General features: G+C 69.7%; 54 protein-coding genes and 1 tRNA gene (2 of these 55 cut by a window edge). 18 read left to right on the forward strand and 37 right to left on the reverse strand.

Translation table 11 applies throughout. The annotated features are described in order from the left end of the window. Positions 1-6, reverse strand: the 5' end (the start) of a protein-coding gene (locus tag NIE111_RS07430; RefSeq protein WP_308193642.1) for a DNA-3-methyladenine glycosylase I. The gene continues 576 nt to the left of window position 1, outside the view; 6 of the gene's 582 nt are visible here — the first part of the coding sequence; it begins with the start codon at positions 4-6; its stop codon lies off the left edge, out of view. A gap of 113 nt (positions 7-119) precedes the next feature. Here NIE111_RS07430 and NIE111_RS07435 point away from each other — a divergent pair, with 113 nt between their 5' ends. Then, a complete protein-coding gene (locus tag NIE111_RS07435; RefSeq protein WP_238683654.1) occupies positions 120-1,040 on the forward strand; it encodes a sterol desaturase family protein in 921 nt (306 codons plus the stop codon). Here the strand turns inward: NIE111_RS07435 and NIE111_RS07440 are convergent. Next, positions 985-1,482: an SRPBCC family protein gene (locus tag NIE111_RS07440; protein ID WP_238683655.1), complete on the reverse strand. Its 498-nt coding sequence runs from the start codon at positions 1,480-1,482 to the stop codon at positions 985-987. The genes NIE111_RS07435 and NIE111_RS07440 overlap by 56 nt on opposite strands. Beyond that, positions 1,479-2,111, reverse strand: a complete 633-nt coding sequence (locus NIE111_RS07445) for a DivIVA domain-containing protein (RefSeq protein WP_238683656.1) — start codon at positions 2,109-2,111, stop codon at positions 1,479-1,481. The genes NIE111_RS07440 and NIE111_RS07445 overlap by 4 nt, the downstream gene beginning before the upstream one ends. A gap of 156 nt (positions 2,112-2,267) precedes the next feature. On the opposite strand from NIE111_RS07445, the gene folP reads away from it, so the two are divergent. Beyond that, positions 2,268-3,137 carry a dihydropteroate synthase gene (gene folP, locus NIE111_RS07450; protein ID WP_238683657.1) on the forward strand — a complete coding sequence of 290 codons (870 nt, stop codon included), beginning with the start codon at positions 2,268-2,270 and terminating at the stop codon, positions 3,135-3,137. Between the two features lie 67 nt (positions 3,138-3,204). On the opposite strand, the gene ndhC is transcribed toward folP, so the two are convergent. Further along, positions 3,205-3,582: an NADH-quinone oxidoreductase subunit A gene (gene ndhC, locus NIE111_RS07455; RefSeq protein WP_091394827.1), complete on the reverse strand. Its 378-nt coding sequence runs from the start codon at positions 3,580-3,582 to the stop codon at positions 3,205-3,207. A gap of 129 nt (positions 3,583-3,711) precedes the next feature. Here ndhC and NIE111_RS07460 point away from each other — a divergent pair, with 129 nt between their 5' ends. The 3 genes from NIE111_RS07460 (at position 3,712) to NIE111_RS07470 (ending at position 8,344) form a co-directional block, all read left to right on the forward strand. Next, the gene (locus NIE111_RS07460) at positions 3,712-5,190 is read left to right on the forward strand and encodes a hypothetical protein (protein WP_238683658.1); all 1,479 of its coding nucleotides are present in this window, start codon (positions 3,712-3,714) and stop codon (positions 5,188-5,190) included. A gap of 279 nt (positions 5,191-5,469) precedes the next feature. After that, complete coding sequence (locus NIE111_RS07465) at positions 5,470-7,317, forward strand: 2-oxoacid:acceptor oxidoreductase subunit alpha (protein ID WP_238683659.1); 1,848 nt, start codon at positions 5,470-5,472, stop codon at positions 7,315-7,317. Then, entirely contained in the window at positions 7,310-8,344 is a 1,035-nt protein-coding gene (locus tag NIE111_RS07470) for a 2-oxoacid:ferredoxin oxidoreductase subunit beta (protein WP_238683660.1), read from the forward strand. The genes NIE111_RS07465 and NIE111_RS07470 overlap by 8 nt, the downstream gene beginning before the upstream one ends. A gap of 69 nt (positions 8,345-8,413) precedes the next feature. Here the strand turns inward: NIE111_RS07470 and NIE111_RS07475 are convergent, their stop codons facing one another. After that, positions 8,414-9,058, reverse strand: coding sequence for an FMN-dependent NADH-azoreductase (locus NIE111_RS07475; RefSeq protein WP_238683661.1), 645 nt, complete (start codon positions 9,056-9,058; stop codon positions 8,414-8,416). 82 nt (positions 9,059-9,140) lie between these two features. Between NIE111_RS07475 and NIE111_RS07480 the strand changes: the two genes are divergently transcribed. Continuing rightward, entirely contained in the window at positions 9,141-9,620 is a 480-nt protein-coding gene (locus NIE111_RS07480; protein ID WP_238683662.1) for a MarR family winged helix-turn-helix transcriptional regulator, read from the forward strand. 68 nt (positions 9,621-9,688) lie between these two features. On the opposite strand, the gene NIE111_RS07485 is transcribed toward NIE111_RS07480, so the two are convergent. Next, positions 9,689-10,702 (reverse strand): potassium channel family protein, encoded by a 1,014-nt coding sequence (locus tag NIE111_RS07485; protein WP_112603739.1) that lies wholly within the window; start codon positions 10,700-10,702, stop codon positions 9,689-9,691. A 166-nt stretch (positions 10,703-10,868) separates the two neighbouring features. Between NIE111_RS07485 and NIE111_RS07490 the strand changes: the two genes are divergently transcribed. The 6 genes from NIE111_RS07490 (at position 10,869) to NIE111_RS07515 (ending at position 15,706) form a co-directional block, all read left to right on the forward strand. Next, positions 10,869-11,381, forward strand: a complete 513-nt coding sequence (locus NIE111_RS07490; protein WP_238683663.1) for a SigE family RNA polymerase sigma factor — start codon at positions 10,869-10,871, stop codon at positions 11,379-11,381. A gap of 11 nt (positions 11,382-11,392) precedes the next feature. After that, a complete protein-coding gene (locus NIE111_RS07495) occupies positions 11,393-12,508 on the forward strand; it encodes a hypothetical protein (RefSeq protein WP_238683664.1) in 1,116 nt (371 codons plus the stop codon). Positions 12,509-12,620: 112 nt separating this feature from the next. Further along, complete coding sequence (locus tag NIE111_RS07500) at positions 12,621-13,118, forward strand: helix-turn-helix domain-containing protein (RefSeq protein ID WP_238683665.1); 498 nt, start codon at positions 12,621-12,623, stop codon at positions 13,116-13,118. A 137-nt stretch (positions 13,119-13,255) separates the two neighbouring features. Continuing rightward, positions 13,256-13,855: a ClpP family protease gene (locus NIE111_RS07505; protein ID WP_238683666.1), complete on the forward strand. Its 600-nt coding sequence runs from the start codon at positions 13,256-13,258 to the stop codon at positions 13,853-13,855. A gap of 84 nt (positions 13,856-13,939) precedes the next feature. Then, a complete protein-coding gene (locus NIE111_RS07510; protein ID WP_238683667.1) occupies positions 13,940-15,256 on the forward strand; it encodes a M23 family metallopeptidase in 1,317 nt (438 codons plus the stop codon). Between the two features lie 377 nt (positions 15,257-15,633). Continuing rightward, a tRNA-Arg gene (locus NIE111_RS07515) sits at positions 15,634-15,706 on the forward strand. A 31-nt stretch (positions 15,707-15,737) separates the two neighbouring features. Here the strand turns inward: NIE111_RS07515 and NIE111_RS07520 are convergent. The 3 genes from NIE111_RS07520 to NIE111_RS07530 all read right to left on the reverse strand — a co-directional run bounded on the left by NIE111_RS07520 (position 15,738) and on the right by NIE111_RS07530 (position 17,854). Then, positions 15,738-16,409, reverse strand: coding sequence for a PIN domain-containing protein (locus tag NIE111_RS07520; protein ID WP_238683668.1), 672 nt, complete (start codon positions 16,407-16,409; stop codon positions 15,738-15,740). Positions 16,410-16,452: 43 nt separating this feature from the next. Continuing rightward, positions 16,453-16,962, reverse strand: coding sequence for a helix-turn-helix domain-containing protein (locus NIE111_RS07525; protein WP_238683669.1), 510 nt, complete (start codon positions 16,960-16,962; stop codon positions 16,453-16,455). A 181-nt stretch (positions 16,963-17,143) separates the two neighbouring features. Then, the gene (locus NIE111_RS07530) at positions 17,144-17,854 is read right to left on the reverse strand and encodes a CGNR zinc finger domain-containing protein (protein WP_238683670.1); all 711 of its coding nucleotides are present in this window, start codon (positions 17,852-17,854) and stop codon (positions 17,144-17,146) included. A 195-nt stretch (positions 17,855-18,049) separates the two neighbouring features. Between NIE111_RS07530 and NIE111_RS07535 the strand changes: the two genes are divergently transcribed. Continuing rightward, on the forward strand, positions 18,050-19,294 hold the full coding sequence (locus NIE111_RS07535; RefSeq protein ID WP_238683671.1) for an MFS transporter: 1,245 nt from the start codon (positions 18,050-18,052) through the stop codon (positions 19,292-19,294). 109 nt (positions 19,295-19,403) lie between these two features. On the opposite strand, the gene NIE111_RS07540 is transcribed toward NIE111_RS07535, so the two are convergent. From NIE111_RS07540 to NIE111_RS07630, 19 genes are all read right to left on the reverse strand, one after another. After that, positions 19,404-20,777, reverse strand: coding sequence for a glycoside hydrolase family 6 protein (locus tag NIE111_RS07540; protein ID WP_238683672.1), 1,374 nt, complete (start codon positions 20,775-20,777; stop codon positions 19,404-19,406). Positions 20,778-20,935: 158 nt separating this feature from the next. Next, positions 20,936-23,815 carry an AfsR/SARP family transcriptional regulator gene (locus NIE111_RS07545; RefSeq protein WP_238683673.1) on the reverse strand — a complete coding sequence of 960 codons (2,880 nt, stop codon included), beginning with the start codon at positions 23,813-23,815 and terminating at the stop codon, positions 20,936-20,938. A 100-nt stretch (positions 23,816-23,915) separates the two neighbouring features. Further along, complete coding sequence (locus NIE111_RS07550) at positions 23,916-24,893, reverse strand: carbohydrate kinase family protein (protein ID WP_238683674.1); 978 nt, start codon at positions 24,891-24,893, stop codon at positions 23,916-23,918. Positions 24,894-24,908: 15 nt separating this feature from the next. After that, positions 24,909-26,354 carry an adenosylhomocysteinase gene (gene ahcY / locus NIE111_RS07555; protein WP_238683675.1) on the reverse strand — a complete coding sequence of 482 codons (1,446 nt, stop codon included), beginning with the start codon at positions 26,352-26,354 and terminating at the stop codon, positions 24,909-24,911. Between the two features lie 106 nt (positions 26,355-26,460). Then, a complete protein-coding gene (locus tag NIE111_RS07560) occupies positions 26,461-27,924 on the reverse strand; it encodes a peroxidase family protein (protein WP_238683676.1) in 1,464 nt (487 codons plus the stop codon). A 154-nt stretch (positions 27,925-28,078) separates the two neighbouring features. Then, a complete protein-coding gene (locus tag NIE111_RS07565; protein WP_238683677.1) occupies positions 28,079-29,464 on the reverse strand; it encodes an acetyl-CoA carboxylase biotin carboxylase subunit in 1,386 nt (461 codons plus the stop codon). 4 nt (positions 29,465-29,468) lie between these two features. After that, positions 29,469-29,906, reverse strand: coding sequence for an acetyl-CoA carboxylase biotin carboxyl carrier protein (locus NIE111_RS31925; protein WP_266303753.1), 438 nt, complete (start codon positions 29,904-29,906; stop codon positions 29,469-29,471). Beyond that, positions 29,893-31,554, reverse strand: a complete 1,662-nt coding sequence (locus tag NIE111_RS07575) for an acetyl-CoA carboxylase carboxyltransferase subunit alpha (protein WP_238683678.1) — start codon at positions 31,552-31,554, stop codon at positions 29,893-29,895. The genes NIE111_RS31925 and NIE111_RS07575 overlap by 14 nt, the downstream gene beginning before the upstream one ends. Beyond that, on the reverse strand, positions 31,551-32,021 hold the full coding sequence (locus NIE111_RS07580; RefSeq protein WP_238683679.1) for an SRPBCC family protein: 471 nt from the start codon (positions 32,019-32,021) through the stop codon (positions 31,551-31,553). The genes NIE111_RS07575 and NIE111_RS07580 overlap by 4 nt, the downstream gene beginning before the upstream one ends. Before the next feature lie 4 nt (positions 32,022-32,025). Then, the gene (locus NIE111_RS07585; protein ID WP_091394916.1) at positions 32,026-32,283 is read right to left on the reverse strand and encodes an acyl carrier protein; all 258 of its coding nucleotides are present in this window, start codon (positions 32,281-32,283) and stop codon (positions 32,026-32,028) included. Continuing rightward, positions 32,280-32,744 (reverse strand): cupin domain-containing protein, encoded by a 465-nt coding sequence (locus NIE111_RS07590; protein WP_238683860.1) that lies wholly within the window; start codon positions 32,742-32,744, stop codon positions 32,280-32,282. The genes NIE111_RS07585 and NIE111_RS07590 overlap by 4 nt, the downstream gene beginning before the upstream one ends. Continuing rightward, the gene (locus tag NIE111_RS07595) at positions 32,744-33,751 is read right to left on the reverse strand and encodes a class I SAM-dependent methyltransferase (protein WP_238683680.1); all 1,008 of its coding nucleotides are present in this window, start codon (positions 33,749-33,751) and stop codon (positions 32,744-32,746) included. Before NIE111_RS07595 ends, NIE111_RS07590 begins: the two co-directional genes overlap by 1 nt. Then, positions 33,748-34,089 (reverse strand): TcmI family type II polyketide cyclase, encoded by a 342-nt coding sequence (locus NIE111_RS07600; RefSeq protein WP_238683681.1) that lies wholly within the window; start codon positions 34,087-34,089, stop codon positions 33,748-33,750. Before NIE111_RS07600 ends, NIE111_RS07595 begins: the two co-directional genes overlap by 4 nt. 4 nt (positions 34,090-34,093) lie before the next feature. Beyond that, on the reverse strand, positions 34,094-35,716 hold the full coding sequence (locus NIE111_RS07605) for an FAD-dependent oxidoreductase (protein WP_238683682.1): 1,623 nt from the start codon (positions 35,714-35,716) through the stop codon (positions 34,094-34,096). After that, the gene (locus tag NIE111_RS07610; protein WP_210781784.1) at positions 35,709-36,035 is read right to left on the reverse strand and encodes an antibiotic biosynthesis monooxygenase family protein; all 327 of its coding nucleotides are present in this window, start codon (positions 36,033-36,035) and stop codon (positions 35,709-35,711) included. The genes NIE111_RS07605 and NIE111_RS07610 overlap by 8 nt, the downstream gene beginning before the upstream one ends. 15 nt (positions 36,036-36,050) lie before the next feature. Further along, a complete protein-coding gene (locus NIE111_RS07615; protein WP_238683683.1) occupies positions 36,051-37,109 on the reverse strand; it encodes a methyltransferase in 1,059 nt (352 codons plus the stop codon). Continuing rightward, positions 37,106-38,326 (reverse strand): ketosynthase chain-length factor, encoded by a 1,221-nt coding sequence (locus NIE111_RS07620; protein WP_238683684.1) that lies wholly within the window; start codon positions 38,324-38,326, stop codon positions 37,106-37,108. Before NIE111_RS07620 ends, NIE111_RS07615 begins: the two co-directional genes overlap by 4 nt. Continuing rightward, complete coding sequence (locus tag NIE111_RS07625) at positions 38,323-39,585, reverse strand: beta-ketoacyl-[acyl-carrier-protein] synthase family protein (protein ID WP_238683685.1); 1,263 nt, start codon at positions 39,583-39,585, stop codon at positions 38,323-38,325. Before NIE111_RS07625 ends, NIE111_RS07620 begins: the two co-directional genes overlap by 4 nt. Positions 39,586-39,666: 81 nt before the next feature. Beyond that, positions 39,667-40,476, reverse strand: a complete 810-nt coding sequence (locus tag NIE111_RS07630; protein ID WP_196920881.1) for an AfsR/SARP family transcriptional regulator — start codon at positions 40,474-40,476, stop codon at positions 39,667-39,669. A gap of 211 nt (positions 40,477-40,687) precedes the next feature. Between NIE111_RS07630 and metK the strand changes: the two genes are divergently transcribed. Further along, complete coding sequence (metK, locus tag NIE111_RS07635; RefSeq protein ID WP_238683686.1) at positions 40,688-41,875, forward strand: methionine adenosyltransferase; 1,188 nt, start codon at positions 40,688-40,690, stop codon at positions 41,873-41,875. A gap of 91 nt (positions 41,876-41,966) precedes the next feature. On the opposite strand, the gene NIE111_RS07640 is transcribed toward metK, so the two are convergent. The 6 genes from NIE111_RS07640 to NIE111_RS07665 form a co-directional block, all read right to left on the reverse strand. Continuing rightward, on the reverse strand, positions 41,967-42,668 hold the full coding sequence (locus NIE111_RS07640; RefSeq protein WP_238683687.1) for a response regulator: 702 nt from the start codon (positions 42,666-42,668) through the stop codon (positions 41,967-41,969). Positions 42,669-42,797: 129 nt separating this feature from the next. Beyond that, entirely contained in the window at positions 42,798-43,919 is a 1,122-nt protein-coding gene (locus tag NIE111_RS07645; RefSeq protein ID WP_238683688.1) for a ScyD/ScyE family protein, read from the reverse strand. A gap of 88 nt (positions 43,920-44,007) precedes the next feature. Beyond that, positions 44,008-46,083, reverse strand: a complete 2,076-nt coding sequence (locus NIE111_RS07650) for a multicopper oxidase family protein (protein WP_238683689.1) — start codon at positions 46,081-46,083, stop codon at positions 44,008-44,010. Positions 46,084-46,188: 105 nt separating this feature from the next. Continuing rightward, positions 46,189-46,848: a response regulator gene (locus NIE111_RS07655; protein ID WP_238683690.1), complete on the reverse strand. Its 660-nt coding sequence runs from the start codon at positions 46,846-46,848 to the stop codon at positions 46,189-46,191. After that, positions 46,845-47,963 (reverse strand): sensor histidine kinase, encoded by a 1,119-nt coding sequence (locus tag NIE111_RS07660; RefSeq protein ID WP_238683691.1) that lies wholly within the window; start codon positions 47,961-47,963, stop codon positions 46,845-46,847. Before NIE111_RS07660 ends, NIE111_RS07655 begins: the two co-directional genes overlap by 4 nt. Positions 47,964-48,045: 82 nt before the next feature. Beyond that, positions 48,046-49,071: a methyltransferase gene (locus NIE111_RS07665; RefSeq protein WP_238683692.1), complete on the reverse strand. Its 1,026-nt coding sequence runs from the start codon at positions 49,069-49,071 to the stop codon at positions 48,046-48,048. Between the two features lie 127 nt (positions 49,072-49,198). Between NIE111_RS07665 and NIE111_RS07670 the strand changes: the two genes are divergently transcribed. Together NIE111_RS07670 and NIE111_RS07675 are read left to right on the forward strand one after the other, a co-directional pair. Next, positions 49,199-50,737 carry an aminotransferase class III-fold pyridoxal phosphate-dependent enzyme gene (locus NIE111_RS07670; protein WP_238683693.1) on the forward strand — a complete coding sequence of 513 codons (1,539 nt, stop codon included), beginning with the start codon at positions 49,199-49,201 and terminating at the stop codon, positions 50,735-50,737. Positions 50,738-50,898: 161 nt separating this feature from the next. Further along, positions 50,899-52,599, forward strand: coding sequence for an MFS transporter (locus NIE111_RS07675; protein WP_238683694.1), 1,701 nt, complete (start codon positions 50,899-50,901; stop codon positions 52,597-52,599). Positions 52,600-52,651: 52 nt separating this feature from the next. Here NIE111_RS07675 and NIE111_RS07680 read toward each other — a convergent pair whose 3' ends face one another. The 3 genes from NIE111_RS07680 to NIE111_RS07690 all read right to left on the reverse strand — a co-directional run bounded on the left by NIE111_RS07680 (position 52,652) and on the right by NIE111_RS07690 (position 55,031). Further along, positions 52,652-53,218 (reverse strand): PadR family transcriptional regulator, encoded by a 567-nt coding sequence (locus NIE111_RS07680; protein ID WP_266303762.1) that lies wholly within the window; start codon positions 53,216-53,218, stop codon positions 52,652-52,654. Positions 53,219-53,283: 65 nt separating this feature from the next. After that, positions 53,284-53,958 carry a response regulator gene (locus NIE111_RS07685; RefSeq protein ID WP_238683696.1) on the reverse strand — a complete coding sequence of 225 codons (675 nt, stop codon included), beginning with the start codon at positions 53,956-53,958 and terminating at the stop codon, positions 53,284-53,286. Beyond that, positions 53,955-55,031: a sensor histidine kinase gene (locus NIE111_RS07690; RefSeq protein WP_238683697.1), complete on the reverse strand. Its 1,077-nt coding sequence runs from the start codon at positions 55,029-55,031 to the stop codon at positions 53,955-53,957. Before NIE111_RS07690 ends, NIE111_RS07685 begins: the two co-directional genes overlap by 4 nt. A 334-nt stretch (positions 55,032-55,365) precedes the next feature. Between NIE111_RS07690 and NIE111_RS07695 the strand changes: the two genes are divergently transcribed. Further along, positions 55,366-56,829 (forward strand): multicopper oxidase family protein, encoded by a 1,464-nt coding sequence (locus NIE111_RS07695; protein WP_238683698.1) that lies wholly within the window; start codon positions 55,366-55,368, stop codon positions 56,827-56,829. A gap of 19 nt (positions 56,830-56,848) precedes the next feature. Then, a protein-coding gene (locus NIE111_RS07700) for an SRPBCC family protein (protein WP_238683699.1) crosses the window boundary here: on the forward strand, positions 56,849-56,877 show its start. The gene runs 406 nt beyond the window's last position; only the first 29 of its 435 coding nucleotides appear in the window; it begins with the start codon at positions 56,849-56,851; its stop codon lies off the right edge, out of view.

The following is a 56,877-nucleotide window of genomic DNA, read 5'->3' on the forward strand; positions in this document are numbered from 1 at the left end:
AGTCACCTCGTACACGCTAGGGCATCCGTCCGACACCCCATTGCCACCGGCCGTCCGGCTGCCTATGGTGCTTGTTACCGACCGGTAGGTCGAGGTCACCCGACGGTGCGCCCCGACCGGTGACGGCGAGCGGAGGCCGCGCGGTGAAGGAGTTCCCGGACGTCATCGCCTGGTCGATCCCGGCCTTCGTGCTGCTCATCGTGCTGGAGCGGGTCTCCTACCTGCTGCACCGCGACGACGACGAGGTCGGCTACGGCGGCGCCGACACCGCGACCAGCCTGACGATGGGCCTGGGCAGCATCTTCGCCGACCTGCTCTGGAAGGTGCCGATCGCCGCCGCGTACGCGCTGCTCTACGCGCTCACCCCGCTGCGGGTCGCCGAGCTCTGGTGGACCTGGCCGCTGATCCTGCTCGCGCAGGACTTCTGCTACTACTGGTCGCACCGCGGCCACCACGTGATCCGCATCCTCTGGGCCTCGCACGTGGTGCACCACTCGTCGCAGCGGTTCAACCTCTCCACCGCGCTGCGCCAGCCGTGGACCGGCCTGACCAGTTGGGTGTTCTACATCCCGCTGATCGTGGCCGGCGTCCACCCGGCCGTGGTCGCGTTCTGCGGCTCGGTCAACCTGCTCTACCAGTTCTGGATCCACACCGAGCGGATCGACAAGATGCCGCGCTGGTACGAGGCGGTGTTCAACACCCCGTCGCACCACCGGGTGCACCACGCGTCGCAGGGCAGTTACCTGGACCGCAACTTCGGGGGCATCCTGATCGTCTGGGACCGGCTCTTCGCGTCGTTCGCGCCGGAACGGGAGCGTTGCGTGTACGGCCTGACCACTAACGTCGGCAGCTACAACCCGGTCCGGGTGGCCTTCCACGAGTACGCCTCGATCGCCCGGGACCTGCGCGCCGCGGTGACCTGGCGGCACCGGGTCGGGCATCTCTTCCGCGCACCGGGCTGGCAGCCAGCGCCGGGCTCCCCGGTCAGGGCAGCCGGCCCTGCTCGACCAGACGGGCAAACCTCTTCAGCGCCTGGGTGAGGCCGAGCTTGGAGCCGGGCCAGAGCACCGGCCACGCCAGCCGACCGGCCCGACCGCCCGGCAGGTGGAACCACTCGTGCCAGACGACCTGGGTGCGGTCCCGGTCCAGTTGGGTGCAGCGCAGCACCCCCGGGCCGCGCAGCAGTTGGCCGTGGTGCACGACACCGATCTCGTACGGCTCGTCGACCCGGACCACCAGCATCTCGTCGCGCAGCGTCGCCCGGCCGAGCGCGGTCACCGCCTCGATCCGGCTGCCCTCGCGCCCGTCGCCCTCGACCACCCGGACGCGGGTGAACGGGATCCAGTCGGACTGACGTTCCCAGGCGAGCAGCGCGGCGAACACCCTCTCCGCCGGGGCCTCGACGATCACCGTGGCGGTCACCTCACCGGCGCCGGGTCGGGCCGCCTCGCGAAGATCGTCGGCGCCCCCCGGCTCGGTCATGCCGACTCCGACCGAACCACCGCGTCGCGCTGCTCGGTGTCGGCGGTCTGCTCACGATCGGCCGATTCGTCGTCGGCGGGCGCGGCGGCAGGTGCCACCCCGTCGGAATCCGCCGGGGACGAGCTGGCGGCGGGCAACGGACCGGGAGTCGTCGAGCCGACCGGGGCCGAGCCCGCCTCGCCGTTCAGCGGCGCGTCCTTGCCCGGCTCCGCCGTTTCGCCCGGCTCGGTCGCCTCGCCGGCCTCGGCCGCGTCCACTGGAGTCACCCTGCTGGCGGACTGCTCGCGGGCCTGCCGCAGCACGTCCGCGTCGTCGGTGCGCCCCTCACGCAAGGCGATGACCTCCGACTCCAGTACGCCGATCAGCTCGGACTTGTAACCGATGTCGTAGGCGGCACGGCGCAGCGCCTTATCGACCTGGTCCATCCGGTACCCGCGCAACCCGGTGTCGAAACGGACCGCCCCCACGTCGGATTCGCGCAACGGGCGGGTGCCCGGCAACGCCACGGCCTGCGAATCCGGCTCGGCCGGCACCAGACCGGGATCGCGCCCGCTGACCAGCACCGTCACGCCGAATATCACCGCCGCGACGGTCAACGCCACGACCAGGAGGAGCAGAAGCTGACCCATGCACTGATCGTGGCATGGCAGCCGGCCGGGAGCGACCCCGCCACCCGCCTCGATCATGATCGGTGCCGACGCCCGCCCGGAATCGTGGACGGGCGACCGACTAGCGTCGGGACCGGCCGACGCGGCGGCGACGGCGTGAACTTCCAGGAGGCGGGCATGGCCGGGGCGCTTCGGCTGGGTGGGCACACGTTCGCCCCCGGCGAGTTGGTGGTGATGGCGATCATCAACCGCACGCCGGACTCGTTCTTCGACCGCGGGGCCACCTACGCCGCCGACAGCGCTCTGCGCGCTGTGGAGCGGGCGGTGGACGAGGGCGCGGCCATCATCGACATCGGCGGCGTCAAGGCCGGCCCCGGCGCGGACGTGGACGTCGCCGAGGAGATCCGGCGAACGGTGGACACCATCGCTGCCGTCCGAGCCGCGTTTCCGGAGGTGGTGATCTCCATCGACACCTGGCGGGCCGAGGTGGCGACGGAGGCCGTGGCGGCCGGGGCCGATCTCCTCAACGACACCTGGTCGGGCGTCGACCCGGCGTTGGTCCGGGTGGCCGCGCGGACCGGCGCCGGCCTGGTCTGTTCGCACGCCGGCGGGCTGACGCCGCGGACCAGGCCGCACCGGGCCGCCTTCACCGACGTGGTCGCCGACGTGGTCGCGACGGTGACCGGGCTCGCCGAGCGTGCGGTGGCGGCAGGGGTACGCCCCGACGGCATCCTCATCGACCCGGCGCACGACTTCGGCAAGAACACCCGGCACTCGCTGGAGATCACCCGCCGACTGGACGAGTTGACCGCGACCGGCTGGCCGGTGCTGGTGGCCCTCTCCAACAAGGACTTCATCGGTGAGACGTTGGGCCTGCCGGTGGCGGAACGGCTGGAGGGGACGCTCGCCGCGACGGCCGTCTCGGCCTGGTCGGGCGCCCGGGTCTTCCGGGCCCATCAGGTCGGCCCGACCCGCCGGGTGCTGGACATGGTGGCCTCGATCCGAGGCGACCGCCCGCCCACCGTCACCCGCCGGGGGCTCGCCTGACCGGTCGTCGCCGTAACCGACAGCGAACGGTCGGACGGACCGACACGATCGCCGGAGGCAGTGGCGCTCAGGTCCAGCGAAGGATGTTCCTACGCCAGGCGTAGAGGATGCCGAGCGCGAGCACTGCCACGAACACCGCCATCTCCACCACCGTCACCAGACCGAAGCCCGGCCGGTCGAAGACCACCGCCCACGGAAAGAGGAACACCGCCTCGACCGCGAACAGCACGTAGAGGTAGGCGTACACGTAGTAGCGGATCTGCATCTGCGCCCAGTCGGCGCCGACCGGGTCGAGCCCGCACTCGTAGCTGGCCCGCTTGCCCGGCGGGTCGGCCGGACGCGCCGGGCGTAACACCCGGTTGGCCGAGAACGCCGTAACGAAGAAGAGAACGCTGGCGAGCAGCAGGAGACCGAGCGTCGCGTACGAGCCCAGGTATCCGTTCACAGTCGGCAGCCTACCGCCCGCCCGGACGGGCCGTCCCAAACACGTTACGGATTTGTTTCCAGATGGGACTAGTGCACCGGGGCAACTGTTACCGAATATTGGACACCCACCCATGTCACCGGAGGACAGATGGCCCGCGTGAAGGCATCGCCCGGTAACCGGGCGGAGGGGCGGCGTTCCACGCCCCTGCTGGCGACCGCGCTCGCGCTCGGCCTCCTCACGGCACTCGCCGTGGGGCCAGCCCGGGCAAGCGCGGCCGCACCGGACGCGGACCCGGTCGCCACCTCGGCCGAGCCGGTCAACGAGCCGGGAGGCGAGGAACCCCCGACCACACCGGCGGAGGAACCCACCCCGACCGAAGACCCGGGCGGTGACCCGGAGCCGACCGACCCGGCACCGGAGACCGCCGCGCCACCACCGGAGACGACGCCACCGGCGCCGGTGACCACCGCCCCGGAGGTCCCGCCACCGCCGACCACCAGCGCGCCCGCGCCGGGCAGCACCACCCGGCCGCCCAGCCCGGCTCCCCCGGTGCCACCGACGGCGCCCCCCGCCCCGCCGACACCGCCGACCCCGACGGTCCGCCCGCCCGCGCCGGGTTCGGCGCCGCCGCCGCAGAGCCCGCTGGGCGTGCAGGTCACCACCGGCGACGTCACCCTCGGCGAGACGTACTGGAACACACCGAGTACGGCCGCCACCCTCCAGGTCACGGTGCACAACACCGGTACCACAACGGAACAGATCCGGCTCTCGTACACGCTGCCCGCCGGGCTGACCGACGCCGGAACGAAGGGCTGCGCCGCCGCCGGTGGTGGGACGTACCGCTGCGGTGCCTGGACCGCCGGGGCGGGCGTCCGGTTCAGCACCGTGCTGCGGCTGCGGGTCGCCGGCACGGCGTGGAAGCAGATGCCGCTCAGCGGTTCCGTCCAGGTCGTCGCGGACGCGCCGGGAGCCGCCGGAGAGGTGACCGACGACCAGGGCTTCGCGGTGCTCTTCCCGGCGGGCCCGCCGGTACCCGGGATCGACCTCGCCGCCGACGAGGTGGCCTTCGACATCAGCGGCGGCCCCAGCACCCTCACGCTCCGGCTGGGCAACACCGGCGCTGTGGACGCCGCCGGCCGGGTCGAGGTCGTCCTGCCGGCCGGGGTCACCGTGCCGACCCCGCCGCTCGGCTGCGTGGCGGTCGACCCGACGCGTACCCGCTGCGACGCCGGCCTGGTGCTGGCGGGCACGACCGCGCAGGTGCAGTTGCCGGTGGAGGCGACGCCACAGGCGCAGCGGGAAGCGCCGCTGTCCGGGGCCGTGATCGGTCAGCTCGATCCGCGCAGCGGCCCGACCCGTCGGGTGCAGATGAGTTTCCGGATCACCGCGGCGGCCGCGCTGGCCACGCCGGTGGTCTCCCCGCCCGCGCCAACCGGCTCGCAGGGCGTACTGCCCGCCGGTGCCGCGACCGGAGACGGCGGGGTGACCTCGGTGCAGCGCACCGCCGTGATCCTGATCGCGGTCTCCACGCTGCTGGTGGTGCTGGCCCTCACGCTGGCCACGATCTCGCTACGCCGCCGGCTCGGCGGCCCGTCGCCGGAGCCCGCGCCCAGCCCCGCCGACTGATCGACCGACGACCCCCGCAGCGCGCGGCCGGGTCGTCGGCGGAAGCCGGTGGTGATCTGAATTACGGCGGGCGGTGCATAACCCCGCAAAAGGGGGCATTTTGCAACCCGATCCGGTCCCAGTCGGCGGACCTCCGGGGATGGTTAGGGCTCCCTTAGACGTAGGCTCTCAGGTGAGGAACGACAGCGGCCGGGCCAGCCTGGGGCGGTGCGGTGAAGCGTTGCGTCAAGGAGGTTCCGTGGCCGGGCAAGCCCCGCAGTCGCGAACGAAGGTGGCACAGTGACCAAGCAGATCCGTCAACTCGACCGCGTGGTCATCCGGTTCGCCGGTGACTCGGGCGACGGCATGCAGCTGACCGGCGACCGGTTCACCTCGGAGACGGCGCAGCTCGGCAACGACATCTCCACGCTGCCAAACTTCCCCGCCGAGATCCGGGCTCCCGCCGGCACCCTGCCCGGCGTGTCGAGCTTCCAGGTGCACTTCGCCGACTACGACATCCTCACGCCGGGCGACGCGCCCAACGTGCTGGTGGCGATGAACCCGGCGGCACTCAAGGCCAACCTGGCCGATCTACCGCGCGGCGCGGACATCATCGTCAACACCGACGAGTTCACCAAGCGCAACCTCGCCAAGGTCGGTTACCAGGCCAGCCCGCTGGACGACGACTCGCTGGCAGGTTACGTCGTGCACCCGGTGGCGCTGACCTCGATGACGGTCGGCGCGCTCGCCGCCCACCAGGTGTCCAAGAAGGACGCCGAGCGGTCGAAGAACATGTTCGCGCTCGGCCTGCTCTCCTGGATGTACTCCCGGCCCTACGAGTCGACGCTGCGCTTCCTGGAACGCAAGTTCGCGTCCCGGCCGGAGCTGGTCGCCGCGAACGTCGCCGCCTTCAAGGCCGGCTGGAACTTCGGCGAGACCACCGAGGACTTCGCGGTCCGCTACGAGGTCAAACCGGCCAAGATGAAGCCGGGCACGTACCGCAACATCACCGGCAACGCGGCGCTCTCGCTCGGGTTGGTCGCCGCCGGGGTCCGCTCCGGGCTGCCGGTCTTCCTCGGCGCGTACCCGATCACGCCCGCGTCGGACATCCTGCACGAGCTGAGCAAGCACAAGCGCTTCGGTGTGCTCACGATGCAGGCCGAAGACGAGATCGCCGCCGTCGGCGCGGCACTGGGCGCCTCCTACGGCGGGTCGCTCGGCGTGACCACCACCAGCGGCCCCGGCGTGGCGCTCAAGAGCGAGACGATCTCGCTCGCGGTGGCGCTGGAGTTGCCGCTGGTGATCGTGGACGTGCAGCGCGCCGGCCCGTCGACAGGCATGCCGACCAAGACCGAGCAGGCCGACCTCAACATGGCGCTCTACGGTCGGCACGGCGAGGCACCGGTCGCGGTGATCGCGCCCCGGTCACCGTCGGACTGCTTCTTCGCGGCACTGGAGGCGGCCCGGATCGCGCTCACCTACCGCACCCCGGTGATCCTGCTGTCCGACAACTACGTCGCCAACGGCTCCGAGCCGTGGCTGCTACCGGACGTGGAGTCGCTGCCCGACCTGCGGGTCGAGTTCGCCACCAAGCCCAACGGCGACGACGGCACCACCTTCCTGCCCTACCTGCGTGACCCGGAGACCCTGGCCCGACCGTGGGCGATCCCCGGTACCGCGGGCCTGGAGCACCGGATCGGCGGTCTGGAGAAGGCCGACAAGACCGGGGACATCTCCTACGACCCGGCCAACCACGACTTCATGGTGCGTACCCGGGCCGCTCGGATCGAGACCATCCCGGTGCCGGACATCGAGGTGGAGGACCCGGACGGCGACGCCCGGGTGCTGGTCCTCGGCTGGGGCTCGACGTACGGGCCGATCGGCGCGGCGTGCCGCGGGGTCCGTCAGCGTGGCCTCTCCATCGCCCAGGCGCACCTGCGGCACCTGGCACCGATGCCGGCCAACCTCGGTGAGGTGCTCCGCTCGTACGACAAGGTGGTCATCCCGGAGATGAACCTGGGCCAACTGGCCCACGTCATCCGGGCCCGCTACCTGGTCGACGCGATCAGCTACAACCAGGTCCGCGGCCTTCCGTTCACGGCCGCCGAGCTGGAGACGACGCTGGAAGAGGTGCTGAAGAATGTCTGAGCCCGTCGCCGTCAAGCTCACCGCGAAGGACTTCAAGTCCGACCAGGAGGTGCGCTGGTGCCCCGGCTGCGGTGACTACGCGATCCTGGCGGCCATCCAGCAGTTCATGCCGGAGCTGAACATCCCCCGGGAGCGCACCGTCTTCGTCTCCGGGATCGGCTGCTCGTCCCGCTTCCCGTACTACATGAACACGTACGGGATGCACTCGATCCACGGTCGGGCCCCGGCGATCGCGACCGGCCTGTCGGTGTCCCGGCCGGACCTGTCGGTCTGGGTGGTCACTGGCGACGGCGACGCGCTCTCCATCGGCGGCAATCACCTGATCCACGCGCTGCGGCGCAACGTCAACCTCAAGATCCTGCTGTTCAACAACCGGATCTACGGTCTGACCAAGGGCCAGTATTCTCCGACATCCGAGGTCGGCAAGGTCACCAAGTCGACACCGACCGGCTCTGCGGACGCCCCGTTCAACCCGCTCTCGCTCGCCCTCGGCGCAGAGGCCAGCTTCGTCGGCCGCACCATCGACTCCGACCGCAAGCACCTCCAGTCGGTGCTACGGGCCGCCGCCGAGCACGAGGGTTCGGCGTTCGTGGAGATCTACCAGAACTGCAACATCTTCAACGATGGGGCGTTCGAGCAGCTCAAGGACCCGTCCACGCGGGACAACTACCTGATCCGCCTGGAGCACGGCCAGCCGATCACCTTCGGGGCCGACGGGCAGTTCTGCGTGGTGCACCCACCGGGTGGCTTCGGCCTGGAGGTCCGGGACACCAGCTCGGTCCGCCCGGAGGAGATCGTCGTGCACGACGCGACGGTGACCGACCCTGCTTACGCCTTCGCGCTGTCCCGGCTGCCCGGCCTGGACCTGCGCAACACTCCGATCGGGGTGTTCCGCTCGGTGGACCGGCCGTCCTACGACAGCGTGGTGCAGGCTCAGCTCGCGGCCGCGAAGGCGAAGGTCACCGAGACCCCCGAGCAGCAGCTCGCCGGCCTGCTGGGCAGCGGCGACACCTGGACGATCATGTAACCCGTCCGCACTGACGAGAGCGGCCGTCCCCGATCCGGGGGCGGCCGCTCTCGTCGTACCGGCGCTTTATCAGCGCTGGGCGGTGGCCGGCATCCAGAGGTTGTCGATCTCCTTCTCGGCCGTCGCGAGGCTCGCCTCGTGCAGCGGAATCAACTCGGCCATCGCCGGCACCGACGGCGCCAGGGTCAGCTCGGCGCTGATGAAGCGCGGCTGCAGGCCGGTCATCGACAGGCCGTGCGGGAGCCACGGCTCGGCGTGGTCCCAGCCGAAACGAGGGGTGCCCTCGCCGTAGCCGCCGCCGCGGGTGGCCAGCACCACGAACTCGCGTCCGCCGAGCAGGCCCTCCTGCGTCGTCGGGTCGTACGCCAGCCCGGGAACGATCAGGTGGTCGACCCAGGACTTGACGCTGCTCGGCGCGCCGAAGTTGTAGAGCGGCAGGCCGAGCAGCACCACGTCGGCCTGCTTCACCTCGTCGACGAGCCGCTCGCTGAGCTGCCAGGACTCCCGCTGGGCCGGCGTGTGCTGGTCCGGAGGGGTCATTCGCGCCAGCCCGCCGTCCGCGTCCAGGTGCGGCAGCGGCTCGGCGCCCAGGTCCCGGTAGGCCACGGTGCCGTCCGGGTGGGCCGCACGCCATGCGTCGACCGCACGGGCGGTGAGCCGCCGGCTGACCGACCAGTCACCGCGGATGCTCGAATCAATATGCAGCAGATGCATCATTCCTCCTTCAGAGATCGTTCGTGAGGCACCAACTATTTATAGCAGGCCGATGTTCCTTTGAGTCGGTAGAGTGGGTCACATGTCCGCGCAGCCGCTCGACTCCTCCGAGCACCGCTCGGGCGCACTCCTGGACCATCTGGCCCGGCGGATGCGACTGCGGTCGGAGTCGGTGCTGGCGCCACTGGGGCTACGCCCGCGGCATCTGGTCGCACTCACAGTGCTGCGCGCCGGCGGCGGCACCGGGCAACAGGCGCTGGCCACCATCCTGGAAATGGACAGCACCAACATCGTCGGGCTGCTCAACGACCTGGAGGCGAAGCAGCTGATCGAACGTCGGCGCTCGCCCGAGGATCGCCGCCGACACGTCGTCGAACTCACCGAAGATGGGGCAAAACGCCTCAGCGAGGCTGAATGCGCCCTGGCCGGTGCCGAAGACGAGGTGCTGGGCGCGTTGGATCGCGCCGAGCGGGAGACGCTCTACGAACTACTCAGCCGGGCCTCCACCGGCACGGCCGTCAGCTGCACCGAGGCGATCTGCGTCGCCGACGACACCTGCTGACGCCGCCTCGCAGCGGCGAGAGCGGCACCGTCATGCCAGCGGTCAACACCGCGACAGCGGTGTGACGATCAGGCGGTGGTGGCCGACTGGGGGCGGTCGTCGCGTACGTGCACCAGCATGTCGCCGGTCTCGATCACCGCGCCGGCCCGGTCCGCCAGGGTGACCACCTTGCCCCGCCGCACCAGGGCGATCACCAACGACTCCAGCTCGCGCGGCGAGCGACCCACCTCGTCCCGCTCGGCGGAACGCATCGCCAGCGCCATGCCCTGGCCGGGGGTGAGCAGGTCCTCCACCACGTCGATCAGCGGCGGCGCCGAGGTGGACAGGCCGAGCAGCCGGCCCGCCGTGGCCGAGGAGACGATCACATGGTGCGCGCCGCTCTGCTTGAGCAGCGGGGCGTTCTCCGCCTCCCGCGCCGCCGCGATGATGCGGACCTGCCCGGCGGTGAGCTGCCGTACCGTCAGCGCGACCAGCACCGACGCGTCGTCACTGTCGGTCGCGATGATCACGGCCTTCGCGTTCTTGACGTGCGCCTCGTTCAGCACCGACGAACGGGTCGCCGAACCCTCGATCGCCACCAGCCCGGCAGAGGTGGCCTGCCGCAGAGCGGCGGCGCTGCGCTCCACCACCACGATCCGCGAGCGGTCCAGACCGTTCTCCATCAGGGCGGACACCGCGCTGCGCCCCTTGGTGCCGTAGCCGCAGATGATGACGTGGTCCTTCACGGCTCTCCTCCACCGCGACAGGCGACGGCCGGTCCGGTACTGCTCGGTCAGAACTTCCAGGGTGGTGCCGACCAGGATGATAAGGAAGATCACTCGGGCCGGGGTGATGAAGAGGACGTTGACCAGCCGGGCCGACGGCGCGGCCGGGGTGATGTCCCCGTAGCCGGTGGTCGAGAGCGACACGACCGCGTAGTAGAAGCAGTCGAGGAGGGTGAGGCCGTCCTCGTTGACATCGCGGTAGCCGTCCCGGCCCAGGTAGACCGCGGCGACCACGGCGAAGACCAGGCCCAGCGCGGCGGCGAGCCGAAGGCTCAGCGCGCTCAGTGGGCCCCGGCGCTGCGCGGGAAAATGGATCACCGTCGAACCTGCTCCCCCGCCGTCGCCTGCACGCCCACAACATAGCGGGTACACCGTCGACCGCACGCCCGGGTTGCGGCGGACAACCGGCGGCGTGCCCGCACCCGACTACCGGACGACAACGACGAACCGGTGCAGGCCGGCAGACGGAGGGGGCGCGACCCTCGTGACGACGAGCGGCAGACGGCGAGCCGAGGCCGACGACGAATACACCGAGTACGTCAGATCCCGGATGGTGCAGTGGCGGCGCACCGCCTACCTGATGTGCGGGGACTGGGACCGGGGCGACGACATCCTGCAACGGGTGCTCACCGAGCTGTACCGCTCGTGGGCGCGGGCCCGGCAGGCCGATCACCTGGACGCGCTGGTCCGGACCATGTTGGTGCGGCGACTGATCGACGAGCGGCGGTTGCGGTGGGCGCGGGTCCGCCTCGGCGCCGCGCTGCCCGACGTGTCCAGGTCCTTTGCCGACCCGACCGACCGGATCACGGTGGTGGGCGCGCTGCGGCAGGTGCCGCCACGCCAACGGGCGGTGCTGGTGCTGCGGTACTTCCAGGACCTCAGCGTCGAGGAGACCGCCCGGGCCATGGGCTGCTCGACGGGGACGGTGAAGAGCCAGACCGCCAAGGGCCTTGCCACCCTGCGCACCCTGCTCACCCCCACCCTGACCGCGAACTGAGAGGAGCGACGATGCTTGACGAACGCCACATCGGCGACCTGATGCTGACCGAGATCGAGTCGGCCGAGCGGCCCTCCGTCGTGCTGGACGTGGAACGGGCGATGAGCACGGCACGGCGGCAACGCCGCCTCGCCCAGGGTGCCGGCGCCGCGCTGCTGGCGGTGGCACTGACCGTCGGCGGGCTCACCGTCCCAGACCTGCTCACCCCGGACCGACCGCCGGCCCCCGCCCCGTTCGGCACGGCGCCCGCCGATGGCGAGACCGGTCTGCCGGTCGCGCTCACCACTGTCGACCCACAGCGGGTTTACGTTCGGTTCGGCTGGCTGCCGGACGGGCTGCGGGATCTCCAGTACCAGGCCGGACTGCTCCTCTCCGGCCCGGGTGTGCACCTCAGCGCGTCGAACGGCCGCACCGACGACCAGCGACAGTTCGTGGCCGTCTCGCTTCTTTCGAAGGACGTGCAACCGTCGGCACCGCAGCGTGACAGCGGGGAGTTGGCCCTGGCCCGTGCCACCGAGGCCGGTCCCGAGCTGAACGGCGGGCCCAGCGTCTTCACCAGCTATTCCGGTGCCGAGAAGCCGGAGGCGATCCTGCGCTGGGAGTACGCCCCGAAGGGCTGGGCGCAGGTCCGGGTGTTCGGGGTGGAACCGGATGCTCGGGACGCCGCGGTGCAGGTGGCCCGTTCGCTACGGTTCGACACGAGCCTCGTCCCGATGCCGGCGACGGTGACAGGCTTACCGGCCAACCTGGGGCTGATCACGGTCGACGTGTCCGAGTCCCTGGATGAGCCCCTGACTTGGTACGTCGGGATGACCTGGACAGCGGAGCCGGGTACCGAGCCCGGTCGGCAACGGGCCCGGACGCTGTCCCTCGGCGTCTCCCGCTACCGCAACATCACCGATCCCACGGCCAGGGGGTACGTCGACCCGAACACCACACTTGACGGACACCCGGCGCGGTTCACCGGAGAGAACGGCAACGAGTCGTTGACCGTCTACGACGTCCACGGAGTGAATGTGTCGATCGACGACAGCGCTCTGCTTCCCACCGGCGGCACCCGGGCGCTGTTCCCGGCGGTCACGCTGGTGGCCGATCCGGCCAACTGGCACACCCACCTGGCTCGGTGACGGGGTCGGGCCCGCGCCTGGCACGGCGCGGGCCCGCACGGGCAGCCGGCAGGTCCGGCAGCGGGCATGATGGGGATGTCCCCCCGACGACGACCGCGAAAGTGAGGCCGGCATGTCGTTGCTGCGACGAGTGATCGGCGGGGTGCTGCGCCGCCACCGCCAGCGTCAGGGCCGCACGCTGCGCGAGGTGGCCGCGTCGGCGGACGTCTCCGTGCCCTACCTCTCGGAGGTCGAGCGGGGTCGAAAGGAGGCCTCGTCGGAGGTGCTGGCGGCGATCTGCCGGGCGCTCGGCATCAGCCTCGCCGACCTGCTCGGCGAGGCCCGCGACGACATGCGCAGGGTCGAGCCCCGCCTCCCGGCCGCGCCGCGCGCCGCGCTTACCGACCTGGAGCGGGTCGATGCGACTCGCCGGGAGATCGGCAACGCCACCCTGCTGGTGGGTCCACGTGTCGATGGGTTCGTCCTGCACCGCGGGCCGGTGGCGAGTGAGCCGACCCTCAGCGTCGGCGCGATGGCCTCCGCTGGTGGCTCGCGCCCCGGTCCGCGTACCCCCGCTCTGGTGGGCTGCGCGCGGGCCCGGGCGGGTGCGCGGCGGGTGACCATCGCGTAGGCCGCGTGGGTTCTGCCGTCGGCGGATCTGCCGGCGGCAGAATCACTGGGCCAGCCACCGTCGTCGCCCGCACGCTGAAGGGGCCGGTCCACCGGGTGGTCCCCACCGCCCGCCGGCGCGGTGGAAGGCGGCGGCACATGATCGGGTACGACGTGCGGATGTTGGAGGGCGGGCAGCCGTCCTTCGGTGACCATGTGTTCGAGCGGCTGCTGCGCGAGCGGATCGTCTTCCTCGGCAGCGAGGTGACGGAGGAGTCGGCCAACCAGATCTGCGCGCAGATCCTGCTGCTCGCGGCCGAGGACGACGACCGGGACATCTACCTCTACATCAACTCGCCGGGCGGTTCGGTGAGCGCGGGAATGGCTGTCTACGACACGATGCGCTACGTCCGCAACGACGTGGCGACGCTGGCGCTCGGGTTCGCCGGCTCGATGGGGCAGTTCCTGCTCTGCGCGGGTACGGCCGGCAAGCGGTACGCGCTGCCGCACTCGCGGATCATGATGCACCAGCCGTCCGGTGGGATGGGCGGAACCGCAGCCGACATCACCATCCAGGCGGAGAACATGCTGCACGTGAAGCGGACGATGCAGGAGCTGATCGCCCAGCACAGTGGACGAACCCTCGACGAGATCCAGCGGGACTGGGACCGGGACCGGTGGTTCACCGCCGAGCAGGCCCGGGAGTACGGCCTCATCGACCAGGTGGTCACCCGAGCAGAACAGCTCCCGTCGCTCTGATCAACGTCTGGTGGCCGCGGTACCGCCAGACCATCCCACCCATTAGCCTCCGTAGATATCTCGGCGGGTGCAGAAGGAGTGGGAATGACTGACGGTTACGAAGGCCGCTGCTGCGGCGACGACACGGCCACCTCCGCCGTGAGTCGCCGCACGATGTTACGCGCTGCGGTGCTGGGTGCGGGCGCCATCAGCGCCGGTGGCCTGCTGGTTCCCGAGGCCGCGCAGGCCGCGCCGTCGATCTACAACCCGTTCGGCGCCTACCCGATCACCGACACCTGGGAGGGCCACCTCCGCCGCGGGTCACTAGGCGGCATCGACTTCGGGATGGGGGTGGGCACGGCGTTGCCGGCCTGCGGCGCCGGCACCATCCAGAACATCCCCAACAACGGCACGGGCGGGCACACCGTCACGATCCAACACGCGGACGGGTACCGCAGCCAGTACCTGCACCTGTCGCAGTTCCTGCTCGGCAACGGTGCCAGCGTGGGCGCGGGCACGATCGTGGGCCGCTCCGGCGGCGCGGCCGGCGCACCCGGCTCGGGCAGCTCGACGGGCCCACACCTGCACTGGCACATGATCGACCCGTCCGGCACCCGGATCAACCCGCTGGTCTTCATCCAGCAGAACCCGGCCGACCAGCCCCGTCAGGTGTTCGAGGCGGCCAGCAACACCGGCTGGCGCGCCCTGCCGGTCTCCGGCAGCGCGGGCGCGGTCACCGGAACGGCGACGACCGCGATCACCCTCGGATCCACGAAGATCCTCTACACCCTCAACGGCGGCCGGGTCCACGAGGCCGCCAGCAACGCCGGCTGGACCAACCTGTGGACCGGCATCCACGGCGCACAGGGCACCGCACTGGCCGCGATCAACCTCGACGGGGTGAAGCTGGTCTACAACGTCGTCGACGGCTACGTGCACGAGGCCGCCAGCAACAACGGCTGGCGCAACCTCAACACCGGCATCGGCGGGGCAAGCTCGTCGTCGATCTCGGTGATCACGCTGAACGGCGTCAAGTACGTCTACAGCATCGTCGGCGGCTACGTCCACGAGGCGCACAGCGCCAACGCCTGGCGGAACCTGAACACGGGCATCCCGGCCTCGGCGGTAGCGGCGATCACACTGGGCAACACGAAGATCCTCTACACACTGAACGGCGGCCGGGTCCACGAGGCCGCCAGCAACGCCGGCTGGGCCAACCTGTGGACCGGCATCCACGGCGCACAGGGCACCTCGCTGGCCGCGCTCAACGTCAACGGGGTGAAGCACATCTACAACGTCGTCGACGGGTGGGTGCACGAGGCCGCCAGCAACAACAGTTGGCGCAACCTCAACAGCGGAGTCCGCGGCACACGGGCGGCGGCACTCGGTCTGAATGGCGTCAAGCTGATCTACGCAGCCTGAGTCGCCCTCCGCGCGCGAGCCCCCTTCGCGGCGCGGAGCACCACTTCTCTCAGCGGATCCCAGGCCGCGCGCCGGTCAGGGGCGGCCGTTGATGCTCGCTCGGGCGCGGAGCCCGGCGCGTGGTCCCTGGGCGAATCGGGCGGGTGGCATCGAGTGCGAATGCCAACCGATGAACGCGGGAACGTGTCCGCAGGTGATGAAGCTTTGTGGAGTCCCGCGCCAGCGCAGGTCGCCAATGAGACCGCCAGTCGAGAGCGAGGTTCGTTTGCCCGACTGTGGTCCTGGGCTGGGAAGACAGGGGTCCGGGTGGCAGGGTGAACCGGGACCACTCCCTGCCACCCCAGTTGAGTGCCCGGGTCGCTAGACTGGGCCCTCGCGCCCCCGTAGCTCAGGGGATAGAGCATCGGTTTCCTAAACCGTGTGTCGCAGGTTCGAATCCTGCCGGGGGCACCGTGAAGATCGGCCAGAACTGGCTTTGCGACTACTGGCCGTCCCGATCGGGAGCGGGCGACCTGTCCAGGGTGTGCGTCGACTCGACGAGGCGAGGCGTGGGCGCTTTCGGGGCGCGCGGTCGGTGCCTCGCTGCTGCCAGGTGACCTCGGATGTGTTCGACAAACCTAGGCGTACCGCCCCTGCTGAGACAATCAAGCAACTCGTCAACGTTCAGTTGAGGCTTGCCGGCGGCGCGGCCAGTATCGGCGCTTTGCCTCTTGATGATCTCCACAATCGGAACTGGGGCCAGGTCGTACTGCAGGCATAGAAACTGGTCGGGCCTCATGACTTCGATGTGCAGGGGACCTACCGCATCCTGGGGGAAGTGTTTCACGTTGTTGGTTACGATGACGTCCGCCCGGCCTGCGACGGCCGCAGCTAGGACGTGACGGTCACCCGTGTCATTCGTCATTCCCGCAATGAGGGACTCGTAGCCTGTCACCAGGGCGTCAATGAACGCTGCGTTCATGCACATAAACATCTTGTCGAGCCGGGTTGTGTCAACGCCTGGGCGTAGTCGCAAGATTGTCCGCCTAGTCTCGACGAGGATGTCCTGGCTCCAAAGCGGACGGTAGAAGTCCGCCTCTGCGATGCGTAGAAGAGTGTCGCGGAGCGCGTTTGGAACTAGGACGTTCGCATCGAGTAGGACAGAGAACGGCACCAAGTGAGCCTAGGCGGCGCAGACGCCTGGCGGAAGCTCGGCTTCACGTTCTGTCGTCGATGCCTTCCTCAAGGTTGCTGACTGGCAAGTCATAGAGCCCCATGTCAAGACTCTCTGTCGTCATGCTCTGAAGCAGCTGCCGCCGCTCCTGCCGCCGCTGTTCTTGGTACTTGAGCACGTCGGCCAGCTTGATGCGGCGGTGGCTGTTGGGCCGCTCGTGCGGAATCTTCCCTTCGTCCAGCAGCTTCGTGAGGGTTGGCCGTGATACGCCGAGCATGTCTGCGGCTTGCTGGGTAGTGAGGGTCGTGTGTTGCGGAGCGATTGTGACGGCGTAGCCACTGGCTAAGGCTTCAAGCGCTTTGACCAAGATGTCGTGCAGGCCATCGGGTAGGGGCTTGGTGCTAGTCCCGTCTGCGCTTACCAGGCGTGCTCGCGCCTCGGGCACGTTGTGGCCACGGTCGCGTAGGACCTGAAGAAGGTCTACGACTTCCGCACTGTTGGCGGCATCGGGCAGGATAGTCTGCTCATCCATGACGCGGGCTGCGGCTGTCATGGGGCTAGCATGCGGCTAATTCGCAAGAAACGCAACGTGATCTGGGGATACTGCTCGTCATTTTAAATTAATGCCAAAGCGGGCACGCTTCGCCAGCGCAACCTCGGATCTTCGCTGCTCAAGCCCCTGATGACCGGCCTGCACGCCATCTTTGCGCTGCCATAGCCGGTGGTCGGTCCAATCAGCCCGCCGCCGTGCCTGGCGCTGGTCGATCCGGCCCGTCATCGATTTCGGCGCACCTTTGGGCGCGGGAGGGCCGGGCGGCACGGCGGCGCTCGGTGAGCCGTCGCGCCTTCACGGCGTTGCCGCAGTCGGCCATGCGGCACCAGCGGCGGGAACCGTTGCGGCTCTGATCGAGGAACAGCCAGTCACAGCCACCTTCGAGCACCGGGCAGCGGCGCACCCGGGTCAGGTCGGCCGTCAGCATGACGTCGAGGGCGGCCTCGGCGATCCGGTCGGGCACCAGCATGGCCGGCGCCGTGCCGTAGACCAGTCGCACCTGCGACGAGTCGAGCACGAATCTCGCTCGGGCGGCCGCGCCGGACCAGCGCTGATGTAGTGCGACAAGGGCGGCACCGGCCACGATGGGGTCACCCGCCGTGTCACCGTTCGCGTCGGTGATCGCCGCGAGCATCACGAGGTACAGCCCCTCACGGATGTCCCGCACGGCGGCCAGTCCCGCGTGCGCGGCGGCGGGCTCGTCGTGCCACGCCCGGCCCACCTGGTTGGCCTCCGCGTCGCTGATCACGCCGACCCGGACCGACCAGCGCAGCAGAGCGGAACTGTCGGACAGGAAGTCGTGCGGCGACTCGCCCCCTCGCTCCAGCGTGTTGGCCAGATCGAGTGCCGGGTGACCGCCGACCAACGGTAGCTGGCACACGTCGAGGGGCATACCGGCGATGCTACCACCTAGGCCCTTTAAGGCGGTTACATTCTTCGCTGGCTCTTCGCATCTGCTCTTGATGCGCCGAGACCAGCAAGGAATCCACAACTAGCTATGCTACCGTCAAAACCCATTTAGCCGGGATCACGACGGCCATCGCCCTGGCTGATCGCTACACCTCGTCCAGGATCTGGGAGGTCGCCAATGGTGCACCAACGACGCGCGGTCTATGCCCTCGCCGCGTTGTCCGCAGCCACTTTCTGTTACGTCACCACCGAAGTGCTTCCGATCGGGTTGCTCACGCTGATCGCGCCAGACCTGGGACGCTCCAGGTCCGAGGCCGGTCTGCTGGTGACCGGGTACGCGGTGGTGGTCATGATTGTGGCGCTCCCGCTGACCCGGGTCACTCGGCGTGTGCCCCGGCGTCCGCTGCTCGCCGGCGCCCTCGGCGTGTTCGCCGCGGCGACGACGGTGTCGGCCTTCGCAACCTCCTACGAGGTGTTGCTCGCCGCGCGGCTGGTGTCCGCCACCACAAACGGTGTCTTCTGGGCTGTGGTGTTCCCGGTGGCGATCTCGATGTTCCCCGCGAACATCCGGGGCCGCATCGTGGCTCGGCTGTCGATCGGCAACGCGCTCGGCCCGGTCCTCGGCGTGCCGCTGAGCACCTGGTTGGGAGGGCAGGCCGGGTGGCGGGCGGCCTTCGTCGCGATGGCCGTCTTCGGCTTCGTCACCTGCGTCGCGGTCGCCCTGCTCCTACCGAGCGTCACACCGCAAGAAAGTGCGGGCGACATCGGGCCGATGCCGGACCGGCCACGCTTCGTCGTGCTCCTCCTCGCCACCGTCCTCGCGGTCACCGGCGCCATGGGCGCGTTCACCTACATGACCGTCTTCCTCCTGGACGTCAGCGGGTTCGCCGCGGCGTCTCTCGGCCTGCTGCTCTTCGTTCAAGGCTCGTTCGGCGTAGCCGGCACCTGGGCGGTCGGCCGGGTCCTGGATCGATTTCCGCTCGGTGTCGTGCTGGTCCTACTCGGGCTCCTCACCGCCGCGATGCTCGGCCTCTATGGAGTTGGCTCGAGCAAGGTATTGACGATCCCGTTGCTCGCCGTGGCGGGGATGTCGTTCAGTTCGCTGATCGCGGGAGTCCAGCACCGCGTCATGCAGGTGGCCCCGTCGACCACCGACATGGCGTCGGCCAGCCTCAGCGTCGCGTTCAACTTCGGCCTCGCGGCCGGCTCGTTGATAGGCGCGGGTCTGCTGGCGACGGCCGGTGTGCGCGTCATCCCGTTGTTCGGTGGCCTGCTGACAGCCGTGGCGATCGCCTTGCTCGCCGGCCATGAAATGTCCCGCAGGAGAGGGAGGAACCACGAGCCTGACCACAGCGGTTGGTCGGTACGACCGAACCACAGCCGCGGTGCCGAGAAGCCGCAGGCCACCACCGTGCGGACATAGATCGCGGGGCGTCCCCTGAGCTGACGGGGGGTGCGAGCGCTACCTGGGTGGCACAGAGCGGCCCGGCGCGGAGAGTGTCCTCCGTGCCGGGCCGCCGCATCGGGTGGAATCAGCTGGTCACGCAGTCGGCCAACACGCCAGGGCCGGTGCCGGTGCCCTGGAAGCCGAAGTTGGTCGACTGCCGGCCGAGGACCCGTCCGTTGTAGCTCACGTTGGTGAACCCGACGGTTCCGCTGGTGCCGCTGACCTGCGCGTTCCAGGCGCTGGTGACCGCGCCGCCGGGCAGCGCGACGGACACGGTCCAGCCGTTGATGTCCGACTTGCCGGCGGTGACCGTCACGCTCGCTGTGAAACCGCCAGCCCACTGGTTGACCGCGATCGACGCGTAGCAGCCGTCACCGGCCGGCGGAGTGGTGGTCGGCGGAGTGGTGGTCGGCGGTGTGGTCGTCGGCGGGGTCGTGGTCGGGGGAGTGGTAGTCGGCGGGGTGGTGGTGGGCGGGTTGGGCGCGCCGTTGGCCAGGCTGAAGGCCAGGTCGGGCTGGAACGAACCGGCAGTGAAGCGGCAGCCGTCCGCCTCCCCCGGCGGCTTCACCCACAGGTACGCGTCGATGTTGCCGTCACCCGTGTTGGTCGTCGGGTACTGCCCGATGCGTCGGTCGGTGTTGTCGTCGCCGCACCAGTCCCCGCTGGCACCCCCGTTACGGCTGGTGTCGATGACCTGGCGCTTGCCCGAGACCCCCATGCCGTTGAGCGCGGAGATGACGGCCCGACCGAAGTTCGCCTCGCTGGAGGTGGAGTTGTAGTTCGACACGTTGGTGAAGAAGCCGTCGGCGTACTGCACGCCGGCCGCCCGGAGGCGGTTGGCCGTCTCACCGGCGCTGTTCCAGGTGGAGTGGCCGCCGTCGAGGTAGACCTTGGCGTTGGGGTTACCTGACTTGATGGTCCGGGTGGCCGTCGAGATCGCCTCGTTGCGCGCGTTGATCTCGGCGCTGCTCAGGCACGTCAGCAGAGCGAGCGAGTCGGTTTCCAGGATGATGATGACGGTCTGGTTGCCCAGTCCCCTGGCGAAGTTGGACACCCACGTCTGGTACTGGTTGAGGTCGGGCGCCCCACCGGCGCTGGCCCCGCCGCAGTCCCGGTTGGTGATCTCGTAGACGGCCAGGACCGGGATCTGCTGCGCTGCGTTGGCGGCACCGATGAACCCGGAGACCTCGGACTGCACTGTCGAGGGGTTGAAGTTGGCGAACCAGCGTGCCTGCGGCTGACTCGCGATCTTGTCGCGGATGACGGCCGTGCGCGAGTCGCCGGGGTTGGCGGCGACCCAGCGGACGACTGCCGAACTCGGGTCGCGGTAGAGCGACCCGGACAGCGTGCCGGCGGAGGCGCTGCTGACGGCGAGGCAGACGCCGACGGCGGTGGCGCCCGCGACGGCCGCCACGCTGATGGCCGCCGATCTGCGGCGGAGCGAGGAGAGGATAGCCACGACGTGTTGCCTCCAGATCACATAGATGTATCTAAGTTCATGGGAGCGTTCCCATGGACGTTAGCGGAGGCGCGCACCGCTGCCAAGGTGTGAACACCCGTCGATGGGTTGGATATCCGCGTTCGGGCCCGTGTCTGATTGTCACTACCGGCAGGAGGTCAGGAGCCGTAGATGCTGACCTTCAGCTTTTCTCGAATGGCCGCCGCCTGCACCTCGTCGCGTCCGTTGTAGACATCCAAGGCCTGATGCCACACCTTCCACGCGGAGGCGAGGTCACCCGCCGCCTCGTAGGTGTCGCCGAGGCGGGCCAGCGCGCTGGCTTGGAGGGTGGTCTCACCAACCTCCGTAGACAGGTCGACCGCGCGTCGCCCACAGGAGAGCGCCTGGGCGTGGTCACCTCGTTGGTGGTGAACATGCGCCAGGCTGTCCCACACGTACGCCTCACCGTGGAGGTCGCCCAGGCGTTGCGTGAGAGTGACGGCGCGTCCGCAGTAGTCAAGAGCGCGGGTGTGGTCCCCCAGCAGGCTGTGATACCACCCGACCGCATTGAGCGCGCTGGCCACACCAGCTTCGGGGCCCACACGCCGGTAGAGGTGCAACATGTGTTCGGCGTGCGCCAGCGCGTCACCGTAGCTTCCCTGGCGCTCGGCCAACCAGGACAGATTGCTGTGGACCTGCGCCTGTCCCGTCCGATCCCCGATCTCGACGTACAGATTCAGGGCAGAGCCGTGGTGCTGGCGGGCACGGTCGTAGTGCCCCAGGCGGGTGTGGGCGTTGGCGAGGCCGCGATGACAGCGCGCCTCGGCCCTGCGGTCCTTCAGCCGCTGCGCGGCGACGAGACCCGTGGCCTCGACCGCGGCCCACTCGTGCCACCACCCGAGCCGGTTGAGGAAGGTGGTCAGTGTCCAGCCAAGTTGCCATGCGTGCGAGTCGAACCCGTTCGACGCTGCCATGTCGACCGCCATGACGAGTGCCCGCCGTTCGTGCGTATACCAGGCGAACGCCGCGTCGCTGTCAGCGAGGATCTCCGTGGTCACGCCGGGCTGCGGCGCCGCGAGGTCGATCGAGTCACGCCGGTGCGGATAGATCAGCCGATCGGCGACATGGGCGGTGTGCAGGTAGTGGTCGAGCATCCGATGCCGCGCGGCGCGTCGATCGCGCTCGGTCTCGTGGACATCGACGAGTTCGCGCGCGTACGCGCGCAGGAGATCGTGGAGCGCGTACCGGTCGGTCGAACGCCGCTCGACCATGTGGACGGCTACCAGGTCGGCCAGCAGTCGACTGGTCTGGTCCAGCGGCAGTCCGGCCAGGCTGGCGCAGGTCGAGACTGCCATCTCCAGGCCGTGGTGCAGGCCGAGCAGGCGAAACAGTCGGGCGTGTTCGGGGCTGAGAGCGCGGTAGGAACCGGAGAGAACTGTGCGGAGGTCGGAGCCCGGATCGTCTCCGGCAAGGACGTCCAGGTCCTTGCCGCTCCCGAGGCGACTGGCGAGGACCTCGATCGAGAGCTGGACGTCGGTGGCCGCACGCGCCGCGACGATGGCCAGCGCCAGGGGTAGTCCCGCACACCGGCGGATGATCTGGTCGACGGCTTCCGCGTCCCGCACGACCCGGGCGACGCCGAGGCGGCGGGTGAGCAACTCGTGCGCTTCCACCTCGGTGAGCATGTCGAGTGCGACGGGTTGAGCCCCTTCGTTCACGACGAGTCCGGTGAGCCTGTTTCGGCTGGTGACCACGACCAGGCAGGACGGGCTGCCCGGAAGCAGTGGGCGTACCTGTGCCGCGTCGCGGGCGTTGTCCAGCACTACCAGCACTCGCCGATCGGCCAGGACACTGCGGTAGAGACTCGCCTGGGCGTTGAGCCCGGGAGGTATCCGGTCCGGCGGAACGTTCAACGCTTCCAGGAAGTCTCGGAGGACGTCGGTCGACTTGAGGGCCGCCGTTCCGTCCGGGCCGAACCCGTCCAGGTTCACAAAGAGCTGCCCGTCCGGGAAACGGTCACGGACCCGATGTGCCCAACGGACGGCAAGCGTGGTCTTGCCGACACCGGCGTGGCCCACGATGGACAGGACCGTCGGGCGCGGCTGGTCGGTGGGATCGGTCGCCAGAGCCCCATCCAACTCGGCCAGACTGGCGGAACGGCCGACGAACAGGGCCCCTTGCATGGGAAGTTGAGCCGGGCGAACAGGTGTCGCACCGGCGCCGGACACAACGGCGACGCCCTCGGGACGCGCCGACGGGTCGAGGGCTCGGTCTTGCCGAAGAATCGCCTCGTAGGTCTTCCGCAGTTCGTCGCCCGGGTCGACGCCCAGTTCGTCGGCGAGCGTGGAAGCGACGCGCTGGTACGCCTCGATCGCCTCGGCCTGCCGTCCGGACTGGTAGAGGCCTGTCATCAGCATTGCCGCGAGCCGCTCGCGCAGCGGATGTCTCACCACCAGATCAGTCAGTTCGGCGACCACGGCAGCCCCGGCGCCGACGGTCAGCTCGCACTCCAGACACTCTTCGAGAACCGCGATGCGCATCTCCTCCAACACGGCCGCCTCGCGCTCCAGGACGATGCCGTTCAGATCCGCGAGCGCAGGACCCCGCCACATCGACACCGCCTGACGCAGCACGACAGCAGCCTTGCGCTTGTCATCGAGCGCCATGAGGCGCCGCCCCTCGGACACGGCGTCCTTGAATCGGGCGAGGTCCAGCTGACTCGCGTCGACCCGAAGCCGGTAGTTGGCGCGCTCACCAACCAGCAGATGCGCCGCACCGTAGCGATCAAGTGTGCGACGTAGCTGCCAGATTCCGCTGTGGATCTGGTTGCGAGCTGTCGCGGGCGGGTCCCCGCTCCAGGCGACGGCGATCAGGTCCGCGGCGGACACCAGCTGACCATGGCGGAGGAGCAGACCGGCCAGCAGCCTTCTCTGCCGCTCGCCGCCCATCTCTACGCGTTGGTCACCAACGCGAACCTCCAGGGGCCCGAGCACCATGAAGTCGATCGGCACCGCCACGATGACACCCCCGATGTGCGGATCGGCCCGTAGGGTAGTCATCCGGTATCACAGTGTCAAGATCGAGCTTCGCTAGTCGTCGTAAATCGTCTGAAGACCGCCCCCGGGACGGGCCCGGCTCGTCCCCGGGGCGGCGGTCCGATCAGACCCGAGCCAGCCCCAGCGCCCGCACGTCGACGGCGACGTCCGGGCCGTAGGAGTCGGCGATGCGGCGCTCGAAAGCAGCGGCGTCGACCGTGTATTCCTGCGGGCCCTCGACCTCCAGCACGTGCGCCGCCAGTACGCAGCCCACCTGTGCCGCGCGCTCGATGGGCAGGTCGGCGGCGAGCGCGGCGAAGAAGCCGGCCCGGAAGCCGTCGCCGACACCGGTCGGGTCGACGATGCGGCCCACCCGCGCCGCCGGCACCAGGAAGTCACAGTCCTGACCGGTGACGCGTACCCCGTTGGCGCCCAGGGTCACGACCCGCACGCCCACGCGGCGCAGGATGTCGTCCTCACTCAGCCCGGTCTTCGACTCCAGCAGCGCCGCCTCGTACTCGTTCGTCAACAGGTAACCAGCACCGTTGATCATGGCCTCGATGTCGGCCGACGGCATCCGGGCCAGCTGCTGTGACGGGTCCGCGGCGAAGGGCAGGCCCAGCCGGCGGCAGGCGGCGGCGCGGGCGAGCATCGTGTCCGGGTTCTCCGCGGCGACGATGACGAGCCCGAGCCCGCCAGCCCGCGCGGCGACACCGTCGAGGCTGATCCGGTCGGGCTCGCCCATCGCGCCGGGGTAGAAGGACGCGATCTGGCAGAGGTCGGTGTCGGTGGTGCAGATGAACCGGGCTGTGTGTGCGACGGAGCTGACCTGCACCTCCGAGCAGTCGACCCCGTGCCGCTCCAGCCAACTGCGGTAGTCCCCGAAATCGCCGCCGACCGCGCCGAGCAGCACCGGCCGGTGCCCGAGTTGAGCGAGCCCGAAGGCGATGTTGGCAGCGACCCCGCCGCGCCGGACGACCAGGTCGTCGACGAGGAACGAGAGCGAGACGGTGTCGAGGCTGCCGGCGATGAGTTGCTCGGCAAACCGCCCCGGGAAGCGCATCAGATGGTCGGTCGCGATCGAGCCAGATACGGCGATCATGCGAAGCGCGCCCTCTCAGTAGCGGTAGTGGTCGGGCTTGTACGGCCCCTCGACCGGGACACCGAGGTAGTTGGCTTGTTCCTTCGTCAGTTCGGTGAGGCGGACACCCAGCGCGGAGAGGTGGAGTCGGGCCACCTTCTCGTCCAGGTGCTTCGGAAGGGTGTGGACACCGATCGGGTACTGGTCGGTGGTGGTGAACAGCTCGATCTGCGCGATGGTCTGGTTGGCGAAGCTGTTCGACATCACGAAACTCGGATGCCCGGTGGCGTTGCCCAGGTTCAACAGCCGACCCTCCGACAAGACGATGATCGAGTGGCCGTCCGCGAACCGCCACTCGTCCACCTGCGGCTTCACAGTGATCCGCTCGACGTCCCCGCGCTTCGCGAGACCAGCCATGTCGATCTCGTTGTCGAAGTGGCCGATGTTCCCCACGATCGCCTGGTGCTTCATCCGCGCCATGTGCTCGTTGGTGATGACGCTGAAGCAGCCCGTCGCCGTCACGAAGATGTCGGCGGTCTCGACAACGTCGTCGATGGTCGCGACCTGGTAGCCGTCCATCGCTGCCTGCAGGGCACAGATCGGGTCCACCTCGGTCACGATGACCCGCGCTCCCTGACCACGCAGACTCTCGGCGCAGCCCTTACCGACGTCGCCGTACCCGAACACCACCGCGACCTTCCCACCGATCAGCACATCGGTGGCCCGGTTGATCCCGTCGATCAACGAGTGCCGGCAGCCGTACTTGTTGTCGAACTTGCTCTTGGTCACCGAGTCGTTCACGTTGATCGCCGGGAACAGCAGGCTTCCTGCCTGCTGCATCTCGTACAGCCGGTGCACGCCGGTAGTGGTCTCCTCGGTCACCCCCTTGATCCCGGCGGCGACCCGCGTCCAGCGACCGTTGTCCTCCCGCAGCGACTGCGTCAGCACACCGAGGATGACCTCGTACTCCTCGGAGTCGGCGCTCTCCGGCGACGGAACCGCCCCGATGGCCTCGAACTCGGCGCCCTTGTGCACCAGCAGCGTGGCATCACCGCCGTCGTCGAGAATCATGTTCGGGCCCTGCCCGTCCGGCCAGAGCAGCACCTGCTGGGTGCACCACCAGTACTCGTCGAGGGACTCGCCCTTCCAGGCGTAGACCGGGACACCCGCCGGGGCTTCCGGGGTGCCGGTCGGGCCGACAACGATCGCTGCCGCCGCGTGGTCCTGGGTCGAGAAGATGTTGCAGGACGCCCACCGGACCTGCGCGCCGAGGGCCACCAACGTCTCGATCAACACCGCCGTCTGGATGGTCATGTGCAGCGAGCCGGTGATCCGCGCACCCTTCAACGGCTGCCGCGAGGCGTTCTCCCTCCGGATCGACATCAGACCCGGCATCTCATGCTCGGCCAGTTCGATCTCCTTACGCCCGAAGGCCGCCAACGACAGATCCGCCACCTTGAAATCGCTGAAGTTGCCAGTCATGTCCGCACCCTCCCGCACCAGTGTCGAGGACCGTTGGAGTCCCGTTCAACCGCGCCCGTGCTCCACACACCGAGCCACTGCGGGCCCGGGTGCGGAGCAGGCGCCGTCAGGAGTTGCGACTGGCCGGGTCGACCCTGGCGTACGTGAGCAGGTCGGCCATCGTGAACTGGCCCGAGAAGCGGGCGGGCAGGGTCGGGCGCCAGTTGGGCTGCACCTTCAGGTAGCTCGCCGGGTCCAGCTGGGCGATGCCGATGAGCACCTCCGCCACAATTCGCCCCCCTACCGCGCCCAGCGAACCGCCGCCGGCCTGGAGTTGTGCCTCCTTGAGGATGTAGTAGAAGAGCGGGGTGTTGGAGTCCAGGCCGAGGCCGTACCCACTGAGCTCCGGGAAGTTGAAGCTGCCGAGGGCGGGCGCCCCGATGTGTGCGGCGACCCGCTGGCCCGATGGGATGCCGAAGGTGAGCTGACGGAGCAGGTCACGTCCGAGCAGGTTGGCCGACGGCGAGCCGGACGGCGGTGGGGGCAACGGAAAGCCGAACAGCGGCGTCGAGTTGCGGACGTCGATCCACTTGCTCCACCGCACCTGGCCGTCGAAGAACTGGAACCAGAACTGGTGGTCGAGGTAGCGACGGGCGGCCCGCTTCCCACCACGCAGGTCGGCCGGGTCGGCGCCGCTCAGCGCCGGGTCGAAGAGCATGGCGTAGAACTCGTCGCCGCCGTTGCCGGTCCGGTTGACCAGGTAGGCCGGTCGTGGCTGGCTGTGGCCGAAGCGGAACGCCGCCGCTGTGAACTCGACCGGGATGAACGTCGCGTTCGGCTCCGGCTTGTAGAAGCGACGGCCGCCGTTGAGCACTGTGAAGACAGTGCCCGGGCCGGCGATCAGCGGAAGGAACTCGTTGAGCACGATCCACTGGTAGTGCCAGGTGACGAGTTGCCGGGCGGCGCCGAAGACCTGCGCCGCCGGTGTGCCCTGTGCGCGCACCAGGTCGACCACCCGGTTGTGGAAGAGGATGAACGCCGCCGTGATCTGCGCGATCGGCAGATTCTCGTCGTTGCGGACGTCGAACACGATCGCCCTGCCACTGGAGTTGCGGGGCAGGTCCTCGAAGCGTCCACCGGACTCGATCTTGAGTTTGGCGGGATCGGCCGAGTTGTACAGCTCCGGGTTCCCGGTTGGCCCGCCACCGTAGAGCGAGTCGAGGTCGAGGGCCGGCGTCCGCGGGTTGGGCACGGTGGTCGGGTCGACCGGCGTGCCCAGTGGCGCCGTCGTCTCGAAGGCCAGGTCGTGGTCGATGAACTGCCCGAAGTACGTCATGCCCTGCGGGATCGAGAAGTTGTCGGGGTTGTTGATGCTGTGCTGCTGCTGGTCGGCGAGCGCCTCCGCGCCGACGGTGAGCGGGTCGCGGGCGTCCATCGGGCCGCCGACGCGCGACAGGTCGATCAGCGCGTTCCGCATCTGGTTCGTCGCGGACCCGAACGCCGGCAGCGACGGGAACATCCGACCGAACCGGTTGGAGAACGCGGCCGCCGCCGGCGTCGCGTCGAGCAGGACTCCCCCGGTGCCGGCCACGAGCGCCCCCGCGCCGACTCCGGCCAATAATCGCCGTCGGCTGACACCTCGAGAAGCGTTGTCAATTGCCATGTCGGCCACCTTCCGTCCGCGGGCGCCCGCGTGGACGCACGGGCCGCAAACCCGCGAACCGGCAGCAGTGTGAACCCTTCGGTTAGTGGCGCCCTGGAGCTTCGGTGGTGTCCGGCTGGAGGCCGGTGAGCATGGTGTCGACAAGCGAGGTGTCGTGTTTCGCGGCGCGGAACAGCGGGTGGTCGAGCGTCGATCGGAGGAAGTCCCGGGTGGTGGCCACACCGGGCCCTTCGATGGCGCACTCGTCGAGCGCCCGGGCCATCCGGGCCAGGGCCTGGGTGCGGTCGGGCGCCCAGACGACCACCTTCGCGAGGAGGGAGTCGTAGTCGGCCGGGACCCGGTAGCCGGCGTACCCGTGTGTGTCGACCCGGACGAACGGGCCGGCGGGCAGGTCGAAGCGGGTCAGCTCACCCGGCGTCGGTACGAAGCCGCGCGCCGGGTCCTCGACGTTGACGCGACACTCGATCGCCGTGCCACGCGGCGTCACGTCGGCCTGGGTCAGCGCCAGCCGCTCGCCGGCCGCGACGAGGATCTGTTGCCGCACCAGGTCGACGCCGGTCACCAACTCGGAGACCGGGTGCTCGACCTGGAGCCGGCAGTTGACCTCCATGAGGTGGAAGTCGTCCCCACCGCCGACCAGGAACTCGAAGGTGCCCGCGCCGACGTAGCCGACACCGAGCGCGCCGGTGACCGCGGCGGCGGTCATCCGGTCGACCATGTGTTGCGGCAACCCGGGCGCGGGTGACTCCTCGATCAGCTTCTGGTGACGCCGCTGCACCGAGCAGTCGCGCTCGCCCAGGTGGATGCCGTTGCCGTAGCGGTCGGTGAGCACCTGCACCTCGACGTGGCGGGCCGACTCGAGGTAGCGCTCGATGTAGACCCGGTTGTCGCCGAAGAGCAGCTGCGCCTCGGCCCGCGCGGAGGCGAACTCACCCAGGAACGAGGCCGGGTCGCGGACCACCCGTACGCCCCGGCCGCCGCCACCGGCGACCGCCTTGATGATAAGCGGGAAACCGATCTCCTCGGCGACCCCGCGGGCGTGGGCCGCCGACTCGACGGCGTCGGTCGTACCGGGGAGTACGGGCAGGCCGAGGCCCGCCATGATGCCCCGCGTCCGAGCCTTGTCACCCAGCGCGGCCATCACGGCGGGCGGCGGCCCGATGAACGTGATCCCGTCGGCCTCGCAGATCTCGGCGAAGTCCGGGTCCTCGGAGAGGAAGCCGTAGCCCGGGTGGATGGCGTCGGCCCCGGTGCGGCGGGCCGCCTCGATGATGGCCGGGGCGCTCAGGTAGCTGCGCCGGCTTGGACCCGGCCCGATCTGGACGGCTTCGTCGGCCAGCCGCACCACCGCCGAGTCCCGGTCGACCGTCGAGTAGACCGCAACGGTACGCAACCCCATCTCCCGGCAGGTCCGGGCGATCCGGACCGCGATCTCGCCCCGGTTGGCGATCAGCACCGACTCGAACACTGGGTCAGCCCTCCGACACAGCTAAGGCGATCAACCGTTCGCCGTACTCGACCGGGGTCGAGTTGGGCACCAGCACCTTCACCACCTCGCCCGCGCGGTCGGCTTCCACCGGAATCATCATCTTCATCGCTTCGAGAATCGCGACCTGCTGGCCGGGCACGACCTGGTCGCCCTCACTGACGAACGGGTCGGCGCCGGGCGACGGGGCGAGGTAGAGCGTCGCGACCATCGGCGCGCACACGTAGTGCAGGCCGGCGTCGGCCTCCACCGGCGGGGCCGCCGGGGCGGCCGCCACCCCGGGTGCGCCGTCCGGCCACTCCACCTCGACCACCAGGTCACCGTGCTGGAGCCGGGCGCGGCGGACCGGACCAGGCGTCGACCCGATCAGCCGCGCGAGACTGCGGACCGCGGCATCCAGCGGGTCGCCGTTACCCTCCGGCATTCGTCAAACCTCCGATCTGTCGGAAGCGGGCCCGGCGCTGGGCCCGCACCTCCTCGCGGTTGAGACCAGCCAACTCCGCGAACGCGTCGACAACCGCCCGGTGTACGGCCGACGCCGTCGCCCCGGGATCGGCCGGTGCCCCGCCGGGTGGTTCGGGGACCACAGCGTCGACGACGCCGAGCGCCAGCAGGTCGCCGGCCTGGAGCTTGAGCTGCTCGGCGGCCTCGTCGGCCCGACCCGAGTCGTTCCAGAGGATCGCGGCGCAGCCTTCCGGGCTGATCACCGAGTACGTCGCGTTGGCGAGCATCAGCACCCGGTTGCCGACGCCGAGGGCGAGCGCACCTCCGCTGCCACCCTCGCCGGTCACTATCGCGACGACCGGAACCGTCAGCCCGGCCATCAGCCGGATGCTGTCGGCGATGGCGAGGGCCTGCCCGTTCTCCTCCGCGGAGATGCCGTGGTAGGCGCCGGGCGTGTCGATCAGCGTCACGATCGGCGTGCCGAGCTTCTCGGCCAGGCGCATCAGCCGGGCCGCCTTGCGATAGCCGGCCGGTGTCGCCATGCCGAAGTTGCGGCTGGCCACCTCGGCGACCGTGTGGCCCTTCTGATGGCCGATCACCACTGTGGGCCGGCCGTCGATCAGACCGAGGCCGCCGACGATCGCCGGGCAGTCACTCGCCAGCCGGTCGCCGTGCAGCTCCACGAAACCGTCCACGAAGTGGCCGATGTAGTCGAGTGTGGATGGTCGGCCGAGGTCGCGGGACAGCGCCACGACCGCCCACGGGTCCGCCGACTCGGGGGGCGTGGTGGCCCGTACCGGGTAAGGATCCGGCGCGGACCGGTCGGCCCCCGCGAAGGCCAGCAACCGGCCGATGGTCGGCCGCAGGTTCGACCGGGGCACCAGGTCGTCGAGCATGCCGCGGGCGAAGAGGTACTCGGCGGTCTGGAAGCCGGCCGGCAGCGGCTGACGCAGCGTCTGCTGGATGACCCTCGGCCCGGCGAAGCCGAGGCGCGCGCCCGGCTCGGCGAGGATGACGTCGCAGAGCGTCGCGAACGATGCCGCGACACCACCGTAGGTCGGGTCGCTGACCAGCGAGATCGTCAACACCCCGGCCTCGTCGAGGGCCCCGAGCGCCGCGCTCGTCTTGGCCATCTGCATGAGCGACAACACGCCCTCCTGCATCCGGGCGCCGCCGGAGGCGCTGACGATCAGCAGCGGCGTACGGGTTTCGAGCGCCAACTCGGCGGCCCGGGTGATCCGCTCGCCGACGCCCGTGCCGAGGCTGCCGCCGAGGAACCGGAAGTCCATGACCGCAGCTATCAACGGTTGCCCCTCGACAGTGCCCCGGACGCAGACGACCGCCTCGTCGAGCCCGGTACGTCGGCGGGCGGCCTCGATCCGCTGCGGGTAGGGCCTGGTGTCGACGAACCCCAGCGGATCGCCCAAGGCGCCGACCGGTGGCAGCTCCTCGACCGAGTCGAGATCGAAGAGCTGCTCGATCCGCTGGTGTGCGGTGACCTGGTCGTGGTGGTCGCACTCCGGGCAGACGCCCAGGTTGCGCTCGACCCGGCGCTGGTAGAGCAGCGCCCGGCAGCCCGGGCAGATCAACCAGCTCTTGCCGACGGGCGTGTTGACGGTGGCGGTCATGACTGTCCGCGTTCGGCCGCGGCCTTCTCCACGATCTCCCGGATGCGTGCCTGCTGCTCACGTGTGGTCCGGTTGAGGTGGGCGGTCATGCCCTCGTCGTCGGCGTGCCCGCCCGCCCGCATCTCGAAGTCCTGTACCCACCGCATCCGCACGCCGCCGTCCGGGATCTCGGTGTACTCCCAGAACAGGTTCATGTACTTGAAGGCGCCGGTCTCCAGCCGCCGTGCCCGCACCACCCGGTCGCTGCGGTCGGGCACCCGCTCGGAGACCCAGCTCCAGACCCGGCCGGCCGGGTCGGGGTGCATGGTCAGGCGGAAGACGACGGCCCCGTCGGCGGACGTCGAGAGCACTTCGGTGCTGGCGTACTCGCTGAACAGGGAGGGCCAGTTGGGGATGTCGTTGGTCAGATCCCAGACGAGGTCGAACGGTGCGTTGATGACGACCGCGTTGTCAGTGTGTCCGGCCATGGGGTCACCGATCCGCGAGTCGTTGGTTGACGTAGTCGACGGCGAGCCGCGGCGTCTTCATGATCGACACAGCGTCGTCGGGGATGCGCACCTCGTACTCCTGCTGCACCCGCGCCGCCAGCTCCAACAGCGCGAGCGAGTCGTAGCCGAGGTCGTCGAACGGCGCGTCGAGCGTCGCCGGATCGGCCCAGTCGGTCTGCTCGACCACGCCGGAACTGGTCTCCAGGATCCGACGCAGGTCGTCGAGGGTCAGTTGGCTCATGAGGTTCCTCCCGTCGGTCGCTGCCACCCGTCGCGCACGCCGCCGACCTGCGGCACCGGCGACTCGGGGTGCGGGACCTCCTCGGTGTCGACGTGGCCCAGCTCGGGGCGCGGGGCCAGCGGGCTGATCTGGAACACGATCAGCGCGGTCTCGCCACCGGCGTTGACGATGCGGTGCCGCTGGCCGCGACGGACCATGAGAGCCTCGTCGGGCGCGAGCTTGACCTCCGCGCCGTCGACGCGGATCACCACCTCGCCGCGCACCAGATAACAGAACTTGTCCGAGTACGGGTTGTACTGCTCCGCCAGGAACTCGCCCGGCTCCAGCCGGACCGTGCCCATGAAGCCCTCCGTCGCGTCGACGGTCTTCGGGCTGAGCAGGATCCGCACCTCGCCGCCGATCCGGTTGATGCCGGGCACGTCGGTGGCGGCGACCTTCACGATCGGTTGCCGATGCATGATCATCCCTTCTCTGCGACGAGCACTCGGAACGGCAGGTCCGTCGGGTGGACGGCGGCCGGGCCGAAGCCCGCCGCTGCGAGGGCCCGGTTGTAGGCGGCGACGGAGTGCGACTCCCCCTCGAAGGTCCAGACCAACATCAACACCGAGAAGAGGTACGGCGCCGGGTCCAGTGCCGGCGACTCGTCGCCAGTGGTGAAACCGACGATGACCAGCCGCCCACCCGGCTTGACCACGGAACCGAGCCGGGCCACCAACTCGTGCACCCGCTCCTCGGAGAAGTGGTGGGTGACGTTGGTGAGCAGCGCGACGTCGTAGGGGCCGCCGAGATCTGTGGTGAACATGTCACCCGGCAGGAACGACGCCCGGTCGCGCACGCCGAGCCGCTCGGCGTGCTTCTCCGTCACGGCGAGCACGTTGGGCCAGTCCAGCGAGGTCACCGCCGCCTGGGGGTTGTGCTGCGCGAGGGTGTAGCCGTAGACGCCGTGGCCACAGGCGACGTCGAGGATGTCGAGTTCGGCGCGCTCCTTCGTCCACGGCGCGAGCGCCTCGGCCATCACCTCGGCGGTCGGCTGCGCGACCTTCGTCGCGTAGGCGGCGAAGTCCTCCCAGTAGGTGTACTCCGGGGTCTCGGCGTGCACGTCGAGCACTGTGCCGCCGGCCCGTACGGCGGCGCTGAGGTCGCGCAACGCGTCCCACTCCCAGTCGCTCGACATCACCTTGACCATGCCGCCCAGGTAGTCCGGACGGGTGGTGACCAGGTGGTCGGCGGCCGCCGGGGTGAGCGAGAAGTGCTCGCCGGTCCGGTCGGTGAGGCGGATCGCGGTGAGCGCGTCGAGCAGGATGCGCGCCCCTCGTGGGTGGATGCCGAGCTGCGGGGCGAGCCCGCTGGCCGTGGCCGGGCCTGCGGCGAGCGCGTCGAACACACCCAGCTCGACACCGGTACGCAGCAGGCTCGTCTTCTTGTATGCCTGCATCATGTCGTTGATGTCGCGGCGGGTCAGCGTCACGTGATGCTCCCTGTCTCGGGGCTCCAGGTGTAGAAGGGCGTGGCCTTCGAGTCCTGCAACTCGGTCATGCTGTCCGGGGCGTAGCGCTGCAGGTAGGCCGAGAGCCGCCGGTTGACGTCCTGGAAGTCCGTGCGGGCTCGGGCCGCGAGGAGCTTGTCGAAGACGTCGGTGTCGGCCTCGAGCAGGTGCATGTAGAGGTCCTGGTACTGGAAGAGCGTGCGCCGCGAGATGCCGACGACGTGGGGCATGTCGCCCTTGTCGTGCTCGGCGAAGAGCTCGGCGACCGCGTCGGCGTGACCGGGGGCCATCCGCATGACCATGAGGGCGCGGTAGGACATGTGCTCACGCTCCCCGCAGGATCGTGGCCAGGGCGGCGGCAAGGGTCTGCGCCTGGTCGTCGACCGGGCCGGCGCTGCGGAAGGCGACGATCCCGTCGGGGCGTACCAGCAGCGCCCCGCCGGGGCCGACTCCGCAGCTCGCGAGCCACGAACCGTCGTCGGCGAGGTCACCGTCGGGGCCGGCGGTCAGCGCCTTGATCGGAAGCCCGGTCTCCGCCGAGACCGCCTCGGCTGCTGCGAGCCAGGCGTCGTCGCCCGGAGCCGTGGCCAACGTCCAGCCCTCGGTCAGCACGTCGATAGTGGAGACCCGAGCGCCGTCGTGGTCCACCCAGCCGTGCGGGGCACGCGATCCGGGTTGGCCGGTGAAGGTCAGCTCGCGGGGCAGCAGCTCGGTGTCGGCGGGCGCGCCGACGATCGCGTTGGACGTGTAGCGGTAGCCCATCGTCACGATGACGAAGTCCCGGTAGGCGGCCTTGTCCTCGTCGGCGAGCTGGCCCCGGGTGCGGAAGAGCATCCACGCCTGGTCGGCGGTAGCGGCGCCGACCGGACGACGCTCGGCTTCGTAGGAGTCGAGCAGGCTCTCGTCGGCCCGCCCCGCAAGGACGTCGGCGAGCTTCCACGCCAGGTTGTGCGCGTCCTGGATGCCGGCGTTGACGCCGAAGCCGCCGGCCGGCGGGTGGGCGTGACACGCGTCGCCGGCGAGGAAGACCCGCCCTGACTGGTACGCGTCGGCGACCATGTGCCGCGCGTCCCAGGGCTGGGCCGACTCGACCTCGACCTCCAGCTCGGGGTCACCGGCCGCGATCCGGGCCAGTTCGACGCAGCGTTCCGGTGTGAAGTCGGCCGGCGACTGCCCCCGCTCGGGGTAGTAGTTGACGCCGAACATCCACCGCCCCGGCTCGATGAAGAGCAGCAGACCCTGGGCGAGCTGGTTCATCAGGTAGATCAGCGTGAACCGGGGTGCCGACTCGGGCAGGTCGACCTTGGCGCGGAAGATGATGCTGACGAAGTTCCCGGCGACACCGTTGCTGCGGTCTCCGATCTCAAGCATGTTCCGGACGGGGCTCTTCACGCCGTCGGCCGCGACGACGTAGCGCGCCCGGATGGTGCGTGTCGTGCCGTTGTCGTTGACTGTCGCGGTCACCCCGTCCTGGTCCTGGGTCAGCCCGATCAGCTCGTTCTGGAAGCGGATCTCCGCGCCCGCCTCGACGGCGGCGTCGTGGAGCAGCGGCTCGTAGTGGTCCTGGCCGCACCAGATCGGCCAGCTCGGCGTGAACGGGTCGTAGTCGACGTCGTGCGCCTCCATGACGAACGACTTGTGGAGGTCGGCCAGGGACTGGGCGCCGAGCATGACCAGTGGCGTGGCGCGGCCGGCGCGGACGAGGTCGAGTTCGGCGCCCGGCCCGACGATCTTCATGCCGGCCTGCTGCACGGCCGGCTCCAGGCCGACGGTGCGGAAGATCTCCACAGTGCGGGCGTGCAGACCGGTCGCGCGGGGGATCGTCGACAGCCGGGGCCGACGTTCGACCAGGATCGGCCGGATCCCCTTGCGGGCCAGGAAGAGCGCGGTCGACAAACCGACCGGGCCGCCGCCGACGATCAGGACGTCGGTGCTTCCGTCAGACATGAGCGTCCTCCGTGTAGACGACTTTGTAGAGGTGGCGTTCCGGCGTGGCGATCGCGCGTACCTCGCCGAAGTGAGGGTGGACCTCGGGGTTCTGGAGCATCGCCGTGAAGTGCTCTTCGCTCTTCCACTGCGCGTAGTTGACGACCCGGGTTCCGTCGAGGCTGGCGTGGATGTTCGCCGACACGAAACCGTCGACCTTGGACATCACCGCGTCGGTGGCCTCGATCAGGATGTCGACGAGCTTCTGCTGGTTGGCCGGCTCGACGGTGAAGACGTTGACCATCGTCACGACCGGCTGGTCGATGCCGATGTGTGCCATTGCGGGCTTCCTTTCCTAGATCGGACGCGCTTCGAGCAGGGCCCAGCCGCGGGACGCCGGGGTGTTGACCAGCTCGAAACCGGACGCGGTGAACAGCGCCTGCCATTCGCGGAGGTCGCGCTCCTTGCCGCCGAAGAGCACCAGCATGTCGATGTCGATGATCTTGGCGTGGTCCCACTGGTTGCGCGGCGGCACGATCTGGTCGATCGCGATGAGGCGGGAGTCGGCGTCGCCGATCGCCGCGCGGATCCGACGTAGCAGCGTGACGCAGGTGTCGTCCGGCCAGTTGTGGACGATCGACTTCAGGATGTACGCGTCGGCGCCGGCCGGCAGCTCGTCGGTGAAGAAGTCGCCGCCCCGCACCTCGACCCGCTCGGTGACACCGTGCTCCTTGAGCAGCGGCTCGGCATCGGCCACCACCTCGGGCAGGTCGAAGAGGACACCGGTGCCCTCGGGGTGACGCTGGAGCATCTTGGCCAGGAAGTAGCCGTTGCTGCCGCCGATGTCGGCGATCCGGCCGAACCGCTCGGGCGCCAACTCCGCCGCGAACCGGTCGGCGAGCCGCCGGCTCCAGTGGGCCATGAAGCCCTCGAAGAACCGGTTGGCCTCCGGGTGGGCCTGGAGGTAGTCGTAGAAGCCCATGCCGAAGACCTTGTTGAAGGCCGGCTCGCCGGTGCGGACGCTGTGCAGGATCTCCGCGTACGGGAGGCGGTTGAAGTCGGCGCCGCTGAACTGCACCATCGGCCGCAGCCCGCCGATTCGGGCCGACGTCAGCCCCTCGCCGAGCGGGGTCAGCGCGAACGCCCCGTCCTCCTGCTCGTCGAAGATGCCGACCGCGCAGGCCGCGCGCAGGATCCGCCGCAGCGCGTCCTCGTGCGACTCGGTCGCCGCCGCCAGTTGGGCTACCGGCACCGGTCCGTCGACGAGCAGGTCGGCAACGCCGAGCTCGGTGACCACGTAGATCACGTTGGCGATCTGTTTGGCGCTTCCCAGCACCGCGATCTGCCGTTCACGCAGGTCAAGTGCCTGCTGCTCGTCGAAGTTCGCGACGGCGGCGAGGCTGGCGTCGGTCATCGTCCATTCCTTTCGTCGGTCACGACCATGGCCGCGTTGAACCCGCCGTAGCCCCTGGCGAGGACGAGCGCCGCGCGTACGGGTGTCTCCCGCGCGACGTCGCGCACCAGGTCGAGGTGCAGGCCCTCGGCCGGCTGGCGGATGTTTGTGGTGGGCGGGATGACTCCGTGCCGGATCGACAGCAGCGCGGAGACGAGGTCGAGCGCCGCCCCGCCCGAGTAGAGCCGGCCGGTCATCGTCTTGGGCGCGGTCACCGGCACCCCGCGTGGGCCGAAGACCGCTGTGATCGCCTCGGCTTCGGCGCGGTCGAGCGCCGCGACACCGGCGCCGTCGGCGAAGACGACGTCGATGTCGGCCGGTGTGAGACCGGCGTCGGACACTGCCATCTCGGCCGCCCGACGCAGACCCGGCGGACGGCCGGAGCCGGGCCGGGGGTCGAACGTGGCGCCGTAACCGGCGATCACCCCGTAGACGGCGGCCCCGCGCCGGGCGGCGGCGTGTTCGTCCTCCAACACGAGGATCGCCCCGCCCTCGCCCGGCACGTAACCCGACGCGTTGGCGTCGAACGGCAGGTACGCCGTGGCCGGATCACGCCCCGTACTGAGGAGGCCGTTGGCGAGCTGGGCCGTCCAGCCCCACGGGCAGAGCGACGCGTCGACACCGCCGGTCATCACGAGCTGCACGCCCTTGCGCACCTGACGTCGGGCCTGCGCCACCGCGTCGAGCCCGCCCGCCTGCTCGGTGACGAGCACGCCGGTCGGCCCACGCATCCCGTGACGGATGGAGATCTGGCCGGTGTTGACAGCGTAGAACCAGGCGAACGACTGGTAGGCGCTGACGTGCTCCGAGCCCTTGCTCCAGAGCTTCTCCAGCTCACGATGGCCGAACTCGAAGCCGCCCGACGCGCTGGCCGTGACGACACCCATGCCGAACTCGGGCAGCGCCGACGGGTCGACCGACGCGTCGGCCAGCGCCCACTGCGCCGCCGTCAACGACAGCCGGGTCATGTGGTCCGTCTGCGCCATCAGCCGGCTCGGGATGTGCTCGGCCGCCTCGTACCCGGGCACCTCGCCGGCCAACTGGGCGGGATAACCCGAGGGGTCGAAACGGCTGATCGGCCCAATGCCACCCACCCCGGCGACGGTGGCCGCCCAGAAGGCGTCGCGGCCCAACCCGTTGGGCGCGGCCACCCCGACCCCGGTGACGACAGTGGTCATGCCACACGCGCCAGGAGCATCGCGCTCTGGAAGCCGCCGAACCCGCTGCCCACGCTCAACACCACGTCGGTCTGCTGCTCACGGGCGGTGAGCGGCACGTAGTCGAGGTCACACTCCGGGTCGCGTTCGTGCAGGTTGGCCGTCGGCGGCACCGCCCCGTACTTGATCGCCAGGGCCGACGCCGCGATCTCGATCGAGCCGATGGCGCCGAGCGAGTGGCCGATCATCGACTTGATCGAGCTGACCGGGGTGCGGTACGCGTGGTCGCCGAGGCTCCGCTTGAACGCCGCAGTCTCGTGCCTGTCGTTCTGCTTCGTACCCGAACCGTGCGCGTTGATGTAGTCGACGGCGTCGCCGGGCAGCCGGGCGTCGGCGAGCGCGACCCGGATCGCCTCGGCCATCTCCCGCCCGTCGGGTCGCAGGCCGGTCATGTGGAACGCGTTGGAGCGCGAGGCGAACCCGACCAGTTCGGCGTAGATCTGCGCGCCTCGCCGGCGGGCGTGCTCGAGCTCTTCGAGGACGAACATCGCCGAACCCTCACCGAGAACGAACCCGTCGCGACTGTTGTCGAACGGCCGGGAGGCGTGCGTCGGGTCGTCGTTGCGGGCCGTGGTCGCCTTGATCGCGTCGAAGCAGGCCACGGTGATCGGCGAGATCGGGGCGTCGGTCGCGCCGGCGATCATCACGTCGGCCGAGCCCTCCCGGATCAGCTCCCGGGCGTGGCCGACCGAGTCGAGGCCCGACGTGCAGCCGGTGGAGACCACCGTCGCCGGACCTTCCGCCCCGACCGACCACGCCACCTCGCGGGCGAACGAGCTCGGTACCAGATAGTCGTAGAGGTGCGGGGTGGCGTACCGGTGGTCGGTCAGCCATTTCCGGCCGCCGTCGCTGACCACGACGTACTCCTCTTCGAGGCTCATCGTGGCCCCAACCGCCGTGCCGACACTCACGCCGACCCTTGTCGGGTCGACGACCTCGAAGCCGCTGTCGGCCAGCGCCTCCCGGGTGCAGACCACTGCCATCTGGGCCGCCCGGTCCATCCGGCGGACCTCCTGCGGCGACAGGCCCTCGGCGACCGGGTCGAAGTCGGCCTCCGCGGCCACCCGCGACCGGAAGGGGGTGGCGTCGAAGAACGACAGGGTACGGGTGGCCGTGCGGCCAGCGGTCAACAGTTCCCAGAACGCCTTGGTGCCCAGTCCACCGGGGGCGATGACGCCAATCCCGGTGATGACCACCCGACGGTCGGATGTGCTCGTCATGGAAGACCTCCTGGCCGCGATATCCGTGTGAAAGCTAGGGACGGCCGGTCGAACGGCGCTGGAGCGTCGGTCGAGGGCCTGTCACGAGGCCCTGGCGAGCCCGGGGCGCAGTGGCCCGCCGGCGGCCAACACCTCCCGCTGGAGCCGCTGGAGGTCAGGCGAAGGGTCCAGGCCCAACTCCTCACTGAGCACCCGGCGCAGGTGGTGGTACGCCTGCAACGCCTCGCCACGGCGCCCGGAGCGACTGAGCGCCACGATGAGCTGGCGGTGGAACCACTCGTTGAGCGGGTACGTGCCCACGAGATAGCGCAGCTCGCCGATCAGCTCGCGGTGGCGGCCGAGCGTGATGTCGGCCTGGATGCGCAGCTCCAACGCGCGGATCCACTGCTCCTGGAGGTGGATCGCGTGCGCCTCCAGCGCCGGCCCGAACGTCACGTTGGCGCCCACCGGCCCCGTCCACATGGCCAGCGCCCGCCGCAGCACCTCGGCGCCCTCCTCGGGCCGGTCCGACTCGATATGCGAGCGACCCTGGTCGAGCATCGTCTCGAACACCTCGGCGTCGAGCTGGCCCGGCTCCACCCTGAGCAGGTAGCCCCGGGCGCGGCTCTCCAACACGGTCCGGTCCGGGGTCTCTATGCCCTCCTTCGCGAAGAGCTTGCGCAGGTGGTAGATGTAGGTCTGCACAGTGGTGACGGCGCTGCGCGCCGGATCGTCACCCCACAGCTCCCGGATTATCGAGTCGACCAGAACGACCCGATTGGCCCGCATCACCAGCAACGCCAACACGGTCCGCACCTTCGGCGGCGTCGGCGTGCAGATCCGGCCCTCGTGGATCACTTCAAGCGACCCGAGAATCTCGTACCTGACCACAGTGGTCCCCCCATTCCCCATAGCACTCGTCGAGACGCTCTCAAGCTATGGATGAGCAGGACGTGTCGGAACGACCGCAGGTAGCGACATCGCGGGTTCTTCCGAGGATCGATGCGTGTCGAAAGTTGTACGGCGCGTACCCCTTCGATCGCTCGATGTTTCCTCCAGGCAACCTCCACCAGGGGCGGGAAGACTCGCCGGGCCCCCACGCCCCTCGGGTTAGGAGTCACACATGTCGCGCCGCCTCTTCACCTCCGAGTCGGTCACCGAAGGTCATCCCGACAAGATCGCCGATCAGATCAGCGACGGGATCCTCGACGCGCTACTGGCGCAGGACCCGCACAGCCGGGTCGCCGTCGAAAGCCTGATCACCACCGGCCAGGTCCACGTCGCGGGCGAGGTCACCACGCAGGCCTACGCCGACATCCCGCGCATCGTGCGGGAAACGGTCCTGGGCATCGGGTACGACTCGTCGAAGAAGGGCTTCGACGGCGCCTCCTGCGGCGTCAGCATCTCGATCGGCGCCCAGTCGCCCGACATCGCGCAGGGCGTCGACACGGCTATCGAGCTGCGCGACGGTTCGTCCGGCGGTGGGCTCGACGCCCAGGGCGCCGGTGACCAGGGCATGATGTTCGGCTTCGCCTGCTCGGAGACGCCGGAGCTGATGCCGCTGCCGATCGCTCTGGCCCACCGGCTGGCCCGTCGTCTGGCCGCCGTCCGCAAGGACGGCACAGTGCCGTACCTGCGGCCGGACGGCAAGACCCAGGTCACCGTCGAGTACGACGGCCTACGCCCGGTCCGGCTCGACACCGTCGTGGTCTCCACGCAGCACGCCGCCCACATCTCCCTCGACGAACTGCTCGCCCCCGACATCCGGAACCACGTGATCACGCCGGAGCTGGAGGCGCTCGACCTCGACACCGAGGGTTACCGGCTGTTGGTCAACCCGACGGGCCGGTTCGAGATCGGTGGCCCGATGGGCGACGCCGGCCTGACCGGCCGGAAGATCATCGTCGACACCTACGGCGGGTACGCCCGGCACGGTGGTGGCGCCTTCTCGGGCAAGGACCCGTCGAAGGTCGACCGCTCGGCGGCGTACGCGATGCGGTGGGTGGCGAAGAACGTCGTCGCCGCGGGCCTGGCCGAACGGTGTGAGGCGCAGGTGGCCTACGCGATCGGCAAGGCCCACCCGGTGAGCCTGTTCGTGGAGACGTTCGGGACGGAGACGGTGCCGCTCGACCGGATCGAGAAGGCGATCGGTGAGGTCTTCGACCTGCGCCCGGCGGCGATCATCCGCGACCTGGACCTCCTGCGTCCGATCTACCAGCAGACGGCAGCCTACGGCCACTTCGGCCGTGAACTCCCGGACCTGACGTGGGAGCGCACGGACCGTGCCGCAGACCTCAAGGCCGCTTGTTGAGGAACGTCGCCGGTCGCCAGGGCCTGTTTCATAAGGGCGGTCGAGCCGAGGCGGGCGCGCCGCAGGCCGGCCAGTTCTTCTTAAACAGGCCCTAGAACGGCGGGCGGCGCGGGCGTGGCACCAACCGGTCGTGTGGCAGCGTCACCAGTGACGCTGCCACCGCCTTGTTGACCGCGTCGATGCGGGAGACCGCGCCGAGCTTCGCGAAGATGCGACGCAGGTGGCTCTTCACAGTGGCCTCGGTCAGGTCGAGTCGCCGTGCGATCTGGGCGTTGGTCATTGCCTCGGCCGCGAGTTGCAGGATCTCCAGCTCGACGGGAGACAGAATGGTGGACTCCGCGTTCTGCACCTGCACGAGGCTCTGACCGGAGACCGAGAGCAGCACCGAGCCACTGCCGTCCCGTGCCTTGCGGATCGCGGCGACCAACTCCTCACGACCCACGCTCTTGAGCAGGTAGGCGCGAACCCCGGCGGCGATCAGCCGGCGCAGCAGGTCGGGGCTGTCATACATGCTGAGGATGACGACAGCGCTGGCCGGCGACACCTCACGGATGCGGCGCACCGTTACCACCGGGTCGTCGCCGGGAATCTCGACGTCGAGCAGCACCACGTCGGGCCGCTCCGACGCCGCCTTGGCGACCGCGGTGGCCGAGTCGCCCGCCTCGTCGACGACGTCGAGGTCGGCGTGCACCTCGAGCACCCAGCGCAGCCCCTCGCGGACGAGAGCGTGGTCGTCGACTATGAGGATGGTGGTGGTGGCGCCGGCGGGAAACCCGCCGTCGGACCGCGTCAACCTAACCCCCAGACCCCATCCCCCGACGCCAGCGTGCACACGATTGGCACCGTATCGCGGACGTGTGACACCACAGCTATCGTGGCGTCCTCCCGACACGAAGAACGCCACGATCGCCGCGCGACTCTGTCAGTCTTGTGTGGACAGACGGACCAACTCGCCGATGCCGAGGCCCTTGTTGGCGATGTAGAAGCTGCCGTCCTTGGCGATGGCGAACGACATCGGGGAGTCCAGGCCGGTGCTCGCCAACTCCCGGTGGCTACCGTCGCGCTCCACCCGGATCAACGCGCCGGTGGAATCTCCGGAGCTGAGCCCGTTCTTCGCGATCTCCAGCACGACCAGTCGACCCCGCTTGTCGAACGCGATGTCGATGATGTTGGTGAAGCCGGTCGCGAAGATCGTCGGTTCCTGCCCGGGCACCAGCCGCCACACCCGGGCGCCGCCGTTCGGGAAGGGGTGGCCCGTCAGCTGCCCGATGTAGAAGGCGCCGTCCGGCCCACGGGTGATGGTGACCGGCACGAACTGGATCGGCGTCGTCGAACCGGGCGGCAGACCCCACTCCGGCGGCGCAGGAACCTGCTCCTGCGGCCACACGTGTTCGGCAGTGACCACACCGCGGCGGTCGATCTTGAGCACGTCGTTTGCGGCCGCGTCGAGCGCGTAGACGTCACGCCCGTCGGCGACGACCGCGTACGGCTGGCTCTCCGGAATGACCCCGTCGGGGTTGTTCTGCCCCTCGTAGGCGGAGAGGTCGCCGACGACAGACCAGCGGCGCTTCCCTTCGACCCGGAGGATGGTTCCCATCGTGGCCCCGGCCGCACCGAGCAGGTCGCGCGAGACCGGGTCGGTGCTGTAGCCCATCGCCACCAGGAGCTTGCCCTGCCGATCGAAGGCCAGGTCGTGGGCACCGTAGACGGAGAAACCGCCGCCGGTGCTCCGCAGCGACGGCAGGCCCGTCACGACTCGCTTCTGCCAGCCGTGACGGACCGCAGTGATCGCACCGGTCGAGCCGTAGCAGAGGTTGGTGCCGAACGTGCCGGGGATGCACACGTCTTCGCCGCCGAGCCCGGCCTCGGCGACGTAGACGATGCCGGCCCGGTCGATGGCGACACCGCGAGGGTTGTCGAGGTTGCGGGCGACGACGGTCAGTCGCCCAGTGGTCGAGGTGGCCGCCGTGGCGGGCGCGGCAATGCCGGCCACCAGTACCAGCGGCACAGCCAGCGACAACGTTCGTCGCATCGCGTCGAGCATGGGTTCTCCTCAGCAAGCGGGGTTCGGATGCGAACGACGCTGCCGCCGTGGCCTCGAGGCCCGGTGGAGGAAGGCTCGACAGGTCCGCCTACTCCGGCTGATTGGGAGTGCCCCGCCCCAGCTCATAGGGGGATGTCACGCCCTCGTAGGCGAGGTGCATCACCATGCCGTTGGCCGCGTGGTCGAGGTTGTGGCAGTGGTCCATCCAGAGCCCCGGATTGTCCGCCTTGAAGCCGATCTCGTAGATCTCACCGGGAATCACGTCGAGGCTGTCGATCCACCACGGTGACCCGGTCGCGCGGACCCCGTTGCGGGACAGCACCAACGCGTGGTGGCCGTGCAGATGCATCGGGTGGTTCTGGTGGCTGCGGTTGACGATCCGTACCTTGACCACGTCGTCCATCCGGACCATGAGCGTCGGCGTGTTGGGGAAGCTGTGCCCGTTGATGATCGGCACCAGGTGGAGGCCCCCGTTGTAGAAGGACAGCCGGTCGTCGAGGAGTTGGGTGAACGAACGGTCGTACGACGAGCCCGCGTCGAAGGGCCGGGTGCCGCCAGACCCGTACGAGAGCGGGTCGAAGTGGTCCCCGTCGTCAACGATCTTCGGCGTCGAGGTGTCACCCGGTGGTGCCAGGACCAACCCGGCGTCACGGTTGGCGAGGTCGGTCAGACGCACCGGGCCCGCCGGCATCGTGAACGTCACGTCGTAGCGTCCACCGGTCGCCAGACCGAACCGCGGGTCGGTCAGCGGGGTCGGACCGATGACGTCGACCCCGTCGATAGCCGCCACCCGCACCGGCGTGCCGTTGACCGTCAGGGCCCGAGGGCGGCTGTCGGTGGACGGATTGTTGTCGGTGTTGATCAGGCGCAGCCGCACCGGCGTGCCCGGGGCCACCTCCTGGCGTTGCAGCGTGTCACTCGTGCCGAACGAGACGATGTTGTCGTCGGGCGTACGCCACTCGTGGGCCTGCACGACGAAGTCCCGCTCGCCGGCTGGTGGGCCGTCGCGCGGCTCCACGATCAACGCGCCGAACAGACCCCGCCTGATCGCCTCGAGCGGGTTCTGGTGGGTGTGGTACCAGAAGGTGCCGACCTGCTCGGCGATGAACCGGTAGGTGAAGCTGCCGCCCGGCTCCACAGCGTTCTGCGTCGCGCCGGCAACGCCGTCCTCACCGTTGGGGACGTCGAGGCCGTGCCAGTGGATGGTCACGTTCTCGTCGGGAATCTCGTTGTGCAGCGTCACCTCGACGAGGTCTCCCTCGCGGACCCGCAGCTCCGGCCCCGGCGACTGTCCGTTGTACGTCAGCGCCTCGATCTCGGTGCCTGACGAGAGCCGTACCGTGGCGTTCTTCGCGGTCAGGGTGAAGGCCTTGTTGGGCTTGCCGGTCCGCGGCCCTCGCAGGTCGTCGACGGAGGTCCCGCCGTGACCACCGTGACCGATCGACGGGCCGCCGCCGTAGTCGACGTTGTCGTGGGACGTCATGCTCATCCGGTCGGGCAGCCTGCTGCTCTGCGCCACGTAGGTGATACCGGCGACGACGACCAGCACCACGACGGCGGCCTGCGCGGTGGCGCGCAGGGCGCTGGCACGCCGGCCACGGCGTGCGAAGTCGGTAGCGGTCACGACCCGCAGACGATGCACCTGCCAGAGCCACAGCACCAACACCGACAGCAGGATCGGCGCAGCGTGGGTCGCGATGTCGTCGAGGTAGGACGGGACCGGGCGGGACACGTACGCGAAGTAGACGCCAATGACCGTCGCCACCGCCGTCACCTGGACCGGCACGACGAATCGGGGATCGGCGGCGGCGGAGCGCGTCTCGACGTCGACCGGTGCGTCGTCGCGGTTGGCCAGGGTGCGCAGGCCGGGCACGGTCCAGATGACGACGGCCAACATCGGCACCAGCAGGAGCGGCATCTGCACGATCACGCGGTTGTCGGCAAAGATCCAGTCGACGGCGAGCATCAGCCCGATCGCGACGCACTTGAGGACCAGCACCACCAGCGCGGCGACGAGCAGACGCAGCAGTCGACGGGCGCTCTTGCGCAGCGCCTCGGGCGTTGGCCGCCAGGCCAGCCGCGTGGCGAGGATCGCCGCGGACAGCCAGATCAGGAACAGGACCCCGGCCAGGATCCCATCGGCGTTCTCTCCGACCTCAAACATGACGCCAACATACGAAGGATGCGCACCGCACGGCATCCGTTGAGGAACGGTCGGTGCGTACGGCGATCGCCGTAGCGGGCACCGCCCGCGAAACACGGGCCGTAGTCAGCTGCCGGGAGCGACGAGCCCCGTCTGGTAGGCGAGGACGACGAGTTGCGCGCGGTCGCGGACGCGGAGCTTGACCATGGCTCGGTGGACGTGGGTACGGGCCGTGGCCGGGCTCATCGACAGCCGGCGCCCGATCTCCTCGTTCGTCAGCCCGCTGGCCACCAGGCTCATCACCTCGCGCTCGCGGTCGGTCAACACCGCCAGCCGGCCGCCGTCGACCGGCATGGGCGCGACCTTGCTGACGAACGCGCTGACCAGCCGGGCCGTCACCCGCGGCGAGATCAACATGTCGCCGCCGGCCACCACCCGCACCGCCTGGCGCAGCTCGTCGGGCTCGATGTCCTTGAGCAGGAACCCGCTCGCGCCGGCGCGCAGCGCGTCGAAGACGTACTCGTCGAGCTCGAAGGTGGTCAGGACGATGACCCGCACGGCCGGGAACCGCTCGACGATAGCGGCGGTCGCCCGCACGCCGTCGAGCACCGGCATTCGCACGTCCATCAGCACGATGTCCGGCCGGGTCGCGGCGACCATCTCGACAGCCTGGGCGCCGTTGGATGCCTCACCGACCACCTCCAGGTCGTCGCTGTGGTCGAGCAGGCCCCGGAAGCCGGCCCGCACGAGTGTCTGGTCGTCCGCCAGCACCATCCGGATCGTCACGCTGTCTCCTCCACCTCGACCGGCAGCCGCGCGGCCACTCGGAACCCCCCGCCCTGCGACCGGGGCCCGGCCTCGAGCGAACCACCGGCCGCCGTGGCCCGTTCCCGCATGCCGGCCACCCCGTGCCCCCGCCGGCCCGCCCCGGCCCCGACTCCGTCGTCGACGATCTCCACTGTGACGGCGTCACCCGCGTAGGCGATGGTGACGTCGACGGTCGTCGCCGCGGCGTGTTTGACGGTGTTGGTGATCGACTCCTGCACGATCCGGTAGACCGAGAGCGCCACCTCCGGCGGGATCGGGCGCGGGGTGCCGGCGATCCCCGACCGCACCTTCACGCCGGCCTGCTCGGCGACCGCGAAGACGCGGGCCAGATCGGGCACCTCTCCGGCGTCGCGGAGCATGCCGATCGCCGAGCGGACCTCGTGCATGGCGTCTCGGGCCGCGCCCCGGATGCTCCGCAGCGCGGCCCGCGCCTCGGCCGGTTTGCTGTCGAAGATGTCGTCGGCGAGGCTCGCCTGCACACTGATCGCGGCGATCGTGTGACCGAGTACGTCGTGGACCTCGCGAGCGATGCGGAGCCGCTCCTGGGCGACCTCGTGTTGACGCTCCTGGCGCATCACCGCGAGACGCTGCTGTGCCTCGGCCAGCCGGTCCCGGCGGGTGCGGATCGTCTCGGCGAGCAGCACCACTGCCGCGAGCAACGAACCCTCTTCGAGGGTGGCCGAGAGGGCGGGAAAGAAACCCTCGCCGAACAGCGTGTACCGCATGATCAGCTCAAGGACGACGAAGAACCCGGCGACGACGAGCGCCCAGGTGAACCGGCCGGCGGCCGCCACGGAGAAGAGGGCGGCGGCCAGCGGGAGGGCGGGCGGGATGCCCGGGTACTCGAGCGCGTAGTAGATCATCAGCGCGGTGACCGAGCCGACCAGCACCAGCAGCGGCCACCGGCGCCGGAAGACCAGCAGCAGCCCGATCACCGCGCCGATCGCGTAGGCGCGCGCGTCCGGCGGCCGGGCGCCGGGCTCGTCGGCGACCCGGATCGCCACTGCCACGACGGCCGCGACGACGACCGCGATGAGCGCATCGATCGCGATTCGTCTGACCGCCGGGTTCATGTCCGCAACGGTACGACGCGCGCACGGTCCGTTAGCGAGGGCCCCTTCCCAACCGGAAACCGTCGGCAAGGGGCCCGTCGGCTCAGCCGCGGCGGAGCGAGAGCAGGGTCTGCCCGGTGGGGATCACGGTGCTGCCGTCCACCTGGAGCCCGGCCTTCTCGCCAAGTTCGGCGTACTCGCGCCAGGTCCTCGCCTTGCCCGCCATGAGCGAGAGGAGGCGCAGGTCCATCTGGGTGATGAACATCAGTCGGGCCGGGTCATCGGGGAAGTTGTCGTTCTCGTCCTTCACCAGGATCTGCACGATCAGCACCTTTCCGGTAGTGCCGATCGCGTCCGCCGCCCGCTGGAGGATCTTCTCGGCGGCGCTGTCGTTCCAGTCGTGCAGGACGTTCGACAGGATGTAGACGTCGGCGCCGGCCGGGAGCGGGTCGAAGATGCTCCCGCTGACCACCTCGGCGCGGTCGGCGATGCCCGCCGCCTCGAACCGGGCCCGGCCCTGCTCGACGACGCCCGGCAGGTCGACCACTGTGCCGCGCAGGTGCGGCTGGGCCTTGAGGATCTCGGTGAGCAGGGCGCCGGTGCCGCCGCCGACGTCGATGACGTGGTTGACGGTGCTCCAGTCGTAGCCCTGGACGACCTGGTCGAAGTAGCTCGCGTGGGTGGCCATCAGCGCGCCGAACGACGTGGCCCGGTCGGGGTTGGTGGCCAGGTCGTCCCAGAACTCGATGCCGTAACGCACGGGGTACGCCGCGTCGCCGGTGCGGATCGAGTGGGTCAGCGAGCTGAACGTGCCCTCGATCCGGCCGGCCATCGAGTCGACGTCGAGCCAGGGACGTTGGGCGGCGGGATGGTCGGTCTTGAGGAACTCGGCGGCTTCCGTCAGGGCGTACACCCGTGGCTCGGTCTCCTTGAAGACGCCGCGGACCGCGAGGTAGCGCAGCAGCCGGTGCAGCGCGTCGGGATTGGCCTTCGTCGCCGCGGCGAGCTCGTCGAGCGTGGTGGTGCCCGCGGCGATCAGGTCGGCGAGGCCGAGCGTCGCCGCGGCCCGCACTGCCCACGGCGTGATCGTGTCGGTCAGCGAGTAGAGATTGACCCGATTTTCCGTCATGGCGGCGAGCTTCGACGACGGCGCTCAAGACCTGCTCGAAGCCGCGTCGATCGACCGGTTCTCCAGCCGGGTTCGAGTGGGCGGGCGCAGGCTGCGCCTGTCACGGCCGCCATGCGAAGGGGACACGATGGGCGCCAGCCACCAGGAGCGCGGAGCGATCGAGGTCATTCAGGACCTCATGCAGCAGAAGTGGGTCTACGAGCTGTTCGGCGAGATCGGCGCGCGCCAGGGTGCCTCGGCCGCGCACGTCGAGCGACTGAGGGCGGTCGACGCCGCCGCGCACGTGTTCTGGCCGTTCCAGGCACCGCCATTTCCGGTGATCGCGGCCACCGCCAGCGGATCGACGTTGACCGACGTCGACGGCAACGACTACCTCGACTGCCACATGGGATACGGCGCTCAGGCGCTGCACGGGCACAACCCGGCGCCGGTCGTCGACTTCGTCCGCGAGCACCTCGGCAAGGGCACCGGCAACGGCTACACCAACGCGTTGGAGCTGGAACTGGCGACGCTGCTGCGGGAACTCCTCCCGCACAACGAGAAGTTCGCCTTCCAACACTCGGGTACGGGTGCCACCCAGTCGGCGATCCGGCTCTGCCGTGCGCACACCGGGCGGCGGATGGTCGCCAAGTTCGAGGGCACCCTGCACGGGTCCCACGACCTGGCTGTCCACAACACCGCGCCCTGGTATCACGGGCACCCCGCGGTGCCGTTCCCAGAGATCGGCAAGGACGGCATTCCGCTGGTCTCGGCATTCGCCGGCGTCACCCCGGCCGAGCCGCGCGACCTGCTCATCCTTCCCAACGACACAGCTCTCGCTGTCGAGTTGATCGAGCGCCACGCGGGCGAGTTGGCGTGCATCCTGGCCGAGCCGGCCGCCTCGTCGTTCCCGTTCGAGGAGACGACGATCCCGATGATCCGCGAGGTGGCGGTGGCCGCCCAGCGGCTCGGGGTGCCGTTCATCCTCGACGAGGTGCTGACGGGCTTCCGTTCGGGGCTCGGCGGCGCCGCGCAGAAGTTCGACATTCCGACCGACCTCGTCACCTACGGCAAGGTGATCAGCGGGCTCGGGCTGCCGCTGTCGGCGATCGGCGGTCGGGCCGACATCCTGGACATCTCGCAGACCAGTGGGCAGTCCTGGACCGACTTCGGCCAGAAGACCGGCCTGCAGGGCAGCCACACCGGCAACCACCTGTCGGTGGCGGCGTCGCTGGCCACGCTCCAACTGCTCCGCGACAAGGGGCCCGCCTACTACACGGACCTGCGGGCCAAGGTCGACCGGGTCCAGGCGCGGCTGGCCGCGTTCCGGGCGGCCGAGGGGATCCCGCTGCGCATGGTGGGGTTCGGCGACTACATCGGGTGCTTCCAGTTCCTTCCGGAAGACTCCTACACCGACTACCGGGACTACTCGCGGGCACTCAACCCCGCGACGTTCATCCTCACGCTGCTGCTGCGCAAGCGCGGCATCTACACGCTGGGCATGCCGATGTTCTTCGCCGGCGGCGCTCACAGCGACGCCGACGTGGACCGGCTGACCGACGCCGTGCTGGAGAGCACGCTGGAGCTTCGCGCCAACGACTTCCCCTTCGACCTGGCGTGGCCGGCGACGTCCGCGTGGGGCTCCGGCTCCTCCGAGTGGGGTTCGGGCTCCTCCGACTGGTCGTAGCCACCTCCGCGTCATCGGGCCCGGGTCAGCTCCTGACCCGGGCCCTCCTCATGTGCCGTACAGGTCATACGCAAATAGCCGTACTTGACTAATCGTACGCGAAAGCGTGTAGTCGAAGGGTGGGTCCGCTGTCGACCCCGTCCGACTTCAGGAGGAACGCGATGACGGAGAGCTGGACCGACGAACGCAGCGCCGCCCCACCCAATCCGCGCCGATGGCTGATCCTGGCCGTCATTCTGGCCGGGGCATTCATGATTCTGTTGGCAACGACGATCGTCAATGTCGCTGTCGCGCCGATCCAGCGCGACCTCCAGTCGACCTACACGGCGATGGAGTGGGTCATCGCCGGCTACGCGCTCGGCTACGGCCTGCTGCTCATCCCCGCCGGGCGGATCGGCGACCGCTTCGGCCACCGCAAGCTGTTCCTCATCGGCGTCGCGGGGTTCACTATCGCCTCTGCGGCGTCGGCGCTCGCTGCCACACCCGGCCAGCTGATCGCGTTCCAGGTGGTGCAGGGCATGATGGCCGGCATCCTCAACCCGCCAGTGCTGGCGCTGATCCAGACCACGTTCCCGGCGAAGGAGACCGGAAAGGCGTACGGGATCTACGGCGCGATCGGCGGCATCGCGACGGCCAGCGGCCCGCTCCTCGGCGGCCTGCTGATCGCGTGGGACCTCAACGGCTGGGACTGGCGACCGGTGTTCCTGCTCAACGTGCCGATCGGCCTGGCCACGTTCATCGCCGCGCTGATCCTGGTGCCCGAGTCGCGAGGCCGCCGCGGTGGGCTCGACGTGATCGGCATGCTGCTCGTCTCGGCCGCCGTCCTGCTGCTGGCCGTCCCCCTGGTCGAGGGCCAGCGCCTGGGTTGGCCGGCATGGACGTTCGTGTCGATGGCAGCGGCGCTGCCCGCGCTGGCCGTCTTCGCGGTGTGGGAGTTGCGCCGGGCCCGACGCGCCCAGGTCCCGCTCGTGAGCATGCGCCTGTTCTCGCACCGCTCGTTCTCCGCCGGCGTCGGCATCAGCCTCTGCTACTTCGCGGGCTTCATCGGCCTGCTCTTCGCGCTCTCGCTGCACCTGCAGATCGGCCTGGAGAAGTCCGCCCTGACGACCGGCCTGATCCTGCTGCCGTTCTCGTTCGGCACACTGGTCGGCGCGGCCATCTCCGACAACGTCGCCCGGGCGCTCGGTCGTGGCGTCCTGATGCTCGGCGCGGGCATCGTGATCGTCGGCATGGTGGGCATCATCGCCACGATCCACTGGTGGGGCTCCGGCCTGGAGCTACTGCCGGCCCTGCTCTTCGCCGGCTTCGGCTCGGGCCTGGTGATCGCGCCGAGCGTCGAGATCGTGCTGGCCGGTGTGCCCTGGCAGGACGCGGGCGCGGCCAGCGGTGTGCTCGGCACCGCCCAGCGTCTCGGCCAGGCGATCGGCGTCGCGGTGGCCGGCGTGGTCCTCTTCGGAACGCTCGGCTCCTACTCGGGGACGGCCGCCGAGAAGGCGAGCCCGGAGCTGCAGGCATCGCTCGTGGCGGCGGGCCTGCCGCCGGCCGAGGCGAGCGCCGCGACGACCACCTTCGCCGACTGTTTCATCCGCCAGTCGCGCGCGTCGGATCCGACGGCCACGCCGCCCGGCTGTGCGGACTCGGCGCCGGGTCCGGTCGGCGAGGCCTTCGACAGCGCTGCCACGTCGGCACTGGAGACCAACTTCAACCGCGCGGTCCAGTGGACCGTCGGCACCGTCCTGGTCGGCGTGATCCTCACGTTCCTTCTCGTCTACCTGCTGCCCCGCCGACCCGAAGAGCCCTGGGCCGAGGCGAGCAAGCCCGATTGGAACGTGACGACGACCCAGCCCGAGCCCGCTCAGTGACAGGCCGCCAGCCCTGGCCCCGGAGATGCCACAGGGGTCGGGGCTGGCGTCGTCACGAGGTGGTCATCGAGGTCGGTTGGTTGGCCATCAGCTTGGGCAACTGGTCGAGCAGCTCGTCGTGCCAGGCGAGCTCGGTACGAAGTCGGAGTTCGGTATGACGGAAGGTCGTCCACTCCAGGCCGCGGATGTGCGGCGCCGCCAGCTCCCGGAGCGCGAGCCACGAGTCGAGCTGCTCGGCGAGGGCCTTCCGGCGCGCCACGATGATCGTGCGCAGCGCGGCCTCTCCGATGTCGATCACGTTCTGCAGGGCCAGGTCGACCGGGTCGTGACGGAGCTTGGTGTCGCGCAGCGCCTCGTCGCGGTGGTCGATCAGCTCCGCCGCGCCAGCCGAGGTGAGCGCGTAGATCGTGCGGGCGGGTCGGTTGCCCTCCTGCTCGGTCCGGACCGCCTCGATGACGCCCTCGACCTGCATTCGGTGCAGCGCGCCGTAGAGCGACCCCGGCTTGACGTCGCTCCACAGCTCGGTACGGTCGACCTGGGCCGCCCGGCGGATCTGGTGCCCATGCATGGGGCCCCCGCGCGCGAGCGCACCGAGTACGAACAGGCGAGTGCTATTCACGGCATTAGTCCAACACGAGTGCCCGTTTGCGGGCAAGTTACCCAGAGCAATCCTTGAGCGGCCCGCTATCCATGAAACGTCGGGTCGCAGAGCCTCGGCAGGACGATCAGCGAAGCCGCGATGGCCCTGTTGACCGCGTCGATCCGGGACACCGCGCCGAGTTTGGCGAAGATGTTGCGCAGGTGGCGCTTGACCGTCGCCTCCGACAGGCAGAGCCGGCCGGCGATCTGGGCGTTGCTCATCGCCTGACCAACCAACTGCAGGACCTCGCGCTCACGGTCCGACAGCGTGCTGTGCACCGGCCCTTGCACCTGGGTCAGGCTCTCCCGCGACACCGCCAGCATCACCGGCGCGTCATCGGCGCGGGCGCCGCGGATCGCCGCCACCAACTCCTGGCGCGTCGAGTTCTTCAGCAGGTAGCCGCAGATGCCGAGGGTCAACAACTCACGCAACAGCGTCGGGCCGTCGAACATGCTGAGGATGATGACCCGGCTCGCCGGCGCGACGTCGCGGATCCGGCGGACCGTCGTGGTCACCCCGTCGCCGGGGATCTGCACGTCGAGCAGCACGATGTCGGGCTGGCGGATTCGGATCTCGTTGATCGCGGCGCCGCTGTCGCCGGCCTCGCCGACGACCACGAGGTCGCGCTGGGCGTCGAGGATCTCCCGGAGGCCGTCGCGCACCACGACGTGGTCGTCGACCAGCACGATGCGGGTCGGCTCGATCATCGTGACGGTCACCGGCCGGCCCCCGCCCCGACGGCGAGCAGCGGCACGACAAGCTCGACCGAAGCGCCCTGGTGGCCCGCCGCGCGCAGCGCGAGGCGACCGCCGACGACCGCCGCGCGCTCAGCCATCGCGCGCAGGCCGGAGCCGTCGCGCACCGTCGCGAGGTCGAAGCCCACCCCGTCGTCGGCGACTGTCGCCCGCAGCTCGTGCGGGGTGATGTCGATGACCGCGTGGATCACCCGAGCGCCGGAGTGGGCCACCGCGTTGCGTAGCGCTTCGCGGACGACCAGAAACACCTCGTCGAGCACCTCGGGCGGCACCCACGACTCGTCGCCGTTGATCTCGGTGTGCAGACGTGTGTCGCCCGTCTCGACAGTCGACAGGAAATTGGCCAGCGCCTCGTCGAGTGATCCGAGCGGCTGAGAGAGCCGAAGGTCGGCGATGAGCACACGCAGATAGCCGACCGCGTCGTGAAGCGACTCCCGGGCGATGACCACCCGGCGGTCCACGTCGTCGTGGCGTCGTTCCTGGGCAAGCTCGTGGGCCTCCAGGTTGCGGTACGCCGCACTGAGGCTGTGGCCCAGCCGGTCGTGCAGCTCGCGCGCGATCAACGAACGCTCGGCGATCTGCGCCTGATGGACCTCGTTCATCAGGCCGGCGGCATAGCGCGAACTCGCGTCGGCCAGCCGGGTCAGTGTCGTACGGGTGAGCGCGTCGGCGACCAGCGCCAGGATCTCGCCTTGATCGGGCTGGCCGGCCAACTGCTCCAGCGCGTCTGCCAACACGATGTCGGCCAGCGCGACGACCGCGCGAAAGCACTCGCGTGGGTGAAGCTCGACGTCCTCCGTGGACACTGCGGCCGGCGGTGTCGACAGCGGGTCGGTCGTCTCACGACGAATCTCGGCCATCGTCTCGTGCAGCAGGACGTCGGCCTGCGCCGTGTAGCTGTCGATCAGGCCAGCGGCTCCTTCGAAGTCGTCACTCGCAGCGGCAAGACGCTGACGGTAGGCGGCAAGAATCGGTTGATGCCTGCGTTCGAGAACCTTGGCAGCGGTCCTCCGCAGCGCATCGTTTCCAACAACCATTGCGGATCCCCCGGTGTGTGCCCTATTGCTCCCCAGGTGCGGGCACGGACGGCTCTCCCCAGCGCCGGCTGCCCGCCGTGTCGCCGACTCCCCCCGTCGTGGGCGACAAAAGCACTCAGATCGGATCGGCCTTCTACGAGTTGTCACGGCCGACTACTCGCACGAGTCTACGGTCTCATCGCGCATCGTTGGAAGCATCGAAGCTTAGCTTTTGGTAGTCACACCAAAACTTAAGGTGAAATCCATATTTGGCCGCGACCAGTTTTCGACGGCGCGTCGAGGGGCCTGCCCGACAGTTCACCCGAGACCTCGACCACCAGGAGTGGAGCGACCAATGGTGAGCAGACGCAACGTCATGAAGGCCGGTGCCACCGCGGGAGCAGCCGCGCTGGTCACGGCCACCGCGGCGGCGGCGGCCCGCGGTTCCACCCCGTCCGCGACACCGGTCCACGGCCCCCACACCGGCCATGGAAAAACGGCACACGTCGCGGCCGTCACCGCCCCGTTCGCTGTCCGGATGCCGATACCGCCCGTGCAGCAGCCGATCGCCTCGGTAGCCAACACCGACTTCTACGTCGTTTCCACCCGTAAGGCTCAAGCGGAGATCCTGCCCGGGACGCGTACCGAAGTGTTGACCTATGACGGGCTCTTTCCCGGCCCGACGTTCCGGGTAAAGACGGGCCGGCTCGCGGTCATCGCCCACAGCAACCACCTCGACATGCCGACCGCGGTGCACGTGCACGGAGGCCACACACCGTCGAGCAGCGACGGGTTCCCGACCGACGTGCTGGACCCGGGGAAGAGCCGGATCTACAGCTATCCCAACAAGCAGCGGGCGGCCACGCTCTGGTATCACGACCACGCCCACCACATGGAGGCCGAGCACGTGTTCCGCGGGCTCGCCGGCTTCTTCCTGATCGACGACCCAGCCCAGGCCGAACTGCGGTTGCCCTCCGGCAACCACGACATCCCGATCATGTTGCGCGACGCGCGGTTCGCCGACGACGCGAGCCTGGTCTTCGAACACGACGACTTCCAGTTCCGCAACACGATCCTCGTCAACGGCAAGCCGCAGCCCTACTTCCCGGTGGCCGCCCGCAAGTACCGGCTGCGCTTCGTCAACGCGTCCAACCTCCGCACGTTCACCCTGCGGCTCGGCAACGACGCCGAGGTCGCCCAGATCGCGAGTGACGGCGGGCTGCTCGCCGGGCCGACGCCGATCCGCTCGTGGAGCCTGACGCCCGGCGAGCGGATCGAGATCGTCGTCGACTTCGGCGCGTTCCCGGTCGGCAGCCAGGTCTTCCTCGACGACGCGGTGGCCGGGCCGGTGCTGCGCTTCGACGTCAACCGGGCTGCCGCCGACACCAGCCGGGTGCCCGACCGGCTGAGCACCATCCCCGCGCTGCCGGCGGCCACGAAGGAGCGGGCGTTCACGCTCAACTTCAACCCGTCGACCGGCCAGTTCCTCATCAACGGGCAGCAGTTCGACGCCGAACGGGTTGATACCGAGATCAAACGCAACACGACCGAGGTGTGGACGGTGACGAACGGCGACACGCTCTTCGGCATCCCGCACAACTTCCACCCCCACCTGGTCCAGTTCCGGGTGCTGGATCGCAACGGTCAGCCGCCGGCGCCGGGCGAGGCCGGGGTGAAGGACACCATCTCGGTGGGGCCGGGCGAGACGGTCCGACTCCAGGCGACATTCGGGCCATATCTTGGCCGATATGTCTACCATTGCCACATGATCGACCATTCGGCGAGTGGGATGATGGCACAGATGAAGATCGTTCCCTGACCCCCGAGAAAGGTTTCTTGTGCCCTCGGCAGAGAAGACTGTGCAGAT

The sequence above is a fragment of the Micromonospora hortensis genome (assembly GCF_022230935.1).
GTDB classification, from domain to species: Bacteria; Actinomycetota; Actinomycetes; order Mycobacteriales; family Micromonosporaceae; genus Micromonospora; species Micromonospora hortensis.

Coding starts and splice junctions, on each gene's coding strand:
- NIE111_RS07440 (WP_238683655.1), bottom strand. CDS start 1,482: ATGACCGAGCCGGGGGGCGCCGACGATCTTCGCGAGGCGGCCCGACCC.
- NIE111_RS07445 (WP_238683656.1), bottom strand. CDS start 2,111: ATGGGTCAGCTTCTGCTCCTCCTGGTCGTGGCGTTGACCGTCGCGGCG.
- folP (WP_238683657.1), top strand. CDS start 2,268: ATGGCCGGGGCGCTTCGGCTGGGTGGGCACACGTTCGCCCCCGGCGAG.
- NIE111_RS07460 (WP_238683658.1), top strand. CDS start 3,712: ATGGCCCGCGTGAAGGCATCGCCCGGTAACCGGGCGGAGGGGCGGCGT.
- NIE111_RS07470 (WP_238683660.1), top strand. CDS start 7,310: ATGTCTGAGCCCGTCGCCGTCAAGCTCACCGCGAAGGACTTCAAGTCC.
- NIE111_RS07475 (WP_238683661.1), bottom strand. CDS start 9,058: ATGCATCTGCTGCATATTGATTCGAGCATCCGCGGTGACTGGTCGGTC.
- NIE111_RS07480 (WP_238683662.1), top strand. CDS start 9,141: ATGTCCGCGCAGCCGCTCGACTCCTCCGAGCACCGCTCGGGCGCACTC.
- NIE111_RS07495 (WP_238683664.1), top strand. CDS start 11,393: ATGCTTGACGAACGCCACATCGGCGACCTGATGCTGACCGAGATCGAG.
- NIE111_RS07500 (WP_238683665.1), top strand. CDS start 12,621: ATGTCGTTGCTGCGACGAGTGATCGGCGGGGTGCTGCGCCGCCACCGC.
- NIE111_RS07505 (WP_238683666.1), top strand. CDS start 13,256: ATGATCGGGTACGACGTGCGGATGTTGGAGGGCGGGCAGCCGTCCTTC.
- NIE111_RS07510 (WP_238683667.1), top strand. CDS start 13,940: ATGACTGACGGTTACGAAGGCCGCTGCTGCGGCGACGACACGGCCACC.
- NIE111_RS07525 (WP_238683669.1), bottom strand. CDS start 16,962: ATGACAGCCGCAGCCCGCGTCATGGATGAGCAGACTATCCTGCCCGAT.
- NIE111_RS07530 (WP_238683670.1), bottom strand. CDS start 17,854: ATGCCCCTCGACGTGTGCCAGCTACCGTTGGTCGGCGGTCACCCGGCA.
- NIE111_RS07535 (WP_238683671.1), top strand. CDS start 18,050: ATGGTGCACCAACGACGCGCGGTCTATGCCCTCGCCGCGTTGTCCGCA.
- NIE111_RS07545 (WP_238683673.1), bottom strand. CDS start 23,815: ATGACTACCCTACGGGCCGATCCGCACATCGGGGGTGTCATCGTGGCG.
- NIE111_RS07550 (WP_238683674.1), bottom strand. CDS start 24,893: ATGATCGCCGTATCTGGCTCGATCGCGACCGACCATCTGATGCGCTTC.
- ahcY (WP_238683675.1), bottom strand. CDS start 26,354: ATGACTGGCAACTTCAGCGATTTCAAGGTGGCGGATCTGTCGTTGGCG.
- NIE111_RS31925 (WP_266303753.1), bottom strand. CDS start 29,906: ATGCCGGAGGGTAACGGCGACCCGCTGGATGCCGCGGTCCGCAGTCTC.
- NIE111_RS07575 (WP_238683678.1), bottom strand. CDS start 31,554: ATGACCGCCACCGTCAACACGCCCGTCGGCAAGAGCTGGTTGATCTGC.
- NIE111_RS07580 (WP_238683679.1), bottom strand. CDS start 32,021: ATGGCCGGACACACTGACAACGCGGTCGTCATCAACGCACCGTTCGAC.
- NIE111_RS07585 (WP_091394916.1), bottom strand. CDS start 32,283: ATGAGCCAACTGACCCTCGACGACCTGCGTCGGATCCTGGAGACCAGT.
- NIE111_RS07600 (WP_238683681.1), bottom strand. CDS start 34,089: ATGTCCTACCGCGCCCTCATGGTCATGCGGATGGCCCCCGGTCACGCC.
- NIE111_RS07605 (WP_238683682.1), bottom strand. CDS start 35,716: ATGTCTGACGGAAGCACCGACGTCCTGATCGTCGGCGGCGGCCCGGTC.
- NIE111_RS07610 (WP_210781784.1), bottom strand. CDS start 36,035: ATGGCACACATCGGCATCGACCAGCCGGTCGTGACGATGGTCAACGTC.
- NIE111_RS07615 (WP_238683683.1), bottom strand. CDS start 37,109: ATGACCGACGCCAGCCTCGCCGCCGTCGCGAACTTCGACGAGCAGCAG.
- NIE111_RS07620 (WP_238683684.1), bottom strand. CDS start 38,326: ATGACCACTGTCGTCACCGGGGTCGGGGTGGCCGCGCCCAACGGGTTG.
- NIE111_RS07625 (WP_238683685.1), bottom strand. CDS start 39,585: ATGACGAGCACATCCGACCGTCGGGTGGTCATCACCGGGATTGGCGTC.
- NIE111_RS07630 (WP_196920881.1), bottom strand. CDS start 40,476: ATGGGGAATGGGGGGACCACTGTGGTCAGGTACGAGATTCTCGGGTCG.
- metK (WP_238683686.1), top strand. CDS start 40,688: ATGTCGCGCCGCCTCTTCACCTCCGAGTCGGTCACCGAAGGTCATCCC.
- NIE111_RS07645 (WP_238683688.1), bottom strand. CDS start 43,919: ATGCTCGACGCGATGCGACGAACGTTGTCGCTGGCTGTGCCGCTGGTA.
- NIE111_RS07650 (WP_238683689.1), bottom strand. CDS start 46,083: ATGTTTGAGGTCGGAGAGAACGCCGATGGGATCCTGGCCGGGGTCCTG.
- NIE111_RS07660 (WP_238683691.1), bottom strand. CDS start 47,963: ATGAACCCGGCGGTCAGACGAATCGCGATCGATGCGCTCATCGCGGTC.
- NIE111_RS07665 (WP_238683692.1), bottom strand. CDS start 49,071: ATGACGGAAAATCGGGTCAATCTCTACTCGCTGACCGACACGATCACG.
- NIE111_RS07670 (WP_238683693.1), top strand. CDS start 49,199: ATGGGCGCCAGCCACCAGGAGCGCGGAGCGATCGAGGTCATTCAGGAC.
- NIE111_RS07675 (WP_238683694.1), top strand. CDS start 50,899: ATGACGGAGAGCTGGACCGACGAACGCAGCGCCGCCCCACCCAATCCG.
- NIE111_RS07690 (WP_238683697.1), bottom strand. CDS start 55,031: ATGGTTGTTGGAAACGATGCGCTGCGGAGGACCGCTGCCAAGGTTCTC.
- NIE111_RS07695 (WP_238683698.1), top strand. CDS start 55,366: ATGGTGAGCAGACGCAACGTCATGAAGGCCGGTGCCACCGCGGGAGCA.